Source organism: Vibrio sp. 10N.261.55.A10, from assembly GCF_041470825.1.
Lineage (GTDB): Bacteria > Pseudomonadota > Gammaproteobacteria > Enterobacterales > Vibrionaceae > Vibrio > Vibrio crassostreae_C.
Genome location: NZ_JBFRNC010000003.1, coordinates 1 through 57671 on the forward strand (window position 1 = coordinate 1; position 57671 = coordinate 57671).

The window sequence follows — 57671 nt, forward strand, 5'->3', positions numbered from 1 at the left end:
GAAACGACGTCTTTTGGTGGTAACAAGCTGCTTAACGGTACTCACGGTACTAAATCATTCCAAATCGGTGCGGATAACGGTGAAGCTGTAATGCTTCAACTGAAAGACATGCGCTCTGATAACGCTCAGATGGGTGGTAAGAGCTACCAAACTGAGAACGCGAAAGACAAAGACTGGAACGTTCAAGCGGGCTCTAACGACCTAAAACTGTCGTTCACTGACAACTTCGGCCAAGCACAAGAAATCGACATCAGCGCAAAAGCGGGTGATGACATCGAAGAGCTAGCGACTTACATCAACGGTCAACAAGATTCTGTTAAAGCGTCTGTTACTGAAGACGGCAAGCTACAAATGTTCACAGGCAACAACAAAGTGAGCGGCGATGTGTCTTTCTCTGGCGGTCTTGCGGGCGAGCTAGGTATTCAAGCAGCTAAAGACGTAACGGTTGATACTATCGACGTAACATCTGTTGGCGGCGCACAAGAGTCTGTAGCAGTAATCGATGCGGCCCTTAAGTATGTAGACAGTCACCGTGCTGAGCTAGGTGCTTTCCAAAACCGTTTCGACCACGCTATCAGCAACTTAGACAACATTAACGAGAACGTTAACGCATCTAAGAGCCGTATTAAAGATACCGACTTCGCGAAAGAAACGACTCAGATGACTAAGTCTCAGATCCTTTCTCAAGCTTCAAGCTCGATTCTTGCTCAAGCGAAGCAAGCACCGAACTCGGCACTTAGCCTACTAGGTTAATCGATTGAAAAGCCACGTTGACCGATAGTGTTGACGTTAGGCTTTCACAAATTAGCTCGTGGTGAGAGATGAGCGCTAAACAGACCCAGCTTCGGCTGGGTTTTTTATTGCCTGAAATTTGGAGAAGAGAGGGGAGTTGTGGTGTTGGTAGTTGATTGGAAAGCGAGATTCCCTATCACGTTCGTGCCTCACTGTAGGGAATGACGGGAGTTGGGTATTGGTGACTCTATAGCTAACTGTATAGAAGAGGTCGGTTTGAGTAACAATCACTCAGGCTTAAACCATAGTGTTTAATCGTCATCCCAGAATCGAACCGAGCGAGATGTCAGGGATCTCTGTTCGTGAGAGGCCCAAAGAAGAAGGGGATTTGTAGTTGTTAGGTATAAGGCCAAAGCGGCTGGTAATCTGGCATTAGAACTATATAGCAGGCACAAAAAACGCCACCCTTAGGTAGCGTTTTAATTAAAGCAGATAAGTAATCGAGATTACTTAGTTACTTTAAGAACTGGAGTTTCGCCAACAGTTACAGAACCAGAAAGCTTGTTCAGCTCTTTGATTTCGTCCATGTTAGAGATAACAACTGGAGTAAGCGTAGATTTTGCTTTCTCTTCTAGAAGCGCTAGGTCGAAAGTGATGATAGTGTCACCAGCTTTAACAGATTGACCTTCTTCAGCTACACGAGTGAAGCCTTCGCCTTTAAGTTCAACAGTATCGATACCGAAGTGAACGAAAAGCTCAACACCGTCGTCAGACTCGATAGAGAATGCGTGGTTAGTTTCGAAGATCTTACCGATAGTACCGTTAACTGGAGCTACCATTTTGTCGCCAGCTGGTTTGATCGCGATGCCGTCACCAACGATTTTTTCAGCGAAAACTACATCTGGCACATCTTCGATGTTTACGATTTCACCAGAAAGAGGTGCGATGATTTCGATTGCACCAGCATCAGCGCTGTCATCAGATACAAGCTTTTTCAGTTTGTCAAACAGACCCATTGTGTCATGCTCCTAACGTTTAGTTTTATTCTGTAGAATATACTATACCAATCTAACAAATTAGACGACTATTTTTAGCCGTCTAACGTTATTAAGCGATTGGCGATTACTGAGTTTTCTCAGCGATGAACTTTTCTACGCAAGCTTCAATTTCAGCAGCTGTTGGTAGAGATAGTGCTTCGTCAGCCATAGCTTTAACTTCAGCGAAGTTAGAGTTACGGATTACTTTCTTAACTTTAGGGATAGAGATACCGCTCATAGAGAACTCATCTAGACCCATACCAAGTAGAAGTAGCGTTGCACGCTCATCACCAGCAAGCTCACCACACATACCAGTCCACTTACCTTCAGCGTGTGATGCGTCGATCACTTGCTTGATTACTGTAAGAACAGCAGGAGATAGTGGGTTGTATAGGTGAGAAATCATTTCGTTACCACGGTCTACCGCAAGAGTGTATTGCGTTAGGTCGTTAGTACCGATAGAGAAGAAAGAAACTTCTTTCGCGAGGTGGTGTGCGATTGCAGCAGCAGCTGGAGTCTCAACCATTACGCCGATTTCGATTTCTTCATCGAAAGCTAGGCCTTCAGCGCGAAGTTCAACTTTGTACTCTTCGATTGCTTTTTTCAGTTCACGGATCTCTTCAACAGAAATGATCATTGGGAACATGATACGTAGTTTACCGTGTGCAGACGCACGTAGGATGCCACGTAGTTGGTCACGTAGGATTTCACGACGATCCAAGCTGATACGTACTGCACGCCAGCCTAGGAACGGGTTCATCTCTTGTGGAAGGTCCATGTATGGTAGGTCTTTGTCGCCACCGATATCCATAGTACGGATAATCACTGACTCGCCTTCCATTGCTTCTGCTACTTCTTTGTAAGCAACGTATTGCTCTTCTTCAGTAGGAAGCGCGTCACGGTCCATAAATAGGAATTCAGTACGGTACAGACCAACGCCTTCACCGCCGTTACGCAGGATACCGTCACAGTCTTTTACTGTACCGATGTTGCCACAAACTTCTACACGGTGACCGTCTAGAGTTTCAGCGTGTAAATCTTTTAGTTTTGCTAGTTCAGCCGCTTCTGCTTCGAAATCTGCTTTGATTTTCTTAGCTTCTGCTAGTTCTGCTTCAGAAGGGTTGATGATGATCTTGTTGTTCATCGCGTCTAGCACAAGCATGTCGCCGTTCTTAACTTGCTTAGTGATATCGTTAGTACCAACGATAGCTGGAAGCTCAAGAGAACGTGCCATGATTGAAGTATGAGATGTACGACCGCCGATGTCACAAGCGAAACCAAGAACGTAGTCTAGGTTGATTTGTGCAGTTTCAGATGGCGTTAGGTCGTAAGCTACTAGGATAACTTCTTCATTGATATCTGCTAGAGATACAATGTTGATGCCTAGAGCATTTTTAACGAAACGAGTACCGATATCACGGATATCAGTTGCACGTTCTTTTAGGTACTCATCATCAAGAGACTCTAGTGCAACAGCTTGCTCTTCGATCACAGTGTGGATCGCGTTGTCTGCGTGCATTTTTTCTTTCTTGATGAGTGCTAAAATCTCTTCTTCTAGCTCTTCATCTTCAAGCAGCATGATGTGGCCTTCAAAGATTGCTTCTTTTTCTTCGCCAAAAGTTTCAAGTGCTTTTTGCTTAACAACTTCAAGCTGTTGAGAAGATTTGTTACGAGCGTCAAAGAAACGCTGTACTTCTGCTTCAACTTGGTCGTCAGAGATAGATTGAGTGTTTAGGACAATTTCATCTTCTTGAAGTAGTAGTGCTTTACCGAAAGCAATACCAGGAGATGCTAGGATGCCTGAAATCATAGCCTTACCTTAGTTGTTCAACTGTAAACGGGAGAGTGTGTGACTTTAAGTCGTCGACTAATGTCGCGCTTATTCCTATCTATTTCGAACAAAGCCACTTTGCTATGCAAAATGGCTTTGAAAGAAGGAGACCGTATTAGTGTAGTTGATCCATAAGAGCAACTAGGTGGTCTACTGCTTGCTGAGCTTGAGGACCTTCAGCTGAAATAGTAACGTTAGTACCTTTTACTAGGCCTAAAGTTTGTAGTTTGAACAGGCTTTTCGCGCTAGCGCTTTTGCCGTTAGAAGTCACTGTGATGTCAGCGTCGAAAGATTTTGCTTCTTTAACGAACTGTGCAGCTGGACGAGTGTGAAGACCGTTTTCTGCTGTGATTTCTACTTGCTTCTCGTACATTTTATATACCCCAATTAATTTATTTTTTGTAAGTTTGTAACCAGATTAGCTTAACTGCTTTAGCCCAAATGCGCTAGAGGCTAGTACGCCATGTTCGTGTTAGAACTTAGACTGGTTATAAATTTTTATCCAGCCATGGTCGTCTTTTGCTGAGTACTCATGACTTTCAGAATTTGTTTATTGCTTCTTTTATTTTGAAGCGAAAAATAAAACAGACCCGATATTACCAAAGGTGGGGCAGGGATCAACAAAAAAGCCCCTAAACGGGGCTTTTTTGGACGAAAAATTGATTTGACCACATATTATTGTTGGTTCTCTTTTTCCGTAAAGATGCCAGCAAATAGGGCTGTGCTTAGGTAACGCTCACCAGAGCTTGGTAGTACAGTAACGATAGTTTTTCCTGCAAATTCAGGTAGTTCGGCGATTCTGTTTGCTGCTACAACTGCCGCGCCAGATGAGATGCCTGCAAGAATACCTTCTTCTTTCATTAGGCGTTGAGCCATCTCAATCGCTTCTTCAGAAGTTACCGATTCAACACGGTCAATAATCTCTAAATCTAGGTTTCCAGGGATGAAACCTGCACCGATACCTTGAATTTTGTGTGGAGCTGGTTTGATTTCTTCACCTGCAAGTGCCTGTGCAATCACTGGAGACTCAGCCGGCTCAACCGCTACTGAAGTGATCGCTTTGCCTTTTTCACCTTTAATGTAACGACTTGTACCTGTGATAGTACCGCCCGTACCAACACCCGCTACAAACACGTCGATTTCGCCGTCTGTTGCTTCCCAAATTTCAGGACCAGTCGTTTGCTCGTGAATTTGTGGGTTGGCTGGGTTGTTGAACTGTTGAAGTAGTAGGTACTTGTCTGGGTCTGAAGCAACAATCTCTTCTGCTTTAGCAATCGCACCGTTCATACCTTTTGGTGCTTCAGTCAGCACTAGGTTTGCGCCAAGCGCTTTAAGCAGCTTACGACGTTCTAGGCTCATTGATTCAGGCATAGTTAGCGTTAGTTTGTAACCGCGTGCTGCTGCTACGAATGCAAGTGCAACACCTGTGTTACCACTGGTAGGTTCAACAAGCTCGATACCTGGCTTAAGCGTACCCGCTTTTTCTGCTTCCCAGATCATGTTTGAACCGATACGACATTTAACACTGAAGCTTGGGTTACGAGCTTCGATCTTAGCTAGGACGTTACCTTTGCTTACTTTGTTAAGGCGGACTAGAGGTGTGTTACCAATCGTTAGGGTGTTGTCTTCGTAGATCTTGCTCATGCGATATTCCTTCATTTAATGACAGAACTAAACGTAGTATATCAATCACTTTACCGTCTAGTGTCTTACGATGTTTATTCAGCTTGAATTTAGATTAAACAAGTTGAAAAAAAGGTAAAAGGATTAAAAAGTTATATCATATAGATATGTAGCAGAATTCACGCCTATCTTTATTGAAATCAGAACTTCAAAAAGATAGGCGAAACTAGGAAGTATAGGCGGGGTAATAGACGAGAATTATAGACGAGAACGCAGAGCTTGGTCTTTAAACTCAGCAACCCACATTGCCGTCGCGCCGCAAACGGCAACGGGCATTACGATCAGGTTTAGAATTGGAATTGTGGTGAACACAGAAACAAGCGCGCCAAAGCTGTAGCTCTTGCCTTGTTTTTGTTTCAAATTGTTTCTCATGTCATCAAATTTGATTTTATGGTTATCGAACGGGTAGTCGGCGTATTGAATCGCTAACATCCATGCTGTGAAAATGAACCATAAAAACGGAGCAACGGTTTGCCCTAGTGCTGGAATTAACAAAAGTAGGAATAAACCGATCGCTTTTGGCAGAATGTAGACAAGCTTGCGCCATTCTCTCGCTAATATACGTGGGGTATCTTTGAGGACATCAAGTAAACCATCGTCATTAACTTTTTTACCGCTCAACAACTCTTCAACTTTTTCCGCGAGTAAACCGTTGAACGGTGCGGCAATGAAGTTAGCGAGCGTGCTAAAGAAATACGAGAATGTGGCCAAGACGGTTAACACAAGTAATGGCCATAAAATGTATGACAACCACGACAAGAAACTTGGCAATGCACCAATCCAACCTTCAATCCAAGTGTTTAGGTTGGAGAAGATATAAAACAAGGCACCACCAACGAGTAACACGTTCGCGATAAGTGGCATTAGTACAAACTTACGAATGCTCGGTGATAAAGCGATTTTTATTCCGAAAATAAAATAGCCAAAGCCGGAGCGGGGAACAGATTCAATAGTCATATTTAAATTAGGTCACATGTGAATTTGGTTAAATAGCAAACATGTCTAGTGTACTCGACCGAAATTAAGAAAAAAAGCGTGGTGAAAATCACACCATGTAAGGAACTAATTGTATTAAGTTGTTCTAAAACAGTGGCTACTTTTGATAGAGTAGTGAGATTAGCCAAATTAACCCAACTTAGTGACAGCGTGTTTATAGCTAGTTGACTAAGAAAGCTGAGAGCGAAAAATGCAGGAATTGCGATTTGTACTCATTATTGTTGGCGCATTAGCTATCGCCGCATTATTGTTCCATGGTCTATGGACGAGTAAAAAAGAAGGGAAAGCAAAGTTTGGAGATAAGCCGCTCGGTAAGCTTGATAACGACAGCTTAGATGAAGCAGAAACTATTCCAAACCGTTCATTCGCCCCAGAAGATGATTTTGAGATAATCCGAAAAGAACGTAAAGAGCCGGATTTTGCTGTTTCACCCTCTGATACTGATCCGCTGATCGACTCAGATCCGCTAACAGCGCCACAAGCGAAAGAAGCTTACGAAGATGATATCGAATTAAATGATCTTCCTTCTTTCAGTGTTAAAGAAGAACCAGTTCAGATCGAGAGTGAACCTGAAGACATAAAAGAGGCCGCTGAGCCAGAGGTTCCAAGCTTTGAATTGACTGACGAGCAAAAAGAAAACCATGCTGGCTTTCAAGAGCAGTACGGTTCGTTTGAAGAAGCTTCTGATTCGGTTGTTACCGAGCCACTCGTTCCTAGTGAATCATTGACGCCAAGTGAACCGCTTGTTTCGAAAGAGGTCGTTGCTCCACAAAGTACATCGTCTGTTGAAGAAGCTAAGCCAGATGAAGAACTTGGCTTAGAAGTGATTGTTCTTAATGTTCACTGTGCAGGAGAAATCCCATTCGTAGGGACTGAACTTTTCCGCAGCATGGAGAATAACGGCCTAACTTATGGTGAGATGTCTATCTACCATTGCTTTGCACAATCTAGCGATGAGCCAAAAGTTATTTTCAGTGTTGCGAACATGATGCAGCCGGGAACTCTAGAACATGATGATCCCGCTGACTTTACAACGAAAGGTATTTCGTTCTTCATGACGCTGCCTTGTTACGGTCAAGCTGATCAGAACTTTAATGTAATGCTGAGTGCAGCTCAGAAAATTGCTGATGATATGGGCGGAAACGTTTTGGACGAGTCACGTAACTTAATGACACCTAATCGCTTGTCTGACTACCGTAAACAAATCAGAGATTTTATGACGGCAGCCAACGCCTAGCCGTCTTGTTTAGCCTTATAAATAATCTATATTTATAGAAAAGGGCTCCTAAGGGAGCCCTTTTTGATATTTCAATCACGACAGAGAATGATATGAAAGAATCGATTCAAGTTACCTTAGAGCAGTTAAGAGAAACTCTGCACTATCATGCCGTTCGTTATTACGTAGAAGATAGCCCTGAGATCCCTGATGTCGAGTACGATCGATTAATGCAGCAATTGCTAAAGATCGAAGAAGAGAACCCGGAGCTAGTGACGGTAGATTCTCCGAGCCAACGTGTTGGTGGTCAGCCTCTCGATGGTTTCACTCAAGTGACTCATGAGATCCCAATGCTTTCTCTGGATAATGCATTCTCTGATGAAGATTTGGATGCGTTTAATAAGCGTATGTCTGATAGAGCGCCAATGGCCAATCTTAAGACTTTCTGTTGTGAGCCTAAGCTTGATGGCTTAGCGGTAAGCCTACTCTATGTAAATGGCACCTTAGTTCAGGCAGCAACGCGTGGTGATGGCGCTACTGGCGAAAACATCACAGAAAACGTACGAACGATCAGCTCTATTCCGCTTAAGTTGCAAGGCGAAGGTTGGCCAGAACGGATTGAGGTTCGTGGTGAAGTGTTTATGCCAAAAGCAGGCTTCGATAAACTGAATGAGATGGCATTGAAGAAGGGCGACAAAGTTTTTGTTAACCCACGCAATGCCGCTGCAGGTAGCCTGCGTCAGCTTGACTCTCGCATTACAGCGAAACGTCCACTGGCTTTCTACGCATACAGTGTCGGTGTTGTGCAAGGTGCCGAGCTGTCAAATAGTCACTACCAACGTTTTTTGCAGCTGAAAGGCTGGGGTTTGCCAATGTGTCCTGAAACTAAGCAGCTAAGCTCGCTTGAGGACGTAAAAGCGTACTATCAAGATATTATGACTCGTCGTGATGCTCTGGCTTATGAGATTGACGGTGTGGTGATTAAGGTTGATGACATTGCCGCACAAGTCACTCTAGGCTTTGTTGCGCGAGCGCCGCGCTGGGCAATTGCTTATAAGTTCCCAGCTCAAGAAGAGATTACCCTGCTCAATGACGTTGAGTTTCAGGTGGGCCGTACTGGCGCTATTACGCCGGTTGCTAAACTGGAACCTATCTTCGTAGGCGGCGTGACGGTTAGTAATGCCACTTTACACAATGCCGATGAGATCGCTCGTTTAGGTGTGAAGGTAGGCGATAGCGTGATTATCCGTCGTGCCGGTGACGTTATTCCGCAAATTGTGGCTGTTGTACTAGATCGTCGCCCTGAAACGGCTAGAGACATTGTTTTCCCTGATGCTTGCCCTATATGTAACTCTGCAGTTGAACGTGTCGAAGGTGAGGCGGTAGCGCGTTGTACTGGTGGTTTAGTGTGTCAGGCACAGCGTAAAGAAGCGCTTAAGCACTTTGTGTCTAGAAAGGCGCTGGATGTTGATGGCCTTGGCGTAAAAGTGATAGAGCAGCTTGTCGACCGTGAAATGGTAGAAACTCCAGCCGATCTATTTAAGTTAAGTGCGGGCGTGATTACGGTTCTTGATCGAATGGGGCCTAAATCTGCACAGAATGTAGTGAGTGCGCTGAATAAAGCCAAAGACACGACATTAGCGCGTTTTCTTTATTCTTTAGGGATTCGCGAAGTGGGTGAAGCGACGGCTATGAACTTAGCTCAGCACTTTAAGACGTTGGAGTTGGTTCAAGCAGCCACTCATGAACAGTTGGTTGAAGTGTCAGATATTGGCGACATCGTAGCAAGTCACCTCACGAGCTTCTTCTCGCAGGAGAAAAACAGAGCTGTAGTCGAGCAGTTGCTAGAGCTTGGTGTTAACTGGCCTGTAATCGAAGCTGTTGCGGATGACCAAGATCTACCGTTAGAAGGTAAAGTGGTTGTGTTGACGGGTTCATTGTCGCAATTAGGTCGTAGTGAAGCGAAAGCCGCTTTGCAGGCTTTAGGTGCAAAAGTAACCGGTAGCGTGTCTAAGAAAACGGATATCTTATTCGCGGGTGAAGCCGCTGGTTCTAAACTGACTAAAGCACAAGATTTAGGTATCGAAATAAGAACAGAAGAAGATCTAATTGCACTTATTTCGTAAGTAAACCAAGGTAAAAAAAGCTCAAAAGCACTCCTTTAAAGGGAGTGCTTTTTTTGTGTCTGCTGCAAATTAGATGCCTTTTTAATTGTTGAGAATTTTGTACCTATACGAACTCTCAAAAAGGGACAGTGATGCCGCTCAACATTAATGAAATACCATTCTAGTTGTATCATAATTGCGAGTCATATCTATTTTTACAAAGTGATAATTACCTCAAGTTGTTGAATTTATTGGTATTGATTTTGTTTTGGTGAGGATTTTTCTATTTATCGATCTGGATCACTAAGTACCTATTAAATTTGCACCAACTCATATTTTTTTAGATGAAAATTAAGTTCTCATTGATCTTTTTGAGGGCGAAGTTAGTCTTAATGCCATGGATGCACATGATGTGTATAACCAGAAAGGAAATAGAGAATTCAGAGTTTAGGGTTCTCAAACAAGAAAAGGTATTTCTCTCTACGGCGGCCAACTTTAGGCGGGGAATATTCAAACAGCTATATCCATTTTTAGGAGTTTTATTCCATGGAAAACAAATTTTTTAAACGTACTCTACTAGGTGCAACGGTTGCACTTTTATCGACAGGCGTAATGGCGAAAGAAGTTGGTATCAACTCTGATTTCAACGTTGACGTATACGGTGTTGCAGCTATCTCTCTAGTTAACTACAACACGACTGATAACAATGACTCTAGCTCAGGTTACGCTGTAGAGAATGAATCTCGTATCGGCTTCCGTGCTCACAAAGATATGTTTGAAGACGTTACTATCACAATGCAGATCGAATCTGGCTACGTAGATAGCACAGACTGGTCTCACGGTGGCGTTTCAGGTGGTGTTCTAGGTTTCCGTGATACGTTCGTTGGTGCTTCTGGCTCTTGGGGTAACCTTCGTGTGGGTCGTGTTCTTACACCACTATACGAAATCGTCGACTGGCCATTCTCTAACCCTGGTTTAGGTTCTGTATTCGATTGGGGCGGCATCAACGGTCACTACGATCGTCAATCTAACCAAGTACGTTACGATTCAGCTAAATTTGGTGGTTTCTCTTTTGCAGCTTCTGTTGGTCGTGATGATAACGACAACGGTGGCGGTGCAGCGACTCGTGATGCAAACTTTGTTGGTGCAAGTGCTAAGTACAGCTTCGAAAAAGTAACATTCATGGGTGCGGTTGAATCTGGTACTCGTGTAGTAGCGGAGACTGGTGGTGAGTATGTTGTAGCTCAAGAAGACATTAAAGATGCAAACGGCAACGTAACTACGCCTAAAGGTGAAATTTACCTAACTGATACTGTAGCTGGTTACGATGACGATACATTCGCATACATCGTAGGTTTTGAAGCTAGTCTACCAGCTGGTTTCGGTATCGCAGCAGCATATAAAGGCGAAGAGCTAGATAACGGAATCCGTAAAGTGACTCAAGATTCTTACTCAATCATTGGTCAATACTGGAATGGTCCAATCGGTTTCAAACTAGGTTACGCAGCTAACCTTGAGTCTGAAACAAATGGTTCTAAAGATGCTAACTCAGACAGCAACACTATTTCTGGTCAGCTAATGGCTGTTCATAACGGTTTCGTACCTTACCTACGTGTAGCGGGTCGTACTGTTGGTGACGCTGATACAGATATCGTAACTCGCGTTGGTCTTGAGTACGGTTTCTAAGCTAGAATCTTTAGCTTAAACAGTTAGATAAAAATCAAAACGCTGGTAAATTTTGTTTGCCAGCGTTTTTCCATAGTGAACATAAGGAATTAGTCATAATGAATAAAGTTAGTGTAGTTGTATTATCATTATTTTTGGGAGCTTGTAGTTCACTCGATTCACAAAGTAATTTTGCAGACTCAGTTGCAGATGTACAGCCAAAAGGTGGTTACATTCAAGTGACTGGACAATCTTATGTAGCGGAAAGTAAAGCGAACGTCGGTGCTGATATCCTGAAATCGTCACTTTACTTTACATACAACAAAGAAGTAACACAGAACTCGGCTCCAGAATCTTCAATTATCATGGATGTGAGTTACTTCCAGAGCTATAAAGAATACGAAACCGTAAGCTTTTTTGGAAAGACGATAGACCTTGAAGAGAGACAGGTTCCAAGAGAGAGCTGCAGCGAACACTGCACAAAGACTCAATATATTGAATTTCCATTGAGCGAAGCTGACATTCAGCAAGCAAGACAAAAGAACTTAGAATTTACACTTGATGGACAAAACTCAGTAATGAGTACAACTTTCATTGTGCCGAAAGCGTATATCGACACAATTTATAACGGCGCAAATAATCATACAGCTATCGCTGTTGCTCCAGTAGCGGTGCCTGTTGCGGCTGTAGTTGCTGAAGAACCAAAAGCATCACAAGCACAAGAGATGGTGAATTACTGGTATGGTGAAGCAACCAAAGAAGAGCAAGCTGCAGTGACAGATTGGGCATTCAAGAATCGTAAGAACGCGAACCCAGCACCACTAGAAGGCTCAAAAGAGATCGAAATGGTTTCATACTGGTTCAACAAGCTAGATAGTGAAGAAAAATCTCAAACTATTATTTGGTTGTTAGAGCAAGAGTAAGCCTTTAACGTTACGCCCTAACTATGTTTTTCAACCGCAGTATTGTATAACAGCAGTACTGCGGTTTTTCATTTTAGGCTTACAGGTAAGATTGTGAATATTGGTGAAGTAGCGAAGCGTGTTGGTACAACAGCGAAATCCATTCGTTTTTACGAAAGTAAAGGCATGATGAGTCCTCCACATCGTTCAGAAAACGGCTATAGGCAATACGGCGAGATTCACATCGAACAGTTGGAGTTTGTACTAAGAGCTAAAATGGTTGGATTTACCCTTGATGAGTGTAAAGCACTAGTTGATTTGGCAATGAACCCCGATAGAGCAAGCTACGAGATAAAAAAGAAGGCAACGCAGAAGTTAGACGAAATAGAGTTGAAGCTTGCTGAATTAAATAAGATGAAAGCTCAACTGCAATCTTGGGTTCATGATTGCCCTGGTGATGCTTCAACGGAATGTCCTATCTTAAACAATTTATCTGGCCGCAGTTAGGTTATGTCAGCTAAAAAGAATCGTCAGGCCGCAATTTCATTACTAGCCTGACTTTAATCACCTATCACAGCACCTATCACAGCACCTATCACAGCACCTTTCCGCCGTAATGTTTACAGATCAGCAATGGTACGTGAGTGACTGCATTACCATCTGAGCATTTTACAATTGGCCCCATGTTTCCGTTACCAGGAGACTGACTGCTCGCGAGAGCACTTCCGAATGATAAGCTGAAAATAGCTGTTAGAATTATTAAAAAATGTCTCATACAAACTCCATTAGGTTTATCTCTAATTGAGATAATTGAAAGTATGGACAAGGAAAAGAAAATTTCAAAAATTGGACGGACTTAACATTTTTAATAATTATAAATAAGCGAGAGTAAGGTTAACTATTCATATATATATTGGGTAAGAAATCTGGCTTTCTTATACCTTTTTAGCTCAATCAAACTTTTTAGCTTTACGAAATAAGAACTTATTTTTTTTTCAATTCAATCTATCGCAATGATAATTCGAATATTATTAAGGTTCAAAAATAGAAAAAGCCTGCATTTATTGAAAATGCAGGCTTCATATAGCTCTTGTTTATAAAGGTTCTATTATTAGAACGATTCCGTCTAAAGCGACAATCTTAATTTCGGTTCCAGATGGAATATCTTGACTGGCCTTTGCTGACCAAGAAGAGTCACCGAACTTAATTCGACAGCTACCTTTCTTTACGTCTTCACTTAAAATAACGGTTTGACCTACCAATTGCTTTTCTCTTTGGTTTAACTCTCGCCCTGCATCCGATTGCTTGTCATTCGAGAGTTGTCTTCTCCACCACAACCAAGTGGTAATAAGAGAGAAGCTAGCAAAGGACAGCCATTGCATCTGCCAACCAATTGGTAATGCTCCTAATAGGGCACCGACCAGCATGGCAGATATGCCTATCCATAAAAAGTAACCAGCGGTTCCAATTAGCTCAAGCGCTAACAATGCTAGACCAAACGCTAACCAATGCCAGTGGTTTACTTGTTCTAGTAATTCGACCATAAGTTAGTCCTTACTACCTTTGTCATTCTTATGTGCAAACATCTCCGCGATACCCGCTACAGAACCCATAAGGCCAGTTGCTTCGAGTGGTAGCATGATGATCTTGCCGTTTTCAGCTTGGCCTATAGATTTCAATGCGTCGGTGTAACCTTGTGCAATGAAGTAATTGACCGCTTGCATGTCACCTTGAGCAATTGCCGTTGATACCATTTCTGTCGCTTTAGCTTCTGCTTCTGCGGCACGCTCACGGGCTTCTGCTTGCAATATTGCCGCTTGCTTCTCACCTTCTGCTTTCAGGATCTCTGATTGCTTGTGGCCTTCTGCTTTCAAGATCTCAGCTTGTCGTACACCTTCTGCTTCTAAGATATCAGCACGTTTATTACGCTCGGCTTTCATCTGGGCATTCATCGCAGCAGTAAGGTCTGCTGGTGGCTGTACGTCTTTAATTTCGATACGGGTGACTTTTACGCCCCAAGGGTTTGTCGCTTCATCAACGATGTTCAGTAGCTTGGTATTGATCATGTCACGCTGACTCAGCATCTCATCCAGTTCCATCGAGCCAAGCACAGTACGGATATTGGTGAGGGTTAAGTTACGGATCGCATGTTCAAGGTCATTCACTTCATAAGCTGCCTTAGGCGCGTCGATAACTTGAACAAAACAAACCGCATCGATAACCACATTTGCATTATCTTTGGAGATGACTTCTTGTGCTGGGATGTCGAGAACACGCTCCATCATGCTGATGCGCTGTCCAACTTTATCAATAAATGGAATGATTAAGTTAAGACCCGGTTTAAGGGTGTGTGTGTATCGCCCGAAGCGTTCAACGGTCCAGTTGTTGCCTTGTGGAACGGTTTTTACGCCAGCGAAGATAAATAACAGTGCGACGGCAGTAAAGACGCCGATAGTAATCAAGGTATCAATAGGCATACAAAATCCTTTGCAAGTTTGAGTTTTTGATAGTTCAGTATTGATACTGGCTCATATTTAAATTCTGAGCAAATTTATAAACGAGAAATGGGCCATAAATCATTGATTTTATGGCCCATTTTACATTCTATTATGCGATAAACTAATTGATTGAATTGTCAATTTTCGATGTTTAATCTACGGCTTTTTAGGTTTAACTAGTAAAGCAGAGAGTACAGTTGTCGACGGTACTTACTGGCAACTGGGTTACCTTGTCCAAGCGCACTCAAGATGTCCATGAACTCTTTCTTCATGTCACCATCGAGAGCATTAAGATCTTTGGCTAGGAAAGACCATAATAGATCCATAGCTTCTTCACTGCGGTTCACTTGGTGATATTGCAATGCTAATTCAGATGCTGTTTTAGCGTCGCTCGGATTTTGCTGAAGAGCGGCTTCTAATGCTTGTATTTCAGGGCTGTCTGCTGCTTGTTTATGAAGTTCAAGCTTTGCAACTAAGCCTTTGTAGTAGTTGTCTTGGTACTCAAGAGGGATAGTTGCTAGCTGAGTTTCAGCAAGGTCAAATTGTTGTGTTTCTAACAAACACTCTGCGATCGCCAGTTTTACTTCACCTTTATTCGTCAGCTCTGCTGGAAGTTGCTGCATTGCTGCTAGTGCCTGTGTGTGCTCGCCAGCTTGCATTTGCTCAAGAGCCTGACGCAAAGCAAGTTCATCTTGGCTAGGAAGGTGTTTGCTGAGCATATCGACAATAGCTTCTATGCTTTGAGGGCCACCGAGCCCATCGACTGGCTGACCATTAACAAACAGTGCAATAGTGGGCAGTGCTTGAACACCAAACTGGCTAGCAATAGCTTGCTCTTGTTCGCAATTGAGCAGGGCTAAGGTGAAGGCACCGTTGTATTGCTGAGTTAAAGTTTGCAGTTCAGGAATGACTTGGGCGCTCTCTTGGCTCATTGGTGCCCAAAAATGGATGAGTACAGGGGTCTGCATCGAACCTTCTAATACTTGACGAAAGTTCTGCTCATTAAGTTCAACAATATGCGGAGATTGCATTTACGTTCCTTGAGGTTTGTTTTGTGGATACGTTGCAAATATGGGGGGGTTAGTCGGTAACTTCAAGATCTAACTCGGTTATCTCGGATAAAAAGAACCAAAAATAGAAAAACGCTATGCTTCGATGTTGATAGAGTTGTTATCTCAACATGGAAGGCATAGCGTTATCATCGAGGTAGTCAGTGAGGCGTTGCGTGAGATACTCAAAACAGTATAAACAGCGTAATTGCCAGACCCACACCTACCCAATTAAGGCGGTTTAAAGTCATGAGATTTCCAGAGTAGAACCATCAATTGGGAATAACTGATGGGATAGGATAATCATGACATCTTATTGTTACGGAAAAATTACATCGTTACATTAAAGTTTGCGACTCTGCATTCAAAGTTAGTAATTTATGCAGCTTTTCTCAAAATAGGGTCTAGCAAGCGACTCGGTAGAATCCTTTTCAATACCGCGAACACTTTAGTCGGGGTCGTAACTCGGTATCTTAGCTTGGGTTTGTCGGCGGTGAGAGCATGGAATACCGGCTCAATACAACTTTCTGGAGGCAGGACAAAAGCGTTATTCGATGATTCTTTTTCGAGTCGATCTTTTTGTTGTTGGTAAGCGTCTTGGTGGGCGCTGCCAGAAATGTTGATCCATTTATTGAACGCTTTCAAGGCATTGGTTCTAAATTGAGTCTCAATTGGCCCTGGTTGCAGTAATGAGATCTGTATACCGCTGCCATGCAGTTCTAATCGTAAGGTATCTGTCCAACCCTCAATCGCGAATTTAGAAGCATTATAAGCACCACGATACTTCATGGCTGCAAAACCTAATACGGAACTGTTTTGTACGATTCGACCTTCGCCACGCTCGCGCATGTGCGGAAGGATCTGACAGACGAGATGATGCCAACCAAAGAAGTTGGTTTCGAATTGTTCTCTGAGTCCTTGGGTCGGTAAGTCTTCTAGTGCCCCTGCTTGACCGTAAGCACCGTTATTGAATAATCCATACAATCCATTAGGTGCGAGATCAATAGCAAGCTTGGCGCCATGCTCAATACTTTCTTGGTTGGAAAGATCTAATTGAATACAGGTGAGGCCTTCATCTTGAAGGCGTTGAACATCTTGTGGATCACGACAAGATGCAATGACATGAAAACCACGCTTTTGAAGTGCATGAGCACATGTATAGCCAATACCTGTTGAGCAACCGGTAATCAGAATCGACTTGTTCACACTTAATCCTTTATTAGAGTCTCTATCGCTCTAGGGTAAAGAATTAGTCTTGATGTTGTAACAAGTTTTTTAGTGCTGGCTCGATTCTTGAGTAACTAAAGATGAATCCCATCTCAGTGAGTTTCTTCGGCTTGGAGCGAATGCTGTCAAATAGCAAACAAGATGATTCCCCCATGAGAATCGACATTGCCCATTTCGGCGTGAATAAGAAATGCGGTCGGCCTAATTGTTTCGCTAACGTGCTGCTGAACAGTTTGTTGGTCACAGGGTGAGGGGCACACATATTGAATTCCCCTTGAGCGTGGGGGAGTGACAACAAGTGATTGATGGCTCTCACCATATCGAGAATGTGAATCCATGGCATGTACTGCTCACCTGAACCTATTGGACCACCGACGCCGAGCTTATAAGGCAATAGCATCTTCTTGAGTGCGCCGCCATTCTCGCCAAGTACAACCCCTGTTCGCAGTAGTATCACGCGTGTGCTTTCTGATTGTGCTCTCTTGGCTATCTCTTCCCAGTGGGCACAGACTTTATGAGGAAAGCTTTCATCTTCTACTTGCAGTGACTCGTCAAACGGGTGCTGCTGTTGATCGCCATAGTAACCCACGGCTGAACCGCTAATAAAAGCGTGTGGCGGGTTGCTACTGGCATGAATTAATTCGACCAGCTTTTCAGTGATGTGCCAGCGGCTGTTACAGATCCTCTCTTTTTGTTCTGTACTCCAACGCTTATCGGCAATCGGCTCACCCGCGAGGTTGACCACCACATCAAAGTCATTGAGATCACTGAGCTCATCAAGGGATTGAATGTAATGAAGGTTGTTCTGGTTGAGGTGATTTAGGTTTTGCTTCGCATTTTCAGGACTCCGCGTCAGCAATGTCACGTCGTCAGTGTTCCAACTCTTGACCAATTCAGAGCCAATAAATCCAGTACCACCCGTTAACAATATCTTCATACCAATCTCCCTATTAAACATAATTATAGACATGGCTTGTTTTTAGTCGCCAATCAATACGAAAAAATCACTATAACGATCATAAGGTTTCAATCGTGTGATGCCCAAATTACGCCTTTTTCAATTTACAAAGGAGTGAAATTAAATTCATCAAGTCAGGATGTGTACCGTCATCACACTTATGCACTTTACTCGGATATGTTACCAACTGCGTAATATTTGTCACATAAGCAATGATAAGGATTTGCCATGATTATTATTAATTCATAATCAGCGACAAGGAATTGCGATGACGGCGGTGCTTGCTTTGTTTCGATCCATGTTAGGTAGCCTGAGGGATCTATTGCCAATCGTGGCGGTAATCGCTTTCTTCCAGCTTGCTGTCTTACAAGAGCCACTTCCTCATCTTTTATCTATTCTGACTGGCTTAGTGCTCGTCGTTTTTGGACTCACTTTCTTTATCTTTGGCCTTGAAATGGGGTTGTTTCCAATTGGCGAATCGATGGCTCAAGCATTTGCCAGAAAGGGGAGTGTGTTCTGGTTATTGATCTTCGCTTTTTGTTTGGGTTTTGGTACCACCATAGCCGAGCCAGCGTTAACCGCAGTCGCTGCCGAAGCCGCAGAAGTGGCAGCTGAGGGAGGTGTAATCCCCAATACGTTAGATGAAATGGAGCAGTATGCCAATGGCCTGCGCTTTACTGTGGCACTGTCAGTCGGTATCGCTATTTTACTCGGTGTGCTGAGAATCTTAAAAGGTTGGCCAATCCAGTACATGATCATCGGTGGATATATTGGAGTGGTCGTGCTCACTGCATTTGCTCCGGAAAACATCATTGGAATTGCGTATGACTCTGGTGGAGTAACGACATCGACGATCACCGTCCCATTAGTAACTGCGTTAGGGGTGGGTTTAGCCTCGGCAATTAAAGGGCGTAATCCGATGATAGATGGTTTTGGGTTGATCGCGTTTGCTTCGTTGCTGCCGATGATGTTTGTCATGGTGTACGGGATGGTGGTGACATGATCAGTGTTCAACAATTTATCGACACCTTTCTCGGCACTGTGATGGATGTGATCCCGATTGCGATCATCATCTTCGGTTTTCAGTTGGCGGTATTGCGAAAGCCAGTCAATAACCTAGCCAAAGTGCTGATCGGTTTCTTCTACGTCATTCTTGGCTTATCACTCTTTTTGATGGGATTGGAACTCGCGTTATTCCCTCTAGGGGAGACGATGGCAATGCAACTCACCGAGCCAAGTTTTTTGACTGAGTTTAAGATCAGTTCTGGTCTTGCTTTGGCTTGGTTTGATTATTACTGGGTCTATCTTTTCGCGTTTTGTATTGGTTTCAGCACCACGATAGCCGAGCCCTCTTTGATTGCTGTAGCGATTAAGGCGAACCAAGTTTCCGGTGGCAGTATCAGCGTCAATGGGCTGAGGATCGCCGTGGCATTGGGCGTTGCTATCGGTATCTCACTGGGCAGCTACCGTATCGTTGCGGGTGACCCGATCCACTACTACATCATTATTGGTTATGTCGTCGTGGTCATTCAAACCTTTTACGCCCCAAAACTCATTATTCCATTGGCCTACGATTCGGGTGGCGTCACTACATCAACGGTGACAGTCCCTTTAGTGACGGCGCTCGGGCTTGGACTCGCTTCAACCGTACCAGGAAGAAACCCTGTTATTGATGGCTTTGGGTTGATCGCCTTTGCCAGCTTATTTCCCATCATTTCAGTGATGGGCTATGCCCAAATAACACAATGGTTAAACCGTTTACACACCTCTAAGGAGAGCAAAGATGCGCTTTAAACTTATCTTAGCGTTTGTAGAAGAGAGCAAGACCGACACTGTGCTCGATGCCGCGCGTGATGCGGGCGCGACTGGAGCAACGGTGATTAACAACGCCAGAGGGCAAGGCTTAAACCAAAAAACCACCTTCTTTGGCCTAACGCTAGAGGTACAAAAAGATGTGTTGCTGTTTGTGGTTGAGGAACACTTAGCGAGGCATATTCTTGAAACTATTGGCGAAGTCGGTGAGTTTGACCAAGAGTCAGGACAAGGTATAGCGGTGCAGATCGATATCGAAGACGCAGTCGGGGTTGCGCATCAAGTCGAGACGTTAACAAAGGTTGTGGAGGATGAGCTATGAGTACCAGTGAAAAGATCCGAGTAGGCGATGTCATGGCCAATACGTATGTGATTATCGATGGGCTAACCACGGTGTTAGAAGCGATAGAGATGGCTAAAAAGCACAAAGTGAAGGCAATCATTGTCGATAAACGCCACGAAGATGACGAATACGGCATCGTATTGATGAATGACATTGCCAAGAAAGTACTGGCTAAGAACCGATCTCCAAAGCGAACCAATGTTTATGAGATCATGACCAAGCCAGCGCTAAGCGTGTCTGCTGAGATGAACGTAAAGTATTGCGCTCGCCTGTTTGAACGCTTTGGTATCAGTCGTGCGCCAGTAGTTCGTGATAACAAGATAGTCGGTATGGTTAGTTACAATAATATCGTGATCAATGGTATGGCGAGAGATGACGTGTAGCATTTAGATACGTACAATAGGCTCATAAATTTTATGGAGAAGTACGTGTGAAATTATTTTTTGCTTCAGACCTACACGGTTCGCTGCCAGCAACAGAAAAGGTATTAGAACTCTACCAAGCATCTGGTGCGCAATATTTAGTTCTATTGGGTGACATTCTGAATCATGGACCAAGAAATCCGATTCCAGAAGGATACAACCCGCCGGCGGTTGCAGATAAGTTGAATGCGTTTTCTCAAGAGATCATTGCCGTTCGTGGTAACTGCGATAGCGAAGTGGATCAGATGTTGTTGTCTTTTCCAATGATGATGGATTACTCGTGGGTGCTATTAGAATCAGGCCAGCGTATCTTCCTAACGCATGGCCATTTGTACAACACCAATAAACGCCCTGCGTTGAAGGCGGGCGATATCATTGCACACGGTCATACCCATATTCCTGTCGCCGAATACCAAGATGACATCTTTATCTTTAACCCTAGCTCGGTGACATTCCCACGAGAGGGACACGCGGCAAGCTATGGCATCTATGAAAACAATACCTTCAAAGTCATTAGCCTTGAAGGTGATGTTCTCGTGAGTGGTCAGCTTTAAATCATTGGATCGGCTGTGAAAGGCTTATTTTGAGTCCACGTGGCCGAGATCTCTGTCTGGAGCAATGATGTTTCGTACTCTTTGCTTCAGAACTTTCGCCTCTGGAAAACCGTCATCTGCTTTTCTTTCCCAAATCTGCACACCATTACAAAAGATTTCGAACCTGCCTCCTGTGTCTGGGTGTAAGCTCACTTGTTCAATTTCTTCGCTGAAGGTATGCAGTAGCTCTTGGCATAACCAACTAGAGCGAAGCATCCAATTGCATTGACGGCAATAGTGTATCGCGATTGTGGCTTTTGTTGCTGTCTCTTTCGCTGGCGCCAGATTAGGTTGTTCCGTTTTCATGGTTAATCCTTAAAATGCTACATCCGTAATTTGATACCAACGGCTAACAAAAAAGGGGCTTCATGCCCCTTTTTTCTATTGGTTTACCGTTTCATGGTATTCAGCTATTCATAAACAGTAAATAGCGATCCAATCTTAGTTTGAAAACAATACGGTAGAACCATGATTTAAGCTAGTCAGTAGCAGTGCCTTCGGGTTAACAATATCTATGCGGCGGCTTTGCTCTGCGTCCATCTTAATGACTTGAGTGATCAGCTCTAGCTGTTCTTCTGAAAAGTCTTGGCGCTGAGCCGAGGTCACATCTTTAAACTCCGTTGGCGAAACCAGTAAGTAGTTATCGTTAATATCCCACTGACCCGTTTCAGAGATGTTGATGACATTCGCAGGCTCAGTTTGATTACCGTAAAGTCTAACCACTGACATTCTTAAATATGTACCATTTGGTAGGTATTTCGCATTCGATGATAGTTCAACTCTACGAAGTGGGCCGATTGAGTCAGCTTGCTTGTTATCGCTAATCAGCGTCACCATTCTCGACTGCCATTCATGCTGAGTGAGCAAGCGCTCTACTTTTGCATTGCTGCTCCAATATAGCCAACCACTCAAAAATGCCGATAGAACCAGTAAGATAATCGATACTTTTAATTTCATGTTACTTACCACCGTTACAAATGTCGTTTACATCCGACTGGTTTGCGTAAATTCTTAGGGTTACATTTTCGCTCGAGTAATCTTGCGGGTGAATGTAATTGAGGGCAAGGTTATTGGTTTGTCCTCCTGTAGCGATCACTTCAGCCGGCTTTAACACACCAGTGTGACTCGTGTTGTAACTTAATACACACTTTTCTATTGCTGGCAGCCAACTGCTGAGGTCTGGGTGGTTAACCGGTGATTGAACCTTTACACCATCCACTTCAGTCAAAACCGTGAACTCGGACTCCACCGGGGTAGTAAACGTTAAAACGAGAATCGGCATGATGAAAGCGGCAAGCAGTAACCAAAATGTTAACCATTTATTGGTGCTTTTAGCCGGAGCTACAACAGGAGCGGTTGCTGGTTCTACTGCCACTTTAGTTTGTTGAACTTTTGTAATTGGCTCAGGTTCAAATGTGTCAGTGATTGCTTGTTCAGTCGCTGCAGGCGTTGCAAACGTTAGGATAGGTTCAACGTCATTTTCTGCAATTTCAGCGGCTACTGGCTGATCATTTGATGACAGTGGCGCAGAGCGCTCAACGGTCGCAATAAATTGGTAACCGCGCTTCGGTACTGTCTTTACGAATTCAGGAGATTTAGTCGAGTCTTTGAGCATCTTTCTCAGAGTCGATACGGCTTGCGTTAAGCTTGAGTCATCCACCTCAAAGCCTTGGTCTCGCCAAACATACTCATGCAATTCATTACGAGTGATAACTTCATTAGGCCTTTCTGACAGCATCAAGAGAATACGGCTTTCATTGCTACCAAGACGTACGACTTCACCGTCGCTCATTTGATCGACAAGTGAATTGCTGTTTGGGTCGAATACGAACCGTTGTGCGAGAATAAACTTTGTGCCGATATTACTCATTGAATTCTTCTATTTTGGATTGTTTTGGGGGGCGAAATAGACAAATCTCAGGTGAAGTTCCGTTAATTCTTCACCAAATCATGGCTTATTTTATGTTCTTTTATATTTATCAGGCTCAAGGATAATAAAAACAGATAAAAAAAACAGTGTTTTTATGATTTTTGACCTTGAATTTACATTTGTCATCCTCATGTTAATGAACAGAAGAGTGGCATCAAGTGTTACGCCCCTATGATTATTCAACATAAAGTATAGATGTTTTGGAGTAAAAATGAGCGAAACGGCAACGCAAAATAAAGAGACTCGTGGCTTTCAATCTGAAGTAAAACAACTACTTCATCTAATGATTCACTCACTGTATTCAAATAAAGAAATCTTTCTACGTGAGCTGATCTCTAACGCATCTGACGCGGCTGATAAGCTTCGTTTTCAAGCTCTATCGAACGGTGACCTTTACCAAGGTGATGCAGATCTAGGTGTAAAACTTTCTTTCAACGCGGAAGCAAACACGTTAACCATTTCTGATAACGGTATCGGTATGAGCCGCGACAACGTTATTGAGCATTTAGGTACGATTGCTAAGTCAGGCACTGCAGACTTTTTCTCAAAGCTGTCTGAAGACCAAAGCAAAGACTCTCAACTGATTGGTCAATTTGGTGTGGGTTTCTATTCTGCATTCATCGTCGCAGACGCGGTAACGGTTCGCACACGTGCAGCTGGCCTGCCGAACAATGAAGCTGTTCAGTGGCACTCTGCAGGTGAAGGCGATTACACAATCGAAGACATCACTAAAGAGTCTCGTGGTACTGACATCGTTCTGCACATGCGTGAAGACGGTAAAGAGTTCTTAAATGAGTGGCGTCTGCGTGAAGTGATTGGTAAATATTCTGACCACATCGGTATTCCTGTTTCTATCTTCACAGCAGTGAAAGATGACGAAGGTAAAGACACCGAAGAGAAACATTGGGAACAGATCAATAAGGCGCAAGCGCTTTGGACTCGCAACAAATCTGATATCGAGAAAGAAGAGTACCAAGAGTTTTACAAGCACGTATCTCACGACTTTGCTGATCCACTAACCTGGAGCCACAACAAGGTTGAAGGTAAGAACGATTACACAAGCCTGCTTTACATCCCAGCGAAAGCACCTTGGGACATGATGAACCGTGACCACAAGAGTGGCTTGAAACTTTACGTGCAGCGTGTATTCATCATGGATGACGCAGAGCAGTTCATGCCATCTTACATGCGTTTCGTTCGCGGCTTGATTGACTCAAACGATCTGCCATTGAACGTGTCTCGTGAAATCCTGCAAGACAACAAGGTAACTCAGTCTCTTCGTGGCGCATGTACCAAGCGTGTACTGACTATGCTTGAGCGCATGGCGAAGAATGACAATGATAAGTACCTAGAGTTTTGGAAAGAGTTCGGCCTAGTATTGAAAGAAGGCCCGGCTGAAGATATGGCGAACAAAGAGAAGATCGCTGGTCTACTTCGTTTCTCGTCAACGGAAGTGGATTCTGCTGAACAAACCATCAGCCTAGAATCTTACGTTGAGCGCATGAAAGAAGGCCAAGATAAGATTTACTACCTGACAGCAGATAGCTACGCTGCCGCTAAGAACAGCCCACACTTGGAGCAGTTCAAAGCTAAAGGTATTGAAGTGGTTCTAATGTACGATCGTATTGATGAGTACGTAATGAACTACCTGACTGACTTCGACGGTAAACAGTTCCAATCGATCACTAAAGCAGGCTTAGACCTAAGCAAGTTTGAAGGTGAAGAAGAGAAAGAGAAGCAAAAAGAGACAGAAGAAGAGTTCAAATCTGTTGTAGAGCGCACTCAATCTTACCTAGGTGGTCGTGTTAAAGAAGTTCGTACGACCTTCAAGCTAGCAACAACACCTGCGGTTGTTGTGACTGACGACTTCGAAATGGGCACGCAAATGGCGAAGCTTCTTGAAGCTGCGGGTCAAGCGGCACCGGAAGTGAAGTACATCTTCGAGATTAACCCTGAGCACGCACTGGTTAAACAGATGGCTGACGAAGCAGACGAGCAAGCGTTTGGTCGTTGGGTTGAGTTGCTACTTGGTCAAGCGATGCTGGCTGAAAAGGGCTCAATGGAAGATCCGTCACAATTCTTGGGTGCAATCAACGAGCTACTAACAAAGCGTTAGTCTTTCGACTTTAGGTTAAGCCAACAATTACAATAAAAAGCTCGCAAATGCGGGCTTTTTTTATGAACGTCGTTGAAAATTGACCTAACGTGGTCAACGTCACCGTTATCGTCACAACAAATGTTGTCGATGCATTCTTTAGTCGTAAATTCAGCCAAATTGAATATTAATGTGATAGAATGCTCGACCTAATCAGCTGGGGCTAAGAAGCAACTATCTCCAGTTGTATGATTTTTAAACGTTATACCGAAACTTACCGTTTTGCTTCTGTTCACAGTTTTGCTTAGCCTCAATGGTTACTTAACGCTTTCTGTTCATCCTAAAAATGAGCAAGAATGGAGGGATAGTGAGCTTCGGTATAAATCATAATTTTATAAGAGGATTAAACATGCGCATCATTCTTCTAGGTGCTCCTGGCGCGGGTAAAGGTACTCAAGCTAACTTCATCATGAACAAATTTGGTATCCCTCAAATTTCAACTGGTGACATGCTACGTGCTGCTATCAAAGCGGGTACTGAGCTTGGTAAGCAAGCAAAATCAGTAATCGACGCTGGTCAGCTAGTTTCTGATGAAATTATCCTTGGTCTTATCAAAGAGCGTATCGCTCAAGATGACTGTGAGAAAGGTTTCCTACTAGACGGTTTCCCACGCACAATCCCACAAGCTGATGGCCTAAAAGAAATGGGCATCGCTGTTGATTACGTTGTTGAATTTGACGTAGCTGACGATGTGATTGTTGAGCGTATGGCTGGTCGTCGTGCTCACCTTCCTTCTGGTCGTACATACCACACTGTGTACAATCCGCCTAAAGAAGAAGGTAAAGATGACGTAACGGGTGAAGACCTAGTGGTACGTGATGACGACAAAGAAGAAACAGTTCGTGCACGTCTAGGTGTATACCACGATCAAACAGCTCCGCTAATCTCTTACTACGGTAAAGAAGCTGAAGCAGGTAACACTCAGTACCTTAAGTTTGACGGTACTAAGCAAGTTGCTGAAGTTAGTGCAGAACTTGAGAAAGCACTAGCATAATTGGCTAACAGCCAGTTTTAGAATTTGATATATTGGAAGCGACCTTAAGGGTCGCTTTTTTTGTTTCAATTTTTAGTACGATACCAATCTATATAACTTGATTGCACATGATTCAGAACGGTTCAGACCCGATGGCAGTGGCTAGCAATTGAGAGTGGATGTTGTGTATCTCATATGAAGAATGATTATTCAGACTTTCATTGAGGCGCAATGATCTTAAACTTATGCAGATTAGTATATTACTTTCCAGAAAATCACATATTGGTCTCAGGTATCTATGGAAAATAATAAAAAGCAGGGCGTTTTACTGGTGAACTTAGGAACGCCAGATGCGGCGACCCCCGCTGGCATTCGTCGATTTTTGAGTGAATTCTTACACGACAAGCGAGTTGTAAACCTAACGCGTTGGCTTTGGTGTCCTATATTACATGGCGTGATTTTACCGATTCGCTCGCCTAAAGTTGCTAAGCTGTATCAGTCTGTCTGGATGGATGAGGGCTCACCACTGCTTGTGTACTCTCAAAGACAAGCTGAAAAGCTCCAGAAAAAACTAGAGATGCCTGTTGCACTGGGTATGACCTATGGCAACCCAAGCCTAAAGGCTGGTGTTGAGCAACTGATGGAGCAGGGCGTTGAGGACATCATCGTACTGCCTCTGTATCCGCAGTACTCTGGCACAACCACAGCGGCGGTTTCTGATGGTTTGACCAAAGCCTTTAAGCAGATGCCAGTTATCCCGAGCTATCGCTTTATTCGCGACTACTACGCGCACCCAAGCTATGCAAAAGCATTGGCTGAAAGCGTCCGCAGTCATTGGGATAAAAATGGCAGAGCCGATCATTTAGTGTGTTCTTTCCACGGTATTCCGAAGCGACTGGCTGATGAAGGCGATATCTACCCTCAGCATTGTGAAGCGACAACAAAGCTGCTTGCGGCAGAGTTAGGTTTGTTAGCGGACGATATCACCATGACATACCAATCGCGATTTGGTCGAGAAGAGTGGTTGAAGCCATACACTGATGAGACACTTGAGTCACTGCCGAGTAAAGGCATCAAGAAGATCGACATCATGGCACCTGCCTTTTCGGTTGACTGTTTGGAAACGTTGGAAGAGATTTCAGACCAGTGTAAAGAGACGTTCATTGACGCTGGTGGTTCGGACTTTAGCTACATTATGTGTCTGAACGACAGAGACTCACACATCGACATGATGGCTGAACTAGTGGCGCTTCATCGCTAACTGATATGGCGATTGAATAGATAACAAAAGGGCTGCTCATTGAGCAGCCCTTTTTGATCTTGATGTTTCTTCTTGAAATCGATCTAGCTATTAAGCGACCGAAGTTTCTGCTTTTGGTTCTGCTTCAAGCGTCATGTTGGTTTCTACACCATGCATCCATGATACAAGCTTACCAGCACAAAGCAGCAGTAATATGGCACTCACCGTTGCTGTGATAGCAATACCACTGAAGATTGACATAGCACCAAGCTCACCAACGTGAGAACCGACCAGGCCTGCCACGTAGTTTGCCACCGCATTGAAGCCAAACCATGCACCCATCATCAATGATGCTAGGCGAAGCGGAGCTAACTTAGTGACCAACGACAGGCCAATAGGCGATAGACAAAGCTCACCAAGGGTATGGAAGAAGAAAGCACCGACTAGCCATAGCATTGATGTTTTCACGGTTAGGTCACCGCCTTGCTCCATTACCGCGCCCATCATGCACACAAAGCCCAGTGCTAAGAAGAACAATGCCATTGCAAACTTAACAGGAGAGTTGGGTTCACGCTTACCCAGTTTCACCCAGAACGCAGCAATGATTGGAGCAAGTGTAATGATGAAGAATGGGTTCAAAGATTGGAACCACGCAGCAGGAACTTCAAAGCCACCAATCATACGGTCAGTATATTGTTGAGTGTAGATGTTCATTAGGCCGCCAGCTTGTTCAAAGCCCGCCCAGAAAACAATCACGAACAGACCCATGATAAGAATCACTTTTAGTCTGTCGAACTCTTCTTTGGTCAGTGGCGCTTTTTCTTTAGATTTGTTTAGTGCTTTCGCTCTTGCAGCAGCAGGTACAGAACCGATGTTGCCCAACCAAGACTGAGCCATTGTCACTTGCATGATCAAGCTAATAACCATACCAATACCAGCGGCTAGGAAACCTGCTTTCCAACCGAATGAATCGACAGCAGCACCTGAAATTAAGCCACCAAGCAGCGCACCTAAGTTGATGCCCATGTAGAAAATGGTGAAAGCACCGTCACGGCGGTTATCGCCTTCTTGGTACAGATCGCCAACCATGGTTGAGATGTTCGGCTTAAACATACCGTTACCACTGATTAGCAGAGCTAAACCAAGGTACAGCGCGTTCACTTGGTCTAAACCGATGAAGCCGTTAGGTAGAGCCATTGTAAATTGGCCAAGTGCCATCAATACACCGCCAATCATAATTGATTTACGCTGACCTAGGTAGTTATCGGCAATCCAGCCACCAATTAATGGTGTGATGTAGACTAAGCCGGTGTAAATACCGTAGAGATCGAGTGCGTCTTTCGTTGACCAACCCAGTCCACCGTTGAGGGTAGTGTCAGTCAAAAATAAGACAAGGATGGCACGCATCGCATAGTAAGAGAAACGTTCCCATAGCTCTGTGCTAAAAAGTAGAAATAGGCCTCTAGGGTGGCCAAAGATGTTGTGGTTGCTTGGCATAAGTTTTACTAATTTTAGGTATTAAAAGATTTTATAGTCATTCATGTATACACAGTGGGATAAAAGTCTGCAATAGACTTATTTTATGGTCACGACAACTTGGTTTAACTAAGATGTTGATATTAAATATCTTTATTTTTAATGTTGCCCATTTTAGATGTGCTGCAAACTAATTTTCCAGATTTGAGTTGGTTGGTTAATAACCTTCATTAAAGTTGTGTTGAATTAAAATCTTTAGATATATTGCTCTGGTGTATCATTTTGAGTTTTAAGGGAGTGGCATGCGCATTAGGTGGGGCATACATATGCTTACAACAATGAGTCTTTTGATCTCTAAATGATCTCTGTACAATGCTTAACCACTCCGACACCTATAACTTTTTGTTGATAAATTGGTCTGCTACGCATTATTTTTCGTTAGCAACGATTCATTTTATTAATGGTGATTTAACCGTTTTAGGCATGTGGTAAAATATCTAAAAATATAAAATGGCTAGTCAAATGAAACGTTGGTATTTGCTTTACTGTAAGCGTGGTGATCAAAAACGCGCTCAGCAGCACTTAGAGAATCAGGGGGTAGAGTGCTTTTACCCTCAAATAGAAGTCGAAAAGGTGGTGAGAGGGAAAGAAAAGCAGGTCAAAGAACCGCTGTTTCCGTCTTACATCTTTGTTCGCTTCGACTATGAGCAAGGTCCTAGCTTCACGACCGTTCGTTCAACACGTGGCGTTGTGGACTTTATTAAGTTCGGTTCACTGCCGCACGAGGTCCAAGGAGACTTGGTGTTTGAACTTAAAGAGTTTGAGAAGTGCTGCAGTAACGAAGTGGAAGATTGTTGTGTTGAGTTTGAATCTGGACAGGTAGTTAAGATTCAGAGTGGCCAATTTGCTGGGGTTGAAGCTATTTTCGATCAGAAAGACGGTGAGGCTCGATCGATTATGCTGGTGAAAATGATCAGCCAAGTCGTTCCAATCAGTATTGAGAACGAAGCACTACAAGCTCGCGCATAACTGCAGTAATAAAAATAGGCTTAAAACAAAAGGCGCATAATGCGCCTTTTTTAGTCTTTAGGATTTGTTCAAAACGCTCTAAGCGTTGTAAGCATCGTTGTGAACGGCTTGTACTGCACGGCCTGATGGGTCGACACAGTTTTTGAATGACTCATCCCACTCAATCGCTTTCGCTGATGAACAAGCAACTGAAGGACCACCAGGTACACACTCTGCCGCAGATTCTAGAGGGAATAGCTCCTCAAAGATTTCACGGTAAGCATAACCTTCTTTGGTTGTTGGCGTGTTGTAAGGGAAACGGAACTTAGCAGCTTCCATTTGTTGATCCGTTACTTTTGCTTCAGCCGTTGCTTTCAATGTATCAATCCAATCGTAGCCAACACCATCAGAGAACTGCTCTTTTTGACGCCATGCGATTGAATCTGGTAGGTAGTCTTCAAAACACTCACGCAGGATGTGTTTCTCCATCTTACCGTTACCGCACATCTTATCTTCAGGGTTCAGACGCATTGCGACATCGATGAACTCTTTATCCAAGAATGGTACACGGCCTTCAACACCCCATGCCGCTAGCGATTTGTTTGCACGAGCACAGTCGAACATGCTTAGAGCAAGCAGTTTACGTACTGTCTCTTCGTGGAACTCTTTCGCGTTTGGCGCTTTATGGAAGTACAGGTAACCACCAAAGATTTCATCAGCACCTTCACCTGAAAGTACCATCTTGATGCCCATCGCTTTGATCTTACGAGCCAGCAAGTACATTGGCGTTGATGCACGAATCGTCGTTACATCGTAAGTTTCGATATGGTAGATAACGTCACGGATTGCGTCTAGGCCTTCCTGAATAGTGTAAGTCATCTCATGGTGCACAGTTCCGATCTTGTCCGCAACTTCACGAGCAGCGATAAGGTCTGGTGCGCCTTCAAGACCAACAGCGAACGAGTGCAGTTGTGGCCACCAAGCTTCAGATTGCTCATCATCTTCGATACGCATTGCCGCAAAGCGTTTTGCAACTGCTGAAGTAATTGATGAATCCAGGCCACCAGATAGAAGTACACCGTAAGGAACGTCAGTCATTAGTTGACGTTTAACGGCTGCTTCTAGCGCTTCAGTCAGTTCTTCTTTGCTTGTGCTGTTGCCTTGTACCGCAGCGTACTCGTTCCAATCGCGGATGTAGTAGCGTTGAGGTTCAGCATCTTTCGAAGAGTAGAAGCTACCTGGAGGGAATTCACTGATCGTCTTACATACTTCAACCAATGCTTTCATCTCTGAAGCCACGTAGTAGTTGCCGTGCTCATCGTAACCTTGGTAAAGCGGGATGATACCAATATGGTCGCGGCCCACTAGGTACTCGTCTTTCTCTTCGTCGTATAAAACGAATGCGAAAATACCGTTAAGCTCTTCTAGAAGGTCTGCACCCATCTCTTGGTATAGCGCTAGGATAACTTCACAGTCAGAATCAGTCTGGAACTGGTACTTATCTTCATAGCGTGCACGAAGTTCTTTGTGGTTATAAATTTCACCGTTTACTGCAAGAATGTGCTTTTTGTCTTGACTGTATAGTGGTTGAGCACCACTGTTCAAGCCAACAATAGCAAGACGTTCATGAGCAAGGATTGCTTTTTCACCAGCATAGATACCAGACCAGTCTGGACCACGGTGACGAAGCTTCTTAGACATTTCTAAAGCAATAGGGCGAAGTGCTGCGGCATCACTTTTAATGTCGAGAATGCCAAATACTGAACACATAGAACTTCCTTTTAAATAATTTCCAAATCAACTGCATTCAATTTGCCATTCTGGCTAAAAAAAGCAACCGGATGTGAGCAAAAAAATAATATAAAGGGTGTTATGTTAGAAATTATCTAATTTTTATGTGCTTTTGGTGTGTGATGTTTAATTGCGGTTGGTTTTTTAAACAAAAACCTCTCAAAAGTGCGAAAAATAGGCAGTTTTGAGAGGTTTAGTTGAACACTGTCTAATACTAGATTTTATTGATATTTGGATTTAACTGTTCGCAAACGTGGCGAGCAAAACCACTACCAGCCTCGCTGTAAATGTTAAATGCCGCATCAACGCCATTCTCTTTCAGTGTTTCGAGTTGATCGGGATATTCAGCAATAGCCGCAATTTGGCCTTTAAAGTTACGTGACTTTAATTGTTCTAAAGCGGTTTGATTACCTTGGTGGTGAGGCATTGCCAAAATCACCAGCTTTACGTTTGCTGTATCTAGAATTCGCTCCCAGAAATCTGGGTCAGTCGCGTCGCCAGAAATCACGTTTCTGCCTTGGCTTCTGTGGTTGTGCGCGGCTTCTTCACGCACTTCTACACCTAGGCTGACCTTGCCATAGCGAGTACGTAATTCGTCATAAGCACCGGTACCAATTCGGCCCATACCTAGAATAAGCACTTGGGCACGACCAGGGTCAATTCGCTTATCACGTCGGTGAAGCTTTTCTGACGCATGCTCTTTTAGCCATTTACCTGACTGCTGATAAAGCTTATGACCAGCTCGGTTTAAAGGAGCAGCGATTAGAAAAGACAGTGAAACTGCAATGGCAACGGCAACTAAGATATCACCCGACATCCAACCCATCTTGAAGGCGAGACCACCAACGATGAGGCCAAACTCGCTATAGTTAAACAGTGATAGTGAGGCAAGTAGAGACGTTCGAACACGGAACTTGAAGCGGTTGAGTACCAAGAAGTAGAGAACACCTTTCACTGGCAGCATCAGCAAGAACAAGATTGCGAGCATAAAGCCTTGAATGGTTGGTTGCTCTGACAGACCAATATTCAAGAAGAAACAGACAAGGAAAAGTTCTTTAAGGTTAAACAGCGACTTTGATAATTCTGAGGCTTTTGGGTGACCAGCAAGTAACATACCTAGAACAAGAGCCCCCAAATCTGGTTTCACACCAACCAAATGGAATAAACCAGCACCGACGACTAATGCGAAGAAGATGCCGGAAAGAACCAGCATCTCACCGTGACCAACCCAATCGAGCACTTTGTAGAACAGTGGGCGTAATAAGGGTAGGGCAAACAGAGCAATTGCATACCACTCAGGTATTTTGCCCGTAGAAGCCGTTAAGAATACTACGGCGAAGATATCCTGCATGACCAATATACCAATCGCTAACGTTCCGTAGGTCGCATTCATTTCGCCTTTCTCTTGCAGAGTCTTAACCGCAAATACAGTACTAGAGAATGAAAGAGCAAAACCGAGCAGAACGATCTGTTCTACCGACATGGCAGCTAGCGATGAAATACCTAAGAACTTAAAGCCAAACAGGGCGACGGCGAAAAACAGAGTGGACAAAAGGTTGTGGATTGTCGCGCCAGCCCAGATCTCTTTAGAGAGTAGGGTTTTGATATCGAGCTTTAAGCCGATAGTAAATAGAAGCAGCGTGACACCAAGGTCAGCTAAAGTAATGATGGTGTCATTGGTTTCAAAGCCAAAGGCAAAAAGCCCAAAGCCTGCAACCAAAAAACCAACTAATGGGGGAAGGTGACACTTTAAAGCAATAAATCCTGCGATAAACGCAGTGGATATTAATATAAGTTCCATAACTTGTTGTTGTAGTTCCCTAGCTTAAAAAAACGGGCCGTGTTTATACAAACACGGCCCGCGGAAAATCAGAATTGTTTTCTCTAGTCTTCGAGAAGCTTCTGCAGTAACACGCCGTTAAGCATGGCGCGCTTAATCATAGCAAAAGCTCCCATCGTAGGATGTTTATCGATCTGTGATGCTACAATAGGCAGGCCGCTATGGAAAGTCGTTAACGACTGATTCTCTACATTGCGCTTAATTGCAGGAAAAACAATCTCTTGTGCCTTGGTAATATCACCAGCAATGATAACTTTTTGAGGGTTAAATAAGTTAATCGTCATCGCGATAGCCTTACCTAACTGGTTTCCTACTCGAACTAAGCTTTGCTTGGCTAGCTCATCACCATTAATCGCGTGGTCACAAACGTCTTGAATCGTAATATGCTCAAGCTCTGTTAAAGAAGACTCATAGCCTTGTTTAATCAGCTTCTGCACGCGTTCAACGATAGCTGGGTTTGCCGCTACTGTTTCAAGACAGCCGAAGTTACCACATTGGCATTGCTCGCCTAGCGGATCAATTTGGATATGACCAATTTCACCCACATTACGGTTATGACCTAGGAAAACCTGACCATTAACGATAATACCTGCACCTGTACCACGGTGAACACTGACCAAAATAGAATCTTGGCTATCTTTACTTGCACCGAAGTAGTGCTCAGCAAGCGCCATTCCACGAACATCGTTACCAACAAAACAAGCAACATGGAATGTATCGCGAATAATGTCGCTTAATGCGAGGTTATCGATGTCGGTATTCGGCATGTACTCAACAACACCGGTCGTTGGGTTAACCAAGCCTGGAAGCGTGACACCAATAGCAATCAGTTGATCGATCTTTGGTTGATGCTCAGCAATGAAAGCTTTGAGGTTATTGACCAAGCCTTGGGTAAGGTCTGATTGGTCTGAATAATTCAGGTCTTGCTGTTGGAAAGCCAATTCACGACCACCAAGGTCATGCAGGCTTATTTGAATGTAGTCTCGACCCAAACGCACAGCAACAGAATGAAAAGGCTCTACTTCTGTGGTTAGGGAGATAGCGCGTCTACCGCCAGTAGACGCTTGCTGCGCAACCTCTTTAATTAGGCCGCGCTCTAAAAGTTGGCGGGTAATTTTTGTAACACTTGCCGGTGCGAGTTGGCTTACATCAGCCACTTGTATACGACTGATAGGCCCCTGTTGGTCTATAAGTCGGTATACCGCCGCACTGTTTAGTTGTTTAACTAAGTCTACGTTACCTATTTGTCCGCCATTCATACTTAATTGTGCTCGTATTGTCCGTTAACAACAGTCGCTTTAACGTTAAAGTCTCGGTCAAATACAGCTAGGTTTGCAACCATGCCTTTTTTGATTCGACCTAGCTTGCTTTCTACACCGATAGCCGTAGCTGGGTATAGCGTAGCCATGCGAAGAGCTTCGTCTAAAGCGATACCAGCGTGCTCAACTGTATTCTGAACTGCTTCAATCATAGTCAGAGCTGAGCCGCCCAGTGTGCCGTTTTCATCAACACACTTACCATCACGGTAATATACTTTCTTACCGACAAAAATAAAGTATTCCATGTCAGCACCTGCAGGAGCTGTGGCATCCGTCACTAATACCAACTTTTCTCCCTTGATTTTATGCGCAATTCTGATGTTTGCGTAATCAACGTGGAAGCCGTCGGCAATAATGCCAGCGTAAACCTCAGGAGTATCGTAAATCGCGCCAACAACGCCAGGCTCACGACCAACCATCGGCGTCATTGCATTGAACAGGTGAGTGGCGAACGTGATACCAGATTCGAAACCTTGACGCGCTTCTGCGTAAGTTGCGTTGGTGTGGCCGATAGAAACGACAACGCCAGCTTTGTGCAGGCGTTCGATGTGTTCAGGGTCGTTAAGCTCTGGAGCCAATGTTACTTTTGCAACAAGGTCACGGTTCTCACAGATAAGCTCAATCATTTCGTTGTCAGATTTACGAATGTGATCGACGCTATGGATGCCTTTTTTCACAACGTTTAGGTAAGGGCCTTCAAGGTGCAGACCTAAAGATTGGTTTTGGTACTGGTTATGGTATTCACGAGCTGCCGTAATAACCGCACGCATATCTTCGTCTGAAGAGGTGATAAGCGTTGGTAGGAAGCTAGTACAGCCAGATTTCAGGTTTGCTTTGTGCATGATCTGCATGGTTTCTGCAGTGATCTCATCGTTAAGCATTACACCGCCACAACCATTCAGTTGTAGGTCAATGAAACCTGGGCTTAGGTTTGCTCCGTCTAGGTCGCGAAGCTCGATTCCTTCTGGCAATTCAGAGATAGGACAGACTTTTTTGATCAGTTCGTTTTCGATTACAACAGCATGATCGGTTAGAACATCACTACCAGTGTAAATTTTACAGTTACTTAGCGCGTACATAGTCAGCTAATCCTTATTTCGTGAGATCTTTTAAATTCGTTCGTTACCTAAATGCGGACTTAGTTTGCGAGCATCATTTACGTAACGATTTATCTTTTATGGGCAAACGGCTTCAAAATGAGAAGCGATTTAAGTTGTTGAAAAACATATGAACAATTGATTTTTATTATACATTTAGGTCCATCAATAATGATTATTCACGGTGCTCTATAAGCCCGGAGTTACCATCTTTTTGCCTAATGATTAGATTTGGATTTTATCCATAAATGTTCATTTTTTTGAATGATAAAATAAGTTTTATGATCTCGCTAGCAAAAACCTCTGGATTTGGTAAAAACTGGTGATTAGGATCACAAATGGTAAGGTTTTAATTTGCGGAGCAAAATTAATTGAATACACTGAATAGGACTAAATTGAGCGACTAAAATAAGTTTCTCAAACGAATTCTAAAAAATCCTATAGGGGGAAACAACTGGTGAATATTCTAGGATATGCGCAGAAGCTTGGTAAGGCGTTAATGCTACCAATCGCAACGCTTCCGATTGCGGCATTGCTGCTACGTCTGGGTCAACCAGACTTACTCGATATCGCATTCATGGCATCTGCTGGTAACGCAATCTTCAGTCAACTACCATTATTGTTTGGTTTGGGTATAGCTATTGGTCTTTCTAAAGACGGTAACGGCGCAGCAGGTCTTGCTGGTGCAGTTGCTTACTTTGTTCTGACAGCAACCGCAACAAACATCGATGCTAGTGTAAATATGTCATTCTTCGGCGGTATCTTTGCAGGTATCATCGCAGGTCACTCTTACAATGCATTCCACGCGACTCGTCTTCCAGAGTGGCTAGCATTCTTCTCTGGCAAACGTCTAGTTCCTATTATGGCTGGTCTATTTGCTCTAGTTGCTGGCGCAATCTTTGGTGTTGTATGGCCTGCTGTTCAATCTGGTCTAGATGCACTTGCTCACGCAGTTTCAACGTCTGGCGCTATCGGTCAATTTGTTTACGGTACTCTTAACCGTGCACTTATCCCAGTAGGTCTACACCATGTACTGAACTCGTACTTCTGGTTCGGTATGGGCTCTTGTCAAGAGATCGTAGTTGTTGCAGAAGGCTTCTCTCAACTTTGTGTTGACCCTGCACTAGCTAAAACTTTAGTTGTTGGTCAAGAGTACACATTTGAATTTGCTAACTCAGTTAACCCAGAAATTGTTGCAACTGTTAAAGAAGTAACTGAAACAGTTAAATCTGGCGACCTACACCGTTTCTTCGGCGGCGATAAAGGCGCTGGCGTATTCATGAACGGTTTCTTCCCAGTAATGATGTTCGGTCTACCAGGTGCTGCACTTGCAATGTACCTAGCTGCTCCTGCTGAAAAACGTAGCCAAGTTGGTGGCGCACTATTCTCAGTTGCATTCTGTTCATTCCTAACAGGTATCACAGAGCCGCTAGAATTCATGTTCGTATTCCTAGCTCCTGCTCTATACGCAATGCACGCTGTATTTACAGGTTTGTCTCTAGTAGTTGCTAACATGTTTGGTACTCTGCACGGTTTCGGTTTCTCTGCTGGTCTTATCGACTTCGTATTGAACTGGGGTCTAGCAACTAAACCATTCGTACTACTACTAATCGGTCTTGGCTTCGGTGCTCTATACTTCTTCACTTTCTCTTTCGCAATCCGCGCTTTCAACTTGAAATCGCCAGGTCGTGAAGATGATGACGAAGCTGTTGCAGCTCCTGCTGGCGAAGCACCAAAGGGCGACCTTGCACGTCAATACCTGAAAGCTCTAGGTGGTCACGACAACCTAACTTCAATCGACGCTTGTATCACTCGTCTACGTCTAACTCTTAAAGACCGCTCTGTTGCAGATGAAGTTGTTCTTAAGAAACTTGGTGCTAAAGGTGTGGTTAAACTAGGTGAAAACAACCTACAGGTTATCCTAGGCCCACTAGCTGAAATCGTAGCTGGCGAAATGAAAGCTATTGGTGCAGGCGAAGACCTATCTGATGTAAAACTTCCACAGTAAGGGAAGTACTTAATTAAGACGTAAAGTTACTCTTAAGTAAGTGTCAAATTGAAAGCCTCCCACATGGGAGGCTTTTTTGTGCCTGCAGTTTAAGACCAGCGAACACGGTTCGTTCTATTCTTCATCGAATAGCAGAAATAATCGCAATTAACGGACGGTTCTTATTGTGCAAAGGCTAAGAATTGTGGATGATTAGCAACAATGATCTTTCTATCTTTGACTGGCGCTATAAGCGACCGTTTTCTTGGGGACGAAAGATAACTTTCTCTGACAATACTAAATACATAGAGGTGCTATAGATGAGTGAAGCTGAGGCTCGTCCATCGAATTTCATTCGCCAAATTATTGATAAAGATTTAGCGGATGGTACACACAGTAGCGTGCATACTCGTTTCCCGCCGGAGCCAAATGGCTACCTGCACATTGGTCACGCTAAATCTATTTGCTTGAACTTTGGTATTGCTCAGGACTACCAGGGACAATGTAATCTTCGTTTCGATGATACAAACCCTGAAAAAGAAGACGTTGAATACGTTGAGTCAATTAAGAATGATGTAAGCTGGTTAGGCTTCGAATGGTCTGGTGATATTTGCTACTCATCAAACTACTTCGATACGCTTTACGCTTATGCTGTGGAATTAATTAATAAAGGCTTAGCGTATGTTGACGAGCTAAGTCCTGATCAAATCCGTGAGTACCGTGGCACGCTAAAAGAGCCAGGTAAAGCGAGCCCATACCGTGACCGCAGCCCAGAAGAGAACCTAGCGTTGTTTGAAAAAATGCGTGACGGTGGCTTCGAAGAAGGTAAAGCGTGTCTACGTGCTAAGATCGACATGAGCTCTTCGTTCATGGTTATGCGCGATCCTGTTATCTACCGTGTTCGTTTTGCTCACCACCATCAAACGGCTGACAAGTGGTGCATTTACCCAATGTACGACTTTACTCACTGTATCTCTGATGCGCTGGAAGGTATTACGCACTCTATCTGTACGCTTGAATTCCAAGATAACCGTCGTTTGTACGATTGGGTTCTAGATAACATCACGATTGACTGCCAACCTCGTCAGTACGAGTTTAGCCGCCTGAATCTTGAATATACAGTGATGTCTAAGCGTAAGCTGAACCAACTTGTGGTTGAAAACCTAGTTCAAGGTTGGGATGACCCACGCATGCCTACTATTTCTGGCCTACGTCGTCGTGGTTTTACTTCAAGCTCGATTCGTGAATTCTGTAAGCGTATTGGTGTAACTAAGCAAGAGAACATGATTGAGTTCGGTTCACTTGAATCTTGCATCCGTGATGATCTGAACGAAAATGCACCTCGTGCAATGGCTGTTCTGGATCCAGTTAAGATCGTTATCGAAAACTACGAAGCAGATACAGTAGAAACGCTAACGGTTGCAAACCACCCGAACAAGCCAGAAATGGGTACTCGTGAAGTTCCATTTACACGCGAAGTTTGGATTGAACGTGACGACTTCCGTGAAGAAGCAAACAAGAAGTACAAGCGTTTGGTTCTAGGTAAAGAAGTTCGCCTGCGTGGTGCTTACGTGATCAAAGCTGAACGTATCGAAAAAGATGCAGAAGGCAACATTACGACTATCTTCTGTTCTTACGACAATGAAACATTGGGTAAGAACCCTGCAGATGGCCGCAAAGTGAAAGGCGTTATCCACTGGGTATCTGCTGATAAAGCATTACCTGCTGAGATTCGTTTGTACGATCGTCTATTCACAGTGCCAAACCCAGCCGCTGCTGATGACTTCGCTGCAACGCTAAACCCTGAATCACTTGTTACGCTAAATGGTTTTGTTGAACCTAGCTTAGCAGAAGGTGTGGCAGAACAAGCGTACCAATTTGAACGTACAGGTTACTTCTGTGTGGATTCGAAAGACTCTAAAGCAGACGCACTAGTCTTCAACCGTACGGTTGGTCTACGTGACACTTGGGGTAAAACTGAAGCTTAATGCTTGAGTGCTTAGTTTGTTAAAAGCGACCCAATAAAAAACCGGCTTAGAGCCGGTTTTTTTGTGTCTGAATAATATGGGATAAGTATCGGAGATCGTACTTATGTAGGGCCATATAAAAAACGCCGGCCTAAGCCAGCGTTCTGTATTACTTCTTCGCTTTATGCGCGTCTGGATTGCCTTTGCAATCTCCGCTAATGCTTTTGCCGTACAAGTACAAACTGTGGTTTGTTAGTTGCACGTTGTAACGCTGAGCAATCTCTTTCTGTCTTTCTTCGATGATGTCATCAGAGAATTCGATCACTTCGCCACAATCTAAACATACAAGGTGGTCGTGGTGGTGCTGTGTAGAAAGTTCAAATACAGACTTGCCGCCTTCGAAGTGGTGACGAGTTACAATGCCAGCGTCATCGAATTGGTTAAGTACTCGATAAACGGTTGCAAGACCGATTTCTTCACCTAGGTCGATCAGCTTCTTATATAAATCTTCAGCACTAATATGTTGGCAGTCTGGCTGTTGTAATACTTCTAAAATTTTGAGCCGTGGAAGGGTCACTTTAAGACCTGCATCTTTTAGCGCTTGATTATTGTCTGACATATACTTTCCTGTTGATGATCTGCAGCAATTAACAGAATTCAATATTAATACCATTATAGTTTAGTCAGGCATAACAATAAACCACGAACTTCAAAGGGTTACTTACTGACATCACAATCTGTTTTGTAAATTGGAAGTATCTCACTTATAGTGGAGGTACGACCAGTCAAGGTGACGGTGTTTCTGATATGAACATGGAATGTTGTTATGAATAAGCAACTCGCAAAAATATATAAACCCAACATTGTAAAATTTGCTCTTAATATTTGGCCTCCCTTCTGGGGAGCGGGTATTCGAATAGCCCACATTAGCACTGACTTTAGGGTTGTTAAGACAGTACTTAAGCTACGCTGGTGGAATAAGAACGCCAATCGTACTCAATATGGCGGCAGTATCTTTTCTCTTACCGATCCCGTTTACTCATTGATGTTAATGGGAATTTTAGGTGAACGATATTATGTTTGGGATAAAGAAGCGAGCATTAACTTCATCAAGCCGGGGCAATCGGACTTGTATGCAGATTTTGAGATAAGGCAAGGGCAGCTTGACGATATCTATCGTCAGACGCAACTCGGTGAAAAGTGTTTCCCCGAATTTATTATTCACGTGAAAGATAAGCAGGGTAATGTGGTTTCAGAAATTCAACGCACCCTCTATGTAAGAAAGAAGCCGCAATTTAGAGATGATGATGAAGCATTAGAGGCTGAGTGCTAATTAATAGATTTTAAATAGCAAAAAACCTCCTATAAGGAGGTTTTTTCATATCTACATAATGGTTATTAACTGTAACAATTAACAACCACTAGAGAATTAGTCTTCTAGCTCTGCTAGGCACATCTCTTCGTGGATTTGTTTAACCCAGTTAGATACGCGCTCATCAGTTAGCTCAGGTTGACGGTCTTCATCGATACATAGACCAACGAATTGGCTGTCATCGCCTTCAACTAAACCTTTCGATGCTTCGAATTCGTAGCCTTCAGTTGATGTGTGACCTAGGATAGTACCGCCTTTCGCTTCAACGATGTCACGGATAGTACCCATAGCATCACAGAAGTATTCTGCGTAATCTTCTTGGTCGCCACAACCAAAGATAGCAACAAGCTTAGTTGAGAAATCAATAGCTTCTAGCTCTGGGAAAAAGTCATCCCAATCACATTGTGCTTCGCCGTAGTACCACGTAGGGATACCAAGCAGCAGTAGATCGAAGTTATCGATATCTTCTTTGCTGCTTTTTGCAATGTCTTGAACGTGAACGAGCTGTTTGCTCAATTGCTTTTGAATCATCTTAGCAACAGCTTCAGTGTTACCTGTATCGCTACCAAAGAAGAGACCTACACTTGCCATAGAATCATTACCTTTCATTTTGTCTGTTGTCGGTGTAATAAAGTTCGGAAGAGAATCGTTAGATCCCAGTTCCTTCCCAGCTTAGTTGGATTATCCCTTTGGCGATAAAACCCGCACAGCCAAGGAAAAGTACTAACCATACGATGCGACGACCAAATGGAGGAACATTTCCCTGCTTGAGAACGTCCTTAATTGCCATACCGATTAAAAAGAAAATCGCGGCAAACAGGAGATCTAAACCAACAGATTCGATGATGTTCATGTAGTCGTAAAGCATGGGAACCTTATATACCAATTTTGCTTGGGCGCACTATATCACTGTTGTGAGATAAAGTTAATCTGCAGTAATTACACAGCTCTCATTTATCTGCACGAAAAAGCGCAGTTAAGCGATGAATTTTCTAATTGCTCGAAGTACTTCTGCTGGTTTTTCAGCATGCAGCCAGTGACCGGTGTTGGCAATGACGTGCGCTTTTGCATTAGAAAATTGCTGTTGAACGGCTGCTTGATGTTCTGCGGTGAGGTAATCAGAATCCCCACCTTTTATGAGTAAGGTTTTGACCGAGGTTTTCTCGATCGGTTCCCAGCCAATGATGTGCGCGTAATTAGCGAGCAGTGATGCGACGTTAAAGCGCCACTCCATAATGCCTTGCTCTGTTTTGAACAAAGATTTGGTTAAAAACTGGCGAACGCCATCGATCTCGATATGTTTTGCGAGAATCTTGAGTGCGTCTGAGCGTGAAGTCGGCTTTTCTTCTATCACGGCTTGCAGGCCTGCGAATACGTTGTCGTGGCGACTCTGAGTGTACGCGACCGGAGCCATATCCAAGACAATCAACTTTTGCAGTGCAAGGTGCTGTGTCAGTGCCATCGCTACTTTGCCACCCATCGAGTGACCAATCACAGTGACGTCTTTTAACTTAAGATCATGCAGCAGTTGAGCCACGTCTTGTGCCATCGCTTGATAGTTATGAGTGTCACTATGGAAGGATTGACCGTGGTTGCGGAGATCGATACTAAGTACCTGATGATCGGCTTTTAGATCCCTAGCGAGCAAGCCAAGGTTGTCCAGATTACCGAATAATCCATGGATCAAAACAATGGTGTGACCCTCACCTTCAATTTTATAGTTGAGCTGTACTGACATTTTTATCTTATTCATGGTGGGTTTGACGTAGAGTATCCGCGCGGATCTCGCTATAATCCCCCAGAGTTTAAACATTGAGATTGTGAAAAGCGAATGAAAACAATTGAGGTTGATGAGGACCTATACCGTTTTATTGCGGGTCAGACAGAACGTATTGGCGAAAGCGCTTCAGATATTCTGCGCCGCTTGTTACAGGTTGATAGCCAAGGCATGGCTCCGATCGAAGAGATCGTTGAGCCAAAAGGTATCGTTGTTAGCAAAGAGGTAGGCTTTACTCCAGAGAAGTTCGATGGCGTTAAAGAAATGCGCTCACTACTAATATCAGATGAGTTTGCATCACTAAAGAAAGCCATTGATCGTTTCATGCTTGTGTTATCAACACTGCATAAAATCGACCCTTTAAGCTTTTCAGAAGCAACTCAAGTAAAAGGCCGTAAGCGCGTTTACTTTGCAGATAACGAAGCGACGTTGCTAGCAAACGGCAACACGACTAAGCCTAAAGCTATTCCACAAAGTCCTTTTTGGGTTATTACTAATAACAATACAAGCCGAAAAAGACAGATGGTTGAGCAGCTTATGAGCCGCATGAGTTTCCAAGCAGAATTGATAGAAAAAGTAACAGGTTCAATTTAACGAAATCTGATTTAAACCTCATAATATCCATGGATAAGAAGATATTATGAGGTTTTTTTGTTTTTAAATTTTATATATAAGGATGTCGAAAAATGGCTATGCACCCTCGTGCTGGGCAGAAAGCTCAGCAGGAAGATCTTCATAATATCCCGGCTTTAGTTGCTAACTATTTCTTACAGCAACCGGATGCTACGAACCCAGATCATAAAGTACTTTTCGGTACTTCAGGTCACCGCGGTACAGCAGACAAATCAACATTTAACGAAAATCACATTCTAGCAATTGCACAAGCGGTTGCTGAAGTTCGTGCCGAGCAAGGTACTACTGGCCCTCTTTTCTTAGGTAAAGATACTCACGCGCTATCTGAGCCTGCGTTCTCTACGGTTATCGAAGTGCTTGTAGCGAACGGTGTTGAAGTTATTATTCAAGAAAACAACGGCTTTACTCCAACACCGGGTATCTCGCACGCGATTCTTACGCATAACCTAGTGAATGACAAAAAAGCCGACGGCATTGTTATCACGCCTTCACATAACCCACCTCAAGACGGCGGTATTAAATACAACCCGACACACGGTGGCCCAGCTGAAGCTGAATTGACTCAAGCGATTGAAGACCGTGCGAACGTGATCATTGCTGAGCAAATGCAAGGTGTTAAGCGTACGCCTATCGCACAGGCTAAACAGTCTGATCTAGTAAAAGAAGTCGACCTAGTGGCGCCATACGTCGCTGATTTGGTTAACGTCGTTGATATGGAAGCGATCCAGAAAGCAAACATCAAGATTGGTGTTGATCCACTGGGTGGCAGCGGTATTGATTACTGGCGTCAAATTGGTAAAGCGTACAATCTAGATCTTACTCTGGTAAGTGAAGCGGTTGACCCTTCATTCCAATTCATGTCTCTAGATAAAGATGGCGTGGTTCGTATGGACTGTTCTTCTCCATACGCAATGGCAGGCTTACTGGCGCTTAAAGACGAGTACGCTCTAGCGTTTGGTAACGACCCAGATTACGATCGCCACGGCATCGTGACACCTAAAGGCTTGATGAATCCAAACCACTTCTTAGCGGTTTGTATTGATTACCTATACCGTAACCGTGAAGGTTGGGGTAAAGACGTTGCTGTTGGTAAGACATTAGTATCAAGCGCATTGATTGACCGTGTTGTTGCTGACTTAGGTCGCGAACTTTGTGAAGTGCCAGTTGGTTTCAAATGGTTCGTTGATGGTCTATACAACGGCCAGTTTGGTTTTGGTGGTGAAGAGAGTGCAGGTGCTTCTTTCCTACGTAAAGACGGTACGCCTTGGTCAACAGATAAAGATGGCCTGATTCTTTGCTTACTTGCGGCTGAGATCACAGCTGTGACAGGTAAGAACCCACAAGAATACTACGAAGAGCTTGCCGCTAAACACGGTGAATCTAAGTACAACCGTATTCAAGCGGTAGCAAATGGCGCACAAAAAGACGTACTTAAAAAGCTATCTCCAGAGATGGTTTCTGCTGAGACGCTGGCTGGCGATGCAATTACTGCACGCTTAACACACGCTCCAGGTAACGGTGCTGCGATTGGTGGCCTGAAAGTGACAACTGAGAACGGCTGGTTTGCTGCTCGTCCATCAGGCACTGAAGACATCTACAAGATCTACTGTGAAAGCTTTAAGGGTGAAGAGCACCTGAAAGCAATCGAAGCAGAAGCTCAAGAGATTGTGAACCAAGTATTTGCAGCGGCTGGCCTATAATCGAATCTCGATTACTAGAGTTGCTACGTAAATAGAAGAAGGGTTGATGTGAAAGCATCAGCCCTTTTTGTTTGTGTTAGTTACGTATAAGCGGGAAAAGGTAACTGAGTTAGCTCAGACGACTAACCGTGTGGCCAACTTTGTGGCATCACAAACCAGAATTGCCCCGACTTTGTTTGCCCATGGACGAAGCGATCACCGAACTCGGTGATAGGCTGACTGCTGAAATCATCCGTCCCTGCTGCCCATTGCTCTTTGGTGAGTGGATACAGTGGTTCACTGATTAAATGAGCCTGATCTTGATAGCACCAAAAGCCGTTTACTTGGCTTGGGTTAATGTCATAGCCCAAGCATTTTGTCGGTATGTTTTGCTCTAAGAAAGGGTTGGTATACAGACGACCTTGCATCAGTAAGTGTTTTGAGTCGACATCGATTTCTGGATATTGCTCGACAAAGGCGGCAGAAGAGGACATTTCGAGTTGGTGGCTGAGCATCCTGTCGAGTTTCTTATCCAATTGGTCGTGAGAGTTGGGTCCAAACCATGTTTGTTCGTGGAGCAGATAAAACTTAATCGCCACTTCCCAATGTTCCAGCTTTTGGCTGCTCTCTTCTTTAAGAATAAAGTCGATTGCACCGAGAGTTCTGCCTTCCACATTGATCTGAATCTCGTCGTGCTTTATCGAGTAATTCGGTGAGGCAGCGATCACTTGCTCGCATAGATATTGGTAGAGGAAACCTAATCTAGGATTACCCTCATAAGTATGTGATGAGTCGATGGCATGGTTGCTAGAGAATGCACTGAGATCCGAAACCGGTGGCTTGATTTCTAGTAATGGCGGTGAGTCGATGACCCATTGGTAAAAACGTTGCAGTGCTGTCATCTCTTCCTCATAAACTCATCGTGGGGCTTTCGACATTCTACCCGTAAATTGATATAACGACGTTATTATGAAGGTAAGCTGGAAATAAAAATGAATAACTTACAATTAGAAAAGCTACTTAACGAAAAACTGCAGCCACAGCAGATTAAAGATTACTGTCCGAATGGCCTTCAAGTCGAAGGTGCTTCTGAAGTCAAGCGTATTGTTACTGGTATTACGGCTTCGCAAGCTTTGATTAATAAAGCGGTTGAGCTAGAGGCTGACGCTTTGTTGGTTCATCACGGTTTCTTTTGGAAAGGTGAGTCAGAGGCAATTCGTGGCATGAAGGGCAAGCGTATTCGTACCCTAATTAAAAATGACATCAATCTTTTAGGTTATCACTTGCCGCTTGATATCCACCCTGAGCTTGGTAATAACGCGAAACTGGCGGAGTTACTTGAGATAGAAGTCGAAGGCGGTTTGGAAGGGCACCCACAATCGGTTGCTATGTTTGGTAAATTAAAAACACCAATGACAGGTACTGAATTCGCAGCAAAAATCGATCAAGCTCTAAATCGTAAACCACTGCATATCGCTCCAGAAAACCAAGACAAAATGATAACGACCGTCGGTTGGTGTACTGGTGGTGGTCAAGACTACATTGAGCTAGCGGCTTCTCAAGGCATTGATGCTTTTATTTCTGGTGAAATTTCTGAGCGCACTACTTACTCAGCACGCGAGCAAGACATTCATTATTTTGCTGCTGGCCACCACGCGACTGAGCGATACGGTGTAAAAGCGTTAGGTGAATGGTTAGCGGAAGAACATGGCTTGGATGTTGAGTTTATCGATATCGATAACCCAGTTTAAGAGCAGATGCGAGATAAGGGGTACGAGTCGAGTGTATGCGTCGTTCTCTAGAATTGAGCAGGTAACCTGTATAGTTTATCTGCTCGCTTAAGGAGATCCCCAACTCATTCGTCCCTCGTTCTTGGGGATGACGGGGTTGAGAGCGTACAAAAGAAAAGGGTTGATGTTCTCACATCAACCCCTTTTAACATTATGATTTATAGCAACTATTCACGTTCGTGAAGTGCTTTAAAGTCACGTTGTTCTTCACCAGTATATAGCTGACGAGGACGACCGATACGGTTCGTCGGATCGCTGTGCATTTCGTTCCAGTGAGCAATCCAACCGATGGTACGAGACATCGCGAAGATTACTGTAAACATAGATACTGGAATACCGATTGCTTTCAGAATGATACCTGAGTAGAAATCTACGTTCGGGTATAGCTTCTTAGAAACAAAGTACTCATCAGAAAGAGCGATACGCTCAAGTTCCATCGCTACGTCTAGTAGTGGATCTTGGATGTTTAGCTCTTTAAGCACTTCGTGACACGCTTCGCGCATTACTGTTGCACGTGGGTCGTAGTTCTTGTAAACACGGTGACCGAAGCCCATCAAACGGAATGGGTCATCTTTGTCTTTTGCTTTCGCAACGTATTCTTCAATGTTATCTACGCTACCGATCTCTTCAAGCATGCGCAGACAAGCTTCGTTTGCACCGCCGTGAGCTGGGCCCCAAAGTGATGCGATACCTGCTGCGATACACGCAAACGGGTTAGCACCAGATGAACCAGCAAGACGCACTGTAGACGTAGAAGCGTTCTGTTCGTGGTCAGCATGTAGAGTGAAAATCTTATCCATTGCACGAGCAACGATAGGGTTCACTTCATACTCTTCACATGGGTTTGCAAACATCATGTGTAAGAAGTTTTCTGCGTAGCCTAGGTCGTTACGTGGGTAGATAAACGGCTGACCGATTGAATATTTGTAACACATTGCAGCCAGTGTTGGCATTTTTGAAATCAGGCGGTATGCCGCAATTTCACGGTGTGTATCGTTGTTGACATCAAGTGAGTCGTGGTAGAACGCCGCTAGAGCGCCTACAACACCACACATTACAGCCATAGGGTGAGCGTCACGACGGAAGCCGTGGAAGAAACTAGCGATTTGCTCGTGCACCATAGTGTGACGTGTCACGGTAGTCTTGAACTTTTCATACTCAGCTCGAGATGGGGCTTCACCGTAAAGAAGTATGTAACATACTTCTAAGTAATCAGCGTTATTGGCAAGTTGGTCGATTGGATAACCACGATGTAAAAGAATGCCTTTTCCACCGTCAATAAAAGTGATTTGAGACTCACAGGATGCAGTGGCAAGAAAACCAGGGTCAAAAGTGAAAAAACCATTAGAACCTAGTGTACGAACATCGATCACTGGAGTACCAAGTACACCTTCTGTAATCGGCAGCTCGATTGGCGCTTGACCTTCAATGTGAAGGGTAGCTTTCTTATCCGCCATAACAATCTCCTTTGTTTATTATTAATCCGTCCAGGATGTTTATGTGCCATTTTTTTACTGGTCTTACGTGGGAAAGTCAATTTTTCTACAGCTTTGTGTGCACTTGTTAGTGTTTTTTACATTAAATTCGTTAAAAATCTGGTCTGTGTAGCATTATTTGTTACATCAATTGTATTAGAATGTTGCCAGCCGTATAGTGGCGCTGAAAAGTTTGGTTAAAACCTTATAAATGCAAGGCTAAGAAGAAATGTGAGGTGTCTTTCTTAATCGAGCAGTTAACAATTATTTTACAATTATCTAAGGCTCAACTTCAGTTATTTGTTAAGTTAATGTTAAATTTTGAAGGTTTGCAATCAAATTTTGTCCATAACAATATCATAAGGTTATTTAATGACCATAATGCTCAATGGAGCTGAGTGAGCAAGCCCGTGAAAGAAAGAAAGACAAGACCTGTTAATTTAGATTTACAGACCATCCACTTTCCAATCACAGCAATAGCTTCCATCCTACACCGTGTGTCTGGGGTGATAACTTTTGTCGCGATTGGAATTTTGCTTTGGTTACTATCCATTTCCCTCTCATCCCCAGTAGGCTTTGCCGAAGCTAGCGACATTGTCGATGGTTTCTTCGTGAAGTTTATTCTGTGGGGCATTTTAACCGCTTTGGCTTACCACATTGCTGGTGGTATTCGTCACCTTCTTATGGACCTTGGTCACTTTGAAGAGCTGGAATCTGGCGCGAAGAGCGCTAAGGTTGCATTCGCAGCAACAGCGGTATTGTCTCTACTAGCGGGGATCTTAGTATGGTAAACAACGTTTCTACTTTTGGTCGTAATGGTGTCCACGATTATCTATTGATTCGTGCTACTGCCATCATTATGACGCTTTACACTATCTACCTAGTTAGCTTTTGTGCTTTCTCTGGTGATATCTCTTACGCATCTTGGACGCAATTCTTTGGTGGAACCTTCACTAAAGTCTTCACCATGTTAGCGCTTACTTCTGTTTTGGTTCACGCGTGGATCGGCCTATGGCAAGTACTAACTGACTACATCAAATGCGCAAAACTGCGTGTTGGTCTTCAAGTCGGTGTTGTTGCAGTTCTTCTTGGATATTTCTTCTCTGGTCTGTTTATTTTGTGGGGTGCGTAAGTGACTATTCCTGTTCGTGAGTTTGATGCCGTAGTTATCGGCGCTGGTGGTGCAGGTATGCGTGCCGCACTGCAAATTTCTGAGCAAGGCCTTTCTTGTGCATTGCTTTCTAAAGTTTTCCCTACTCGTTCTCATACGGTTTCAGCGCAAGGCGGCATCACTGTTGCTCTTGGTAACGCGCATGAAGACCATTGGGAACAACATATGTATGACACAGTAAAAGGTTCTGATTACATCGGTGACCAAGACGCTATCGAATACATGTGTAAAAACGGTCCTGAGTCGGTAATCGAACTCGAAAAAATGGGCCTACCTTTCTCTCGTTTTGAGAACGGTACTATTTACCAGCGTCCTTTCGGTGGTCAATCTAAAAACTTTGGTGGTGAGCAAGCGGCTCGTACCGCAGCTGCAGCCGACCGTACTGGTCACGCTCTGCTTCACACGCTTTACCAACAAAACATTAAACACAAAACGACTGTTTTCTCTGAGTGGTATGCACTGGATCTTGTTAAAAACGAAGATGGTGCAATTTTAGGTACTACCGCGCTTTGTATGGAAACGGGCGAGGTTTGCTACTTCAAAGCGAAGGCAACAATCCTTGCGACTGGTGGTGCTGGTCGTATCTACGCATCAACAACCAATGCACACATTAACACTGGTGACGGTGTTGGTATGGCGATTCGTGCTGGCGTTCCTATGCAAGACATCGAAATGTGGCAGTTCCACCCGACGGGTATCGCTGGTGCAGGTGTATTGGTAACGGAAGGTTGTCGTGGTGAAGGTGGTTACCTTCTCAATAAAGACGGCGAACGCTTCATGGAACGTTACGCACCAAACGCTAAAGACTTAGCGGGTCGTGATGTTGTTGCTCGTTCAATGATGGTTGAAATTCGTGAAGGTCGCGGTTGCGATGGCCCTTGGGGTCCACATATTAAGCTTAAGCTTGATCACTTAGGTAAAGAGACGCTTGAATCTCGTCTTCCTGGTGTATGTGAACTTTCTCGTACCTTTGCTCACGTTGATCCAGTGAAAGAGCCAATCCCAGTAATCCCGACATGTCACTACATGATGGGTGGTGTTCCAACACAAGTTTCTGGTCAAGCTATTAAGCAAACCGAAGACGGCAGCGATGTTGAAATCCAAGGTCTATTTGCTTGTGGTGAAATCGCATCAGTATCAGTACATGGTGCCAACCGTCTAGGTGGTAACTCACTGCTTGATTTGGTGGTATTTGGTCGTGCGACAGGTCTACACCTAGGTGAGACACTGAAGAAGCAAGACGAAGCGAAACCTGCAACTGAAGCTGACATTGAGCGTTCACTAGAGCGTTACAACCGTTGGGAAAACAGCACAGACGGCGAAGATCCAGCGCAAATCCGTAAAGATCTTCAGCAATGTATGCAGAATAACTTCTCAGTATTCCGTGAAGGCAAAGCAATGGCTGAAGGCCTAGAAGAGCTAAAAGCGATTCGCGAGCGTCTGAAAAATGCACACCTATCTGATAAGTCTACAGAGTTCAACACTCAACGTATCGAGTGTCTAGAGCTTGAAAACTTGATGGAAACGGCATTCGCAACGGCTGTTGCTGCAAATTTCCGTACAGAGAGCCGTGGCGCACACGCTCGATTCGATTTCCCTGACCGTGATGATGAGCAATGGCTATGCCACTCACTTTACAACCCAGAGTCAGAGAGCATGACTAAGCGTGGTGTAAACATGGAACCTATCCATCGTGAAGCGTTCCCACCAAAAGCACGTACGTACTAAGGAGATATGACCATGAAACTGAATTTCTCTTTATATCGTTACAATCCAGATGTCGACCAGAAACCTTATATGAAGGAATACACTCTAGAAGTGGATGAAGGTTCAGACATGATGCTTTTGGATGCGCTTATTCTGTTGAAAGAGCAAGATCCAACAATCTCATTCCGTCGCTCATGCCGTGAAGGTGTATGTGGCTCGGATGGTTTGAACATGAACGGTAAAAATGGCCTAGCGTGTATCACGCCATTGTCTGCGCTTTCGGGCCAAGACAAGATTGTGATTCGCCCACTGCCTGGCTTACCCGTTGTTCGTGACCTGATTGTAGACATGACTCAGTTCTACGATAACTACGAAAAAGTGAAGCCATTCTTAGTGTCTGATGGCAATGTGCCACCGGCTCGTGAAAACTTACAAAGCCCTGATGAGCGTGCTCATTTAGATGGATTGTACGAATGTATCATGTGTGCATGTTGTACAACGTCATGCCCATCATTCTGGTGGAACCCTGACAAATTCATCGGACCAGCAGGCCTGCTTGCAGCGTACCGTTGGCTAATTGATAGCCGAGATACAGCGACAGACGAACGTTTGTCCGATCTTGATGATGCATTTAGCGTTTTTCGTTGCCATGGCATCATGAATTGTGTAAGTGTTTGTCCTAAGGGATTAAATCCGACGAAAGCTATTGGTCACATCAAGACCATGCTAGTGAATCGTTCGGTTTAAGTTATATAAAAATTGCCGCCCTAGAAGTTTTGGGGCGGCCTTTTAATAGCTCGGCATAGACCGCAGCAAACGTGAAAACTACTGGTTAAGGGAAAATATGCACAACGGCGTGATGAAGGCATGGCTCGAGTCTTCACACTTGGCTGGCGCCAATGCAACGTACGTAGAAGAACTCTATGAACTGTATCTAAGTGACCCAGATTCGGTAAGTGACGAATGGAGAAGTGTTTTTGAAGAACTGCCTGTGCAAGCTTCAGAGACAGTGGAACAACCACACTCTCGTGTTCGTGAATACTTCCGTCGACTCGCTCAAGAAACAAAGCATTACAGTGTCCAAGTTAGTGATCCAGATGTCGATGCGAAACAAGTAAAGGTTCTGCAACTTATTAATGCCTATCGATTCCGAGGGCATCAAGCAGCAAATCTAGACCCCCTAGGTTTATGGAAAAGAGCGACAGTTGATGAACTGGACCCTTCTTTCCACACTCTTACCGAAGATGACCTCAATGAGACGTTCAACGTCGGCTCTTACGCCATTGGCCAAGAGACGATGGTGCTTAAAGATCTCTACAAATCTCTAAAGCAAACGTATTGTGGCTCTATTGGTGCTGAATACATGCACATGACAAATACAGAGCAAAAGCGTTGGATCCAACAACGTTTAGAGTCTGTATCTGGTCAACCCTCTTTCAACAAAGAAGAAAAGCAAGCTTTCCTAGAAGAGCTAACTGCTGCTGAAGGTCTTGAGCGCTATCTTGGTGCGAAATTCCCAGGCGCAAAACGCTTCTCGTTGGAAGGTGGTGATGCTCTTATCCCAATGACGAAAGAAATTATTCGTCATGCTGGCGGACAAGGCATGCGTGAAGTTGTTGTTGGTATGGCTCACCGTGGTCGTCTAAACATGTTGGTCAACGTGCTTGGTAAAAAGCCACAAGACCTGTTTGACGAGTTTGCGGGCAAGCACGATGACACGTGGGGTACTGGTGATGTGAAATACCACCAAGGCTTCTCTGCGGACTTCGCAACGCCAGGCGGCAACGTTCACTTAGCACTAGCATTTAACCCATCTCACTTAGAAATCGTAAACCCGGTAGTTATCGGTTCAGTACGTGCACGTCAAGATCGCCTTGGTGATAATGATGGTAGCCGTGTACTTCCAATTACTATCCACGGTGACTCAGCTATCGCTGGTCAGGGTGTAGTACAAGAGACGTTTAACATGTCTCAAGCTCGTGGTTTCTGTGTAGGTGGTACGGTTCGTATCGTTGTAAACAACCAAGTTGGTTTTACAACGTCTAACCCTCGCGATACACGCTCTACGATGTACTGTACCGATATCGCGAAGATGGTTCAGGCTCCGATTTTCCACGTTAACTCTGATGATCCAGAAGCGGTTGCGTTTGTTGCGCGTCTTGCATTGGATTACCGTAATACGTTTAAGCGTGATGTTGTTATTGATTTGGTTTGTTACCGTCGCCACGGTCACAATGAAGCCGATGAGCCGAATGCAACACAGCCTTTGATGTACCAAAAAATCAAGAAGCACCCAACACCACGTAAGCTTTACGCTGACGTGCTAATGGAGCGCGGTGAGTTTGGTATTGATACAGCAACTCAGCTAGTTAACGAATATCGTGATGCACTTGATCACGGTGAAGTTGTGGTTAAAGAGTGGCGTCCAATGGCACTTCACTCAGTAGACTGGTCTCCTTACCTAGGTCACGACTGGAACATCGAGTGGGATAACAAGATTGATATCGAGCGCCTGAAAGAGCTTGGTACCAAACTTTGTCAATACCCGGACAGCCACAAGCTGCAAAGCCGAGTAAATAAACTGTACAACGATCGTACTGCCATGGTGAATGGTGAGAAACAAGTCGATTGGGGTATGGCTGAAACTCTGGCATACGCAACACTTGTTGACGACGGTAAGCGTATTCGTATCTCAGGCCAAGATTCAGGTCGTGGTACGTTCTTCCACCGTCACTCAGTACTGCACAATCAATCAGATGCAAGCACGTATGTTCCTCTTGCGAACATTCATGATAAACAAGGGCCATTCCAAGTGTTTGACTCTGTGTTATCTGAAGAAGCGGTACTCGCATTTGAGTATGGTTACGCGACAGCAGAGCCAAGCGGTCTAACCCTTTGGGAAGCTCAATTTGGTGACTTCGCAAACGGTGCACAAGTTGTTATCGACCAATTCATTTCATCAGGTGAGCAAAAGTGGGCACGTCTATGTGGTCTAACTATGCTGCTTCCTCACGGTTATGAAGGCCAAGGCCCGGAGCACTCTTCTGCACGTCTTGAGCGTTACCTTCAGTTATGTGCTGAACAAAACATGCAGGTTGTTGTTCCTTCAACACCAGCTCAGGTTTACCACATGATTCGCCGTCAGGTTGTTCGACCAATGCGTCGTCCACTGATTGTAATGTCACCTAAGTCATTGCTTCGTCACCCTCTGTGTACTTCTTCTCTTGAAGATTTGGCAGAAGGCACGTTCCAACCAGCTATCGCAGAAATTGATGATCTGGCTCCTGAGAACGTAAAACGCGTCGTGTTCTGTTCAGGTAAGGTTTACTTTGACCTGCTTGACCAAAGACGTAAGAACGAGCAAGACGATGTCGCTATTGTACGTATTGAGCAACTTTACCCGTTCCCTTATGAGGACGTGAGAGCTGCCATCGCACAGTACACAAATGTAGTCGATTACGTTTGGTGTCAAGAAGAGCCACAAAACCAAGGTGCTTGGTACAGTAGCCAACATAATTTCCGAGCTGCTATCCCAGTAGGTGCTGATATTCAATACGCAGGTCGTCCTGCATCAGCATCACCAGCTGTTGGCTATATGTCAGTACACTTGAAACAACAAAAAGCGTTAGTTGACGACGCTTTGACCCTACTTAAGAACTAGAAGTAAAAGGAAAATACGCACATGACAATTGAAATTCTGGTTCCAGATTTACCTGAATCTGTGGCTGATGCAACAGTTGCTACTTGGCACAAAAAACCGGGCGAAGCGGTTGCACGTGATGAAGTCATTGTAGATATCGAAACAGATAAAGTAGTTCTAGAAGTACCGGCTCCTGAAGCGGGTGTTCTGGAAGCTATCATCGAAGAAGAGGGTGCTACGGTACTTTCTAAGCAGCTTTTGGCTAAAATCAAGCCGGGTGCTGTCGCTGGTGAACCAACGAAAGACACCACTGAAGATACAGAAGCATCTCCTGATAAGCGCCATAAAGCTGCGCTAACAGAAGAGAACAACGACGCACTAAGCCCAGCTGTTCGTCGCCTGCTTGCTGAGCACAACCTACAACCAGCTGACGTTAAAGGCACTGGTGTTGGTGGTCGTATTACTCGTGAAGACATCGACGCACACCTAGCAGCAGCGAAAGCGGCTCCGGCAGCAGCATCTGCACCAGCAGTTGAAGCGCCAGCAGCGGCTCGCAGCCAAAAACGCGTGCCTATGACTCGCCTGCGTAAGACAGTTGCAAACCGTCTTCTAGAAGCGAAAAACAGCACAGCAATGCTGACTACTTTCAACGAAGTGAACATGAAGCCAATCATGGACCTTCGTAAGCAGTACAAAGACCAATTCGAGAAACGTCACGATACGCGTCTTGGCTTCATGTCTTTCTACGTGAAAGCAGTAACAGAAGCACTGAAGCGTTTCCCAGAAGTGAACGCTTCTATTGATGGTACAGATATCGTTTACCACAACTACTTCGACATCAGCATGGCGGTATCTACGCCACGTGGTCTAGTGACTCCAGTACTCAAAGACTGTGACACACTAGGTTTCGCTGATATCGAAAAAGGCATCAAAGAGCTAGCAATCAAAGGTCGTGACGGCAAGCTAACGGTTGATGAACTGATGGGCGGCAACTTCACTATCACAAACGGTGGTGTATTTGGTTCTCTAATGTCTACGCCAATCATCAACCCGCCTCAAGCGGCAATTTTGGGTATGCACAAAATCCAAGACCGTCCAATGGCTGTTGATGGCAAGGTAGAGATTCTACCAATGATGTACCTAGCGCTTTCTTACGACCACCGTCTAATCGATGGCCGTGAATCAGTTGGCTTCCTAGTGACCATCAAAGAGCTTCTAGAAGATCCTGCACGTCTGCTATTAGACGTTTAGTATCGCTAAAACGTCTAGTTAACCCCGTTAGCTAGACGTAAAAAGTTTCAAAGGCTAGGCTGCTCAACGTCTGGCCTTCAATTGAACTGTAAAGCCATTAGAAAATGGACAGCAGTTGTTTTGAGAAGACCCTACAGACGTAACACAGGAAACTGTGTCGTTATGGAAATAATAATCCCTTAAGGGAAAATAAACGGAATATCAAAATGAATTTGCATGAATACCAAGCCAAACAGCTGTTTGCAGAATTCGGTTTGCCTGTACCAGAAGGTTTCGCATGTGATACTGCACAAGAAGCTTTCGAAGCTGCAGGTCGTATCAGTACAGCCAAGAAAGTCGTTAAGTGTCAAGTACACGCTGGTGGCCGCGGTAAAGCGGGCGGCGTAGAGCTACATGACACCAAAGAAGGCGTTAAAGAGTTTGCACAAAAGTGGCTAGGTAAAAACCTAGTGACTTACCAAACAGACGCTAATGGTCAGCCTGTAACTAAGATCCTAGTTGAAGAAGCATCAAACATTGCTAACGAACTTTACCTAGGTGCTGTTGTTGACCGCGCAACGCGTAAAATTGTATTCATGGCGTCAACTGAAGGCGGTGTGGACATTGAGAAAATCGCTGAAGAAACTCCAGAGTTGATTCACCAATCAGCGATCGATCCTCTAGTAGGCCCTCAAGCTTACCAAGGCCGTGAACTGGCGTTCAAACTTGGTCTAGTTGGCGATCAAATCAAACAGTTCGTTAAGATCTTCATGGGTCTTGGCCAAATGTTTTCTCAGTACGACCTAGCTCTACTAGAAATCAACCCGCTTGTAATTACTGGCGAAGGCAACCTGCTTTGTCTAGACGGCAAGATCAACATCGACTCAAACGCGATGTACCGTCAGCCTAAACTACGTGAAATGCACGATCCATCTCAAGAAGATGAGCGCGAAGCACACGCAGCACAGTGGGAACTGAACTACGTAGCACTAGATGGTAACGTTGGCTGTATGGTTAACGGTGCAGGCCTTGCGATGGGTACGATGGATATCGTAAACCTACACGGCGGCAAGCCAGCAAACTTCCTTGATGTAGGCGGCGGCGCGACAAAAGAACGTGTAGCTGAAGCATTCAAGATCATCCTTTCTGATGACAATGTTAAAGCAGTACTCGTAAACATTTTCGGTGGCATCGTTCGTTGTGACATGATCGCTGAAGGTATTATCGGTGCAGTTAAAGAAGTCGGCGTAACAGTTCCTGTAGTTGTTCGTCTAGAAGGTACAAACGCAGACCTAGGTCGCGAAGTACTTGCTAATTCTGATGTTGATATCATTGCAGCTGAATC

At 44.2% G+C, this 57671-nt stretch carries 53 protein-coding genes (1 of these 53 running past the window's edge); 29 read left to right on the plus strand and 24 right to left on the minus strand.

Features of this window, described 5'->3' with window-relative positions; translation table 11 throughout:
• Positions 1 to 753: flagellin (locus tag AB4274_RS00280; protein ID WP_372110522.1), on the plus strand; the 753-nt coding region annotated here is incomplete at its 5' end.
• A gap of 485 nt (positions 754 to 1238) precedes the next feature.
• Here the strand turns inward: AB4274_RS00280 and crr are convergent.
• The 5 genes from crr to cysZ form a co-directional block, all read right to left on the minus strand.
• Positions 1239 to 1748, minus strand: coding sequence for a PTS glucose transporter subunit IIA (gene crr, locus AB4274_RS00285; RefSeq protein WP_004737851.1), 510 nt, complete (start codon positions 1746 to 1748; stop codon positions 1239 to 1241).
• A 106-nt stretch (positions 1749 to 1854) separates the two neighbouring features.
• Positions 1855 to 3579, minus strand: coding sequence for a phosphoenolpyruvate-protein phosphotransferase PtsI (gene ptsI, locus AB4274_RS00290; RefSeq protein WP_372058934.1), 1725 nt, complete (start codon positions 3577 to 3579; stop codon positions 1855 to 1857).
• Positions 3580 to 3715: 136 nt separating this feature from the next.
• On the minus strand, positions 3716 to 3973 hold the full coding sequence (locus AB4274_RS00295) for an HPr family phosphocarrier protein (RefSeq protein WP_004734263.1): 258 nt from the start codon (positions 3971 to 3973) through the stop codon (positions 3716 to 3718).
• A 302-nt stretch (positions 3974 to 4275) separates the two neighbouring features.
• Positions 4276 to 5244, minus strand: a complete 969-nt coding sequence (gene cysK / locus AB4274_RS00300) for a cysteine synthase A (RefSeq protein WP_017061934.1) — start codon at positions 5242 to 5244, stop codon at positions 4276 to 4278.
• A 237-nt stretch (positions 5245 to 5481) separates the two neighbouring features.
• The gene (cysZ, locus tag AB4274_RS00305; RefSeq protein WP_029235129.1) at positions 5482 to 6240 is read right to left on the minus strand and encodes a sulfate transporter CysZ; all 759 of its coding nucleotides are present in this window, start codon (positions 6238 to 6240) and stop codon (positions 5482 to 5484) included.
• 229 nt (positions 6241 to 6469) lie between these two features.
• On the opposite strand from cysZ, the gene zipA reads away from it, so the two are divergent.
• The 6 genes from zipA to cueR all read left to right on the plus strand — a co-directional run bounded on the left by zipA (position 6470) and on the right by cueR (position 12674).
• Entirely contained in the window at positions 6470 to 7516 is a 1047-nt protein-coding gene (gene zipA, locus AB4274_RS00310) for a cell division protein ZipA (protein ID WP_372110525.1), read from the plus strand.
• Positions 7517 to 7608: 92 nt separating this feature from the next.
• Positions 7609 to 9621, plus strand: coding sequence for an NAD-dependent DNA ligase LigA (gene ligA, locus AB4274_RS00315; RefSeq protein ID WP_372110528.1), 2013 nt, complete (start codon positions 7609 to 7611; stop codon positions 9619 to 9621).
• 389 nt (positions 9622 to 10010) lie between these two features.
• Positions 10011 to 10166: a hypothetical protein gene (locus AB4274_RS00320; RefSeq protein ID WP_004734257.1), complete on the plus strand. Its 156-nt coding sequence runs from the start codon at positions 10011 to 10013 to the stop codon at positions 10164 to 10166.
• On the plus strand, positions 10147 to 11286 hold the full coding sequence (locus AB4274_RS00325) for a porin (RefSeq protein ID WP_372110531.1): 1140 nt from the start codon (positions 10147 to 10149) through the stop codon (positions 11284 to 11286). Before AB4274_RS00320 ends, AB4274_RS00325 begins: the two co-directional genes overlap by 20 nt.
• Before the next feature lie 98 nt (positions 11287 to 11384).
• Positions 11385 to 12188 (plus strand): DUF2057 domain-containing protein, encoded by an 804-nt coding sequence (locus tag AB4274_RS00330; RefSeq protein WP_372110533.1) that lies wholly within the window; start codon positions 11385 to 11387, stop codon positions 12186 to 12188.
• Positions 12189 to 12281: 93 nt separating this feature from the next.
• Positions 12282 to 12674, plus strand: coding sequence for a Cu(I)-responsive transcriptional regulator (gene cueR / locus AB4274_RS00335; protein ID WP_372110536.1), 393 nt, complete (start codon positions 12282 to 12284; stop codon positions 12672 to 12674).
• Positions 12675 to 13261: 587 nt separating this feature from the next.
• Here the strand turns inward: cueR and AB4274_RS00340 are convergent.
• The 5 genes from AB4274_RS00340 to AB4274_RS00360 form a co-directional block, all read right to left on the minus strand.
• Entirely contained in the window at positions 13262 to 13711 is a 450-nt protein-coding gene (locus tag AB4274_RS00340; protein WP_017061926.1) for an NfeD family protein, read from the minus strand.
• A 3-nt stretch (positions 13712 to 13714) separates the two neighbouring features.
• The gene (locus AB4274_RS00345; protein ID WP_017063395.1) at positions 13715 to 14644 is read right to left on the minus strand and encodes an SPFH domain-containing protein; all 930 of its coding nucleotides are present in this window, start codon (positions 14642 to 14644) and stop codon (positions 13715 to 13717) included.
• Positions 14645 to 14841: 197 nt separating this feature from the next.
• Entirely contained in the window at positions 14842 to 15696 is an 855-nt protein-coding gene (locus tag AB4274_RS00350; protein WP_017061924.1) for a co-chaperone YbbN, read from the minus strand.
• 396 nt (positions 15697 to 16092) lie between these two features.
• The gene (locus AB4274_RS00355; RefSeq protein WP_017061923.1) at positions 16093 to 16920 is read right to left on the minus strand and encodes an SDR family oxidoreductase; all 828 of its coding nucleotides are present in this window, start codon (positions 16918 to 16920) and stop codon (positions 16093 to 16095) included.
• A 43-nt stretch (positions 16921 to 16963) separates the two neighbouring features.
• The gene (locus tag AB4274_RS00360) at positions 16964 to 17878 is read right to left on the minus strand and encodes a TIGR01777 family oxidoreductase (protein ID WP_372056258.1); all 915 of its coding nucleotides are present in this window, start codon (positions 17876 to 17878) and stop codon (positions 16964 to 16966) included.
• 289 nt (positions 17879 to 18167) lie between these two features.
• Here AB4274_RS00360 and AB4274_RS00365 point away from each other — a divergent pair, with 289 nt between their 5' ends.
• The 5 genes from AB4274_RS00365 to yfcE are packed head-to-tail and all read left to right on the plus strand — an operon-like array spanning position 18168 to position 21030.
• Positions 18168 to 18902 (plus strand): DUF1538 domain-containing protein, encoded by a 735-nt coding sequence (locus AB4274_RS00365; protein WP_017072437.1) that lies wholly within the window; start codon positions 18168 to 18170, stop codon positions 18900 to 18902.
• Complete coding sequence (locus AB4274_RS00370; protein ID WP_372110538.1) at positions 18899 to 19693, plus strand: DUF1538 domain-containing protein; 795 nt, start codon at positions 18899 to 18901, stop codon at positions 19691 to 19693. The genes AB4274_RS00365 and AB4274_RS00370 overlap by 4 nt, the downstream gene beginning before the upstream one ends.
• Positions 19683 to 20033, plus strand: coding sequence for a P-II family nitrogen regulator (locus AB4274_RS00375; protein ID WP_017062207.1), 351 nt, complete (start codon positions 19683 to 19685; stop codon positions 20031 to 20033). The genes AB4274_RS00370 and AB4274_RS00375 overlap by 11 nt, the downstream gene beginning before the upstream one ends.
• Positions 20030 to 20437 carry a CBS domain-containing protein gene (locus AB4274_RS00380; protein WP_017062206.1) on the plus strand — a complete coding sequence of 136 codons (408 nt, stop codon included), beginning with the start codon at positions 20030 to 20032 and terminating at the stop codon, positions 20435 to 20437. The genes AB4274_RS00375 and AB4274_RS00380 overlap by 4 nt, the downstream gene beginning before the upstream one ends.
• A 47-nt stretch (positions 20438 to 20484) precedes the next feature.
• Entirely contained in the window at positions 20485 to 21030 is a 546-nt protein-coding gene (gene yfcE, locus AB4274_RS00385) for a phosphodiesterase (protein WP_017068995.1), read from the plus strand.
• A gap of 24 nt (positions 21031 to 21054) precedes the next feature.
• On the opposite strand, the gene AB4274_RS00390 is transcribed toward yfcE, so the two are convergent.
• From AB4274_RS00390 to AB4274_RS00400, 3 genes are all read right to left on the minus strand, one after another.
• Positions 21055 to 21375, minus strand: a complete 321-nt coding sequence (locus AB4274_RS00390; protein WP_017062204.1) for a SelT/SelW/SelH family protein — start codon at positions 21373 to 21375, stop codon at positions 21055 to 21057.
• 135 nt (positions 21376 to 21510) lie between these two features.
• A complete protein-coding gene (locus tag AB4274_RS00395; RefSeq protein WP_017063402.1) occupies positions 21511 to 22026 on the minus strand; it encodes a regulatory protein ToxS in 516 nt (171 codons plus the stop codon).
• 1 nt (position 22027) lies between these two features.
• A complete protein-coding gene (locus AB4274_RS00400) occupies positions 22028 to 22939 on the minus strand; it encodes a transcriptional regulator (protein WP_017063403.1) in 912 nt (303 codons plus the stop codon).
• A 271-nt stretch (positions 22940 to 23210) separates the two neighbouring features.
• Here AB4274_RS00400 and htpG point away from each other — a divergent pair, with 271 nt between their 5' ends.
• The 3 genes from htpG (at position 23211) to hemH (ending at position 27388) form a co-directional block, all read left to right on the plus strand.
• Positions 23211 to 25115 carry a molecular chaperone HtpG gene (gene htpG, locus AB4274_RS00405; RefSeq protein WP_017062201.1) on the plus strand — a complete coding sequence of 635 codons (1905 nt, stop codon included), beginning with the start codon at positions 23211 to 23213 and terminating at the stop codon, positions 25113 to 25115.
• A gap of 388 nt (positions 25116 to 25503) precedes the next feature.
• Positions 25504 to 26148, plus strand: coding sequence for an adenylate kinase (gene adk / locus AB4274_RS00410; RefSeq protein WP_017062200.1), 645 nt, complete (start codon positions 25504 to 25506; stop codon positions 26146 to 26148).
• A gap of 277 nt (positions 26149 to 26425) precedes the next feature.
• On the plus strand, positions 26426 to 27388 hold the full coding sequence (gene hemH, locus AB4274_RS00415; protein ID WP_372051541.1) for a ferrochelatase: 963 nt from the start codon (positions 26426 to 26428) through the stop codon (positions 27386 to 27388).
• A gap of 90 nt (positions 27389 to 27478) precedes the next feature.
• On the opposite strand, the gene AB4274_RS00420 is transcribed toward hemH, so the two are convergent.
• On the minus strand, positions 27479 to 28864 hold the full coding sequence (locus AB4274_RS00420; RefSeq protein WP_102393253.1) for a peptide MFS transporter: 1386 nt from the start codon (positions 28862 to 28864) through the stop codon (positions 27479 to 27481).
• A 501-nt stretch (positions 28865 to 29365) separates the two neighbouring features.
• Between AB4274_RS00420 and rfaH the strand changes: the two genes are divergently transcribed.
• On the plus strand, positions 29366 to 29872 hold the full coding sequence (gene rfaH, locus AB4274_RS00425; protein WP_017068990.1) for a transcription/translation regulatory transformer protein RfaH: 507 nt from the start codon (positions 29366 to 29368) through the stop codon (positions 29870 to 29872).
• Positions 29873 to 29950: 78 nt separating this feature from the next.
• Here rfaH and asnB read toward each other — a convergent pair whose 3' ends face one another.
• The 4 genes from asnB to nagA all read right to left on the minus strand — a co-directional run bounded on the left by asnB (position 29951) and on the right by nagA (position 35880).
• The gene (gene asnB / locus AB4274_RS00430; protein ID WP_017062196.1) at positions 29951 to 31621 is read right to left on the minus strand and encodes an asparagine synthase B; all 1671 of its coding nucleotides are present in this window, start codon (positions 31619 to 31621) and stop codon (positions 29951 to 29953) included.
• Positions 31622 to 31856: 235 nt separating this feature from the next.
• Positions 31857 to 33443: a cation:proton antiporter family protein gene (locus tag AB4274_RS00435; protein ID WP_017062195.1), complete on the minus strand. Its 1587-nt coding sequence runs from the start codon at positions 33441 to 33443 to the stop codon at positions 31857 to 31859.
• An 83-nt stretch (positions 33444 to 33526) separates the two neighbouring features.
• Complete coding sequence (locus tag AB4274_RS00440) at positions 33527 to 34741, minus strand: ROK family protein (RefSeq protein ID WP_017062194.1); 1215 nt, start codon at positions 34739 to 34741, stop codon at positions 33527 to 33529.
• Between the two features lie 2 nt (positions 34742 to 34743).
• Positions 34744 to 35880 (minus strand): N-acetylglucosamine-6-phosphate deacetylase, encoded by a 1137-nt coding sequence (gene nagA / locus AB4274_RS00445; protein ID WP_137001203.1) that lies wholly within the window; start codon positions 35878 to 35880, stop codon positions 34744 to 34746.
• Between the two features lie 475 nt (positions 35881 to 36355).
• Between nagA and nagE the strand changes: the two genes are divergently transcribed.
• Together nagE and glnS are read left to right on the plus strand one after the other, a co-directional pair.
• Entirely contained in the window at positions 36356 to 37906 is a 1551-nt protein-coding gene (nagE, locus tag AB4274_RS00450) for an N-acetylglucosamine-specific PTS transporter subunit IIBC (protein WP_372110541.1), read from the plus strand.
• A 299-nt stretch (positions 37907 to 38205) separates the two neighbouring features.
• Positions 38206 to 39873 (plus strand): glutamine--tRNA ligase, encoded by a 1668-nt coding sequence (glnS, locus tag AB4274_RS00455; protein WP_017063407.1) that lies wholly within the window; start codon positions 38206 to 38208, stop codon positions 39871 to 39873.
• Between the two features lie 148 nt (positions 39874 to 40021).
• Here glnS and fcrX read toward each other — a convergent pair whose 3' ends face one another.
• Complete coding sequence (gene fcrX / locus AB4274_RS00460) at positions 40022 to 40471, minus strand: ferric iron uptake transcriptional regulator FcrX (protein WP_048606469.1); 450 nt, start codon at positions 40469 to 40471, stop codon at positions 40022 to 40024.
• Between the two features lie 207 nt (positions 40472 to 40678).
• Here fcrX and AB4274_RS00465 point away from each other — a divergent pair, with 207 nt between their 5' ends.
• Positions 40679 to 41185 carry a DUF4442 domain-containing protein gene (locus tag AB4274_RS00465; RefSeq protein WP_017061955.1) on the plus strand — a complete coding sequence of 169 codons (507 nt, stop codon included), beginning with the start codon at positions 40679 to 40681 and terminating at the stop codon, positions 41183 to 41185.
• A gap of 96 nt (positions 41186 to 41281) precedes the next feature.
• Here the strand turns inward: AB4274_RS00465 and fldA are convergent, their stop codons facing one another.
• The 3 genes from fldA to AB4274_RS00480 form a co-directional block, all read right to left on the minus strand.
• Positions 41282 to 41815: a flavodoxin FldA gene (gene fldA / locus AB4274_RS00470; protein ID WP_010436745.1), complete on the minus strand. Its 534-nt coding sequence runs from the start codon at positions 41813 to 41815 to the stop codon at positions 41282 to 41284.
• A 58-nt stretch (positions 41816 to 41873) separates the two neighbouring features.
• On the minus strand, positions 41874 to 42092 hold the full coding sequence (locus tag AB4274_RS00475; RefSeq protein ID WP_004737900.1) for a DUF2788 domain-containing protein: 219 nt from the start codon (positions 42090 to 42092) through the stop codon (positions 41874 to 41876).
• Between the two features lie 108 nt (positions 42093 to 42200).
• On the minus strand, positions 42201 to 42962 hold the full coding sequence (locus tag AB4274_RS00480) for an alpha/beta fold hydrolase (RefSeq protein WP_372110639.1): 762 nt from the start codon (positions 42960 to 42962) through the stop codon (positions 42201 to 42203).
• Positions 42963 to 43055: 93 nt separating this feature from the next.
• Here AB4274_RS00480 and seqA point away from each other — a divergent pair, with 93 nt between their 5' ends.
• Together seqA and pgm are read left to right on the plus strand one after the other, a co-directional pair.
• Positions 43056 to 43595 (plus strand): replication initiation negative regulator SeqA, encoded by a 540-nt coding sequence (gene seqA, locus AB4274_RS00485; RefSeq protein ID WP_019820493.1) that lies wholly within the window; start codon positions 43056 to 43058, stop codon positions 43593 to 43595.
• 92 nt (positions 43596 to 43687) lie between these two features.
• The gene (pgm, locus tag AB4274_RS00490; protein ID WP_061019537.1) at positions 43688 to 45334 is read left to right on the plus strand and encodes a phosphoglucomutase (alpha-D-glucose-1,6-bisphosphate-dependent); all 1647 of its coding nucleotides are present in this window, start codon (positions 43688 to 43690) and stop codon (positions 45332 to 45334) included.
• 122 nt (positions 45335 to 45456) lie between these two features.
• Here the strand turns inward: pgm and AB4274_RS00495 are convergent, their stop codons facing one another.
• Complete coding sequence (locus tag AB4274_RS00495; protein WP_017061951.1) at positions 45457 to 46215, minus strand: DUF1853 family protein; 759 nt, start codon at positions 46213 to 46215, stop codon at positions 45457 to 45459.
• Between the two features lie 90 nt (positions 46216 to 46305).
• Between AB4274_RS00495 and AB4274_RS00500 the strand changes: the two genes are divergently transcribed.
• Entirely contained in the window at positions 46306 to 47064 is a 759-nt protein-coding gene (locus tag AB4274_RS00500) for a Nif3-like dinuclear metal center hexameric protein (protein WP_372110543.1), read from the plus strand.
• 206 nt (positions 47065 to 47270) lie between these two features.
• Here AB4274_RS00500 and AB4274_RS00505 read toward each other — a convergent pair whose 3' ends face one another.
• Positions 47271 to 48560, minus strand: coding sequence for a citrate synthase (locus tag AB4274_RS00505; RefSeq protein WP_017061949.1), 1290 nt, complete (start codon positions 48558 to 48560; stop codon positions 47271 to 47273).
• Positions 48561 to 48976: 416 nt separating this feature from the next.
• On the opposite strand from AB4274_RS00505, the gene sdhC reads away from it, so the two are divergent.
• The 7 genes from sdhC to sucC form a co-directional block, all read left to right on the plus strand.
• A complete protein-coding gene (gene sdhC, locus AB4274_RS00510; RefSeq protein WP_017061948.1) occupies positions 48977 to 49369 on the plus strand; it encodes a succinate dehydrogenase cytochrome b556 subunit in 393 nt (130 codons plus the stop codon).
• Complete coding sequence (gene sdhD, locus AB4274_RS00515) at positions 49363 to 49710, plus strand: succinate dehydrogenase, hydrophobic membrane anchor protein (protein ID WP_010436768.1); 348 nt, start codon at positions 49363 to 49365, stop codon at positions 49708 to 49710. Before sdhC ends, sdhD begins: the two co-directional genes overlap by 7 nt.
• On the plus strand, positions 49711 to 51477 hold the full coding sequence (gene sdhA, locus AB4274_RS00520) for a succinate dehydrogenase flavoprotein subunit (protein ID WP_048606450.1): 1767 nt from the start codon (positions 49711 to 49713) through the stop codon (positions 51475 to 51477).
• 12 nt (positions 51478 to 51489) lie between these two features.
• Positions 51490 to 52203, plus strand: a complete 714-nt coding sequence (locus AB4274_RS00525; protein WP_010436773.1) for a succinate dehydrogenase iron-sulfur subunit — start codon at positions 51490 to 51492, stop codon at positions 52201 to 52203.
• A gap of 97 nt (positions 52204 to 52300) precedes the next feature.
• The gene (gene sucA, locus AB4274_RS00530; RefSeq protein WP_017061946.1) at positions 52301 to 55117 is read left to right on the plus strand and encodes a 2-oxoglutarate dehydrogenase E1 component; all 2817 of its coding nucleotides are present in this window, start codon (positions 52301 to 52303) and stop codon (positions 55115 to 55117) included.
• Positions 55118 to 55138: 21 nt separating this feature from the next.
• Complete coding sequence (gene odhB / locus AB4274_RS00535) at positions 55139 to 56347, plus strand: 2-oxoglutarate dehydrogenase complex dihydrolipoyllysine-residue succinyltransferase (RefSeq protein WP_017056410.1); 1209 nt, start codon at positions 55139 to 55141, stop codon at positions 56345 to 56347.
• 206 nt (positions 56348 to 56553) lie between these two features.
• A protein-coding gene (sucC, locus tag AB4274_RS00540; RefSeq protein WP_010436793.1) for an ADP-forming succinate--CoA ligase subunit beta crosses the window boundary here: on the plus strand, positions 56554 to 57671 show its 5' portion. The gene runs 49 nt beyond the window's last position; the window shows 1118 of its 1167 coding nt (coding positions 1-1118); it begins with the start codon at positions 56554 to 56556; the stop codon falls past the right edge of the window.

Coding starts and splice junctions, on each gene's coding strand:
- AB4274_RS00440 (WP_017062194.1), bottom strand. CDS start 34,741: ATGAATGGCGGACAAATAGGTAACGTAGACTTAGTTAAACAACTAAAC.
- AB4274_RS00365 (WP_017072437.1), top strand. CDS start 18,168: ATGACGGCGGTGCTTGCTTTGTTTCGATCCATGTTAGGTAGCCTGAGG.
- AB4274_RS00465 (WP_017061955.1), top strand. CDS start 40,679: ATGAATAAGCAACTCGCAAAAATATATAAACCCAACATTGTAAAATTT.
- crr (WP_004737851.1), bottom strand. CDS start 1,748: ATGGGTCTGTTTGACAAACTGAAAAAGCTTGTATCTGATGACAGCGCT.
- AB4274_RS00475 (WP_004737900.1), bottom strand. CDS start 42,092: ATGCTTTACGACTACATGAACATCATCGAATCTGTTGGTTTAGATCTC.
- sucA (WP_017061946.1), top strand. CDS start 52,301: ATGCACAACGGCGTGATGAAGGCATGGCTCGAGTCTTCACACTTGGCT.
- pgm (WP_061019537.1), top strand. CDS start 43,688: ATGGCTATGCACCCTCGTGCTGGGCAGAAAGCTCAGCAGGAAGATCTT.
- AB4274_RS00525 (WP_010436773.1), top strand. CDS start 51,490: ATGAAACTGAATTTCTCTTTATATCGTTACAATCCAGATGTCGACCAG.
- AB4274_RS00505 (WP_017061949.1), bottom strand. CDS start 48,560: ATGGCGGATAAGAAAGCTACCCTTCACATTGAAGGTCAAGCGCCAATC.
- AB4274_RS00370 (WP_372110538.1), top strand. CDS start 18,899: ATGATCAGTGTTCAACAATTTATCGACACCTTTCTCGGCACTGTGATG.
- rfaH (WP_017068990.1), top strand. CDS start 29,366: ATGAAACGTTGGTATTTGCTTTACTGTAAGCGTGGTGATCAAAAACGC.
- AB4274_RS00400 (WP_017063403.1), bottom strand. CDS start 22,939: ATGAGTAATATCGGCACAAAGTTTATTCTCGCACAACGGTTCGTATTC.
- AB4274_RS00360 (WP_372056258.1), bottom strand. CDS start 17,878: ATGAAGATATTGTTAACGGGTGGTACTGGATTTATTGGCTCTGAATTG.
- AB4274_RS00500 (WP_372110543.1), top strand. CDS start 46,306: ATGAATAACTTACAATTAGAAAAGCTACTTAACGAAAAACTGCAGCCA.
- ptsI (WP_372058934.1), bottom strand. CDS start 3,579: ATGATTTCAGGCATCCTAGCATCTCCTGGTATTGCTTTCGGTAAAGCA.
- odhB (WP_017056410.1), top strand. CDS start 55,139: ATGACAATTGAAATTCTGGTTCCAGATTTACCTGAATCTGTGGCTGAT.
- cysZ (WP_029235129.1), bottom strand. CDS start 6,240: ATGACTATTGAATCTGTTCCCCGCTCCGGCTTTGGCTATTTTATTTTC.
- AB4274_RS00390 (WP_017062204.1), bottom strand. CDS start 21,375: ATGAAAACGGAACAACCTAATCTGGCGCCAGCGAAAGAGACAGCAACA.
- AB4274_RS00435 (WP_017062195.1), bottom strand. CDS start 33,443: ATGGAACTTATATTAATATCCACTGCGTTTATCGCAGGATTTATTGCT.
- glnS (WP_017063407.1), top strand. CDS start 38,206: ATGAGTGAAGCTGAGGCTCGTCCATCGAATTTCATTCGCCAAATTATT.
- cysK (WP_017061934.1), bottom strand. CDS start 5,244: ATGAGCAAGATCTACGAAGACAACACCCTAACGATTGGTAACACACCT.
- AB4274_RS00295 (WP_004734263.1), bottom strand. CDS start 3,973: ATGTACGAGAAGCAAGTAGAAATCACAGCAGAAAACGGTCTTCACACT.
- AB4274_RS00350 (WP_017061924.1), bottom strand. CDS start 15,696: ATGCAATCTCCGCATATTGTTGAACTTAATGAGCAGAACTTTCGTCAA.
- fldA (WP_010436745.1), bottom strand. CDS start 41,815: ATGGCAAGTGTAGGTCTCTTCTTTGGTAGCGATACAGGTAACACTGAA.
- AB4274_RS00340 (WP_017061926.1), bottom strand. CDS start 13,711: ATGGTCGAATTACTAGAACAAGTAAACCACTGGCATTGGTTAGCGTTT.
- asnB (WP_017062196.1), bottom strand. CDS start 31,621: ATGTGTTCAGTATTTGGCATTCTCGACATTAAAAGTGATGCCGCAGCA.
- AB4274_RS00345 (WP_017063395.1), bottom strand. CDS start 14,644: ATGCCTATTGATACCTTGATTACTATCGGCGTCTTTACTGCCGTCGCA.
- htpG (WP_017062201.1), top strand. CDS start 23,211: ATGAGCGAAACGGCAACGCAAAATAAAGAGACTCGTGGCTTTCAATCT.
- AB4274_RS00395 (WP_017063402.1), bottom strand. CDS start 22,026: ATGAAATTAAAAGTATCGATTATCTTACTGGTTCTATCGGCATTTTTG.
- AB4274_RS00325 (WP_372110531.1), top strand. CDS start 10,147: ATGGAAAACAAATTTTTTAAACGTACTCTACTAGGTGCAACGGTTGCA.
- seqA (WP_019820493.1), top strand. CDS start 43,056: ATGAAAACAATTGAGGTTGATGAGGACCTATACCGTTTTATTGCGGGT.
- AB4274_RS00480 (WP_372110639.1), bottom strand. CDS start 42,962: ATGTCAGTACAGCTCAACTATAAAATTGAAGGTGAGGGTCACACCATT.
- ligA (WP_372110528.1), top strand. CDS start 7,609: ATGAAAGAATCGATTCAAGTTACCTTAGAGCAGTTAAGAGAAACTCTG.
- fcrX (WP_048606469.1), bottom strand. CDS start 40,471: ATGTCAGACAATAATCAAGCGCTAAAAGATGCAGGTCTTAAAGTGACC.
- AB4274_RS00420 (WP_102393253.1), bottom strand. CDS start 28,864: ATGCCAAGCAACCACAACATCTTTGGCCACCCTAGAGGCCTATTTCTA.
- sdhD (WP_010436768.1), top strand. CDS start 49,363: ATGGTAAACAACGTTTCTACTTTTGGTCGTAATGGTGTCCACGATTAT.
- nagA (WP_137001203.1), bottom strand. CDS start 35,880: ATGTACGCGCTAAGTAACTGTAAAATTTACACTGGTAGTGATGTTCTA.
- AB4274_RS00375 (WP_017062207.1), top strand. CDS start 19,683: ATGCGCTTTAAACTTATCTTAGCGTTTGTAGAAGAGAGCAAGACCGAC.
- AB4274_RS00495 (WP_017061951.1), bottom strand. CDS start 46,215: ATGACAGCACTGCAACGTTTTTACCAATGGGTCATCGACTCACCGCCA.
- AB4274_RS00320 (WP_004734257.1), top strand. CDS start 10,011: ATGTGTATAACCAGAAAGGAAATAGAGAATTCAGAGTTTAGGGTTCTC.
- AB4274_RS00330 (WP_372110533.1), top strand. CDS start 11,385: ATGAATAAAGTTAGTGTAGTTGTATTATCATTATTTTTGGGAGCTTGT.
- adk (WP_017062200.1), top strand. CDS start 25,504: ATGCGCATCATTCTTCTAGGTGCTCCTGGCGCGGGTAAAGGTACTCAA.
- zipA (WP_372110525.1), top strand. CDS start 6,470: ATGCAGGAATTGCGATTTGTACTCATTATTGTTGGCGCATTAGCTATC.
- hemH (WP_372051541.1), top strand. CDS start 26,426: ATGGAAAATAATAAAAAGCAGGGCGTTTTACTGGTGAACTTAGGAACG.
- AB4274_RS00380 (WP_017062206.1), top strand. CDS start 20,030: ATGAGTACCAGTGAAAAGATCCGAGTAGGCGATGTCATGGCCAATACG.